The sequence below is a fragment of the Aureitalea sp. L0-47 genome (genome assembly GCF_026126405.1).
Lineage (GTDB): Bacteria > Bacteroidota > Bacteroidia > Flavobacteriales > Flavobacteriaceae > Pukyongia.
This window is the reverse complement of the sequence record NZ_JAFMTQ010000007.1, coordinates 1-57,671: the sequence shown is the minus strand read 5'-3', so window position 1 is coordinate 57,671 and position 57,671 is coordinate 1. Positions and strand designations below refer to the sequence as shown.

Below are 57,671 nucleotides of genomic sequence, written 5' to 3'. Positions count from 1 at the left end.
ATGGTTTTGGCGCTTCTTGAGGATTTCATGCCGTTTACCACTACATGGCGACAGGGAATACGCTGAACCGACGGGTTTATGTGAAGTAGTACGGCACAACTGGCTTTTCGTGTAATCTTTCGCGCAATAGACCCCAGGTAGAATTGAAGAAATTTCTCCCGCTGCATGGCCCCCAGCAAGATCAGGTCTATTTGGTGGTGATTGATCGCCTGTAGAATTATACCTACCGGATCACCAGGCTCAAAATGAATCTCGTAATCCAGCTCCCTATCCTTGAAAGGCTTAAGATGTGATTCAATGGTGTCCGATTTCTCTTCGGAATGTTCTCCCACATGGATTAGGATCAGTTTCGACTCAAAGAAAATCGCCAATCGGGCCGCTTCGTAAATATTCGCCTTGAGATTAGGTGAAAAGGCCACTCCAATCCCGATGGTTTGAAAGGTATGGTGGTTCAATTAGGTTGTTTTACCGGAGCAGGGAAGATAGTGCTTTTTAAAAACATCATTAATGTGCTTGGTAGAATGGAATTAATAAAGCCACATTAAATATTTTCGGACTAACTTGTTAATTAGTATTTTCACAGAAATTATTTCGCTATGCTCGAACTCGCTGGTATAATAGTGTTAGGCATCCTGGCACAATGGGTGGCCTGGAAAATGAAAATTCCGGCGATCTTGCCACTGATATTGATTGGGTTGTTTGTGGGCCCCGTGTCGACCCTGATATCCGACGACGGCTCTCAATGGATTCAACCAATTTATAACGGAAAAACGGGATTCTTCCCGGACCAGAACCTCTTTTATTTCGTGTCCCTGGCCATTGGGATAATACTATTCGAAGGAGGACTCACCCTGAGGCGAGATGAAGTAAAGAAAATTGGGCCGGTGATAGGCAAACTTATCAGCCTTGGAGCCGCTGTTACTTTTGTCGGGGGTGGAGTTGCTGCGCATTATTTTTTCGGTTTAGACTGGAGAATTTCCTTCTTGTTTTCTGCCTTGATCATTGTAACAGGACCGACCGTAATAACTCCTATACTGAGAAATATTCCACTCAAGAAAGAAGTTTCGGCTGTGCTTAAATGGGAAGGGATTCTGATCGACCCCATTGGTGCCCTGGTGGCCGTTTTGGTGTTTGAGTTTATAAGCGTTGGTGGTGACGCCGGCTATACCAAGCAGGCGCTCATGGAATTCGGGAAGATCGTACTTATTGGTTTTTCCTTCGGAATATCCGGCGGATATGCCCTCTATTATTCAATAAAAAAGAAATTCATTCCGCATTACCTTTTGAATGTCGTTTCCTTGTCGGTAGTACTGCTGATCTTTGTTGAAAGCGACGTTTTCGCTCACGAATCAGGTCTTTTGGCTGTTGTTGTTATGGGGATGTTCCTGGGCAACAGTGATTTGCCTAGCCTGAAAGAACTGCTTTATTTTAAAGAATCTCTAAGCGTCCTGTTAATTTCAATTCTATTCATTTTACTTGCCGCGAACATTAGCCTCGACGACCTATTGCTAGTGTATACCTGGGAAACCGCAATTCTGTTGGCGATAATAATTTTTATTCTCAGGCCCATGGCTGTCTTTCTCAGCACCACAAACAGCAGCCTCAAAGTCAATGAAAAACTTTTTATCAGCTGGGTTGGACCTCGTGGTATCGTTGCAGCGGGTATTGCTTCGCTTTTTGGAACCAAGCTCGTTGAACAAGGAATACCGGGAGCAGAATATATAACTCCGTTGGTGTTTTCGGTGGTGCTGGTAACAGTGCTTCTCAACGCCGCCACGGCTAGGCTTTTCGCTTCCATAGTGGGCGTATTTTTAAAATCTTCCGAAGGAATTATCATCGTGGGCGCCTCCAAAGTTTCGCGGCTGATAGGATCCTATTTATTGAAAAATAAGCGACATGTAGTGTTGGTCGACACAAACAATGTTAATATCGATCGAGCGAAAGAGCTGGGCCTTGAGGCGATAAATGCAAGTATTATCACAAGCGACCTTACCGACAACATTGAACTCAATGATGTTGGTTTTCTTCTGGCAATGACAGGAAATACCGAGATCAATAAACAGGCTATTACGAAATACGGCAAGACATTGGGAGAAAATGGTACTTATCGGCTGATCAGTCCCGAAGAGTTAAAATATGGAAAGGCTTCTTCGGAAGAGCCTGGAGAGATATTTTCACAAACACACGATTATATTAAGTTAGACCAGGTTGCGACGGAATATCCCTCCATACAGGAATTGCAAGTGAACTCCCAGGAGCAATTCATAAATTTATTCAGGAGTATAGAAAAGATGGATGATGTGGTTGCACTTTTTCTCAAGAATGAGCAAAATGAAATTCGGCTCATCGACGATCCCCATAAAATGCAGGTCGGAGAAGGATGTGAGTTGGTTTATTTGGGCAAACCTATCGATCCTGAAAGAGTTGTTCAGAAGAACAATGAAATTGAAAATAATTCCGCTTAGCGTGACACCTGAAATAAAGTTAACCCTCCATCGTTTGATTAGCATATATTTTACGCCCATGAAACTTGTGTTTTGTTTAGTGATCCTGGCAGGGTCAGCTTGCCTGTTTTCCTGTAAAAGTGACGACTCGGTAACCTGTACGACCTGCAGCGCACCTCAAACTTTAGACTTTCAGCTATGTGAAGAAAGTGACGGGAACGCTTCGGTAAATGGCGAGAATACCGGCACACCGTATAATATCTATTTACAGGATCTGCAAGCCGACGGGGTAACCTGCGGCAACTAAAACCCCGAACTTTCGCCCGAGGTTTCTCTCCATACACAACATTTGGCCACTTAATCCAGGCCTATACGCACACCAACGCTTATCGCTCCTCCATCGGTGAGGAAAGTTGTGTTACTGGTTGTATTTTCGAAGTTCTCCATGTCCGATTTAAACGTGAGACTACTGAATTCTAAGAAATTCAAAAGGGCCGTGATCGCAAGGTTATTTCCCACATTGATCTGCGCACCTGCATAGGTATTCACAGTAATTCCTGAAAAATTCTGATCGAATCCAAAGGATTCTACATTTCCAAAGGTGTAACCGGAATTTACACCAGTTACTATTCGAGTTCGACCATCATTAAGCGGAATCTGGTATTCGGCAGTGGGCCCGAATAGAATTTTCAACTCGTTTATGGCGTCGCTGGTAATTGACGTGGTACTTACCGAAGCTTTTGGGCCAACAAATAATGGGTTGCCGCCAATTTCCGTTACATTAAATAACACCACACCGGAGAATCCAATATTGGTCTCTACTTCTTTTCCAAATCCAATTCCAACGCCCGTGTCGAGCAATGTATTATTATTGTTAATAATTTCATTTGGATCTGTGAAGCTGCTTTTCTTTACCGGGTCTTCCAGCTTCTTACAGCACTCAAGATATTCCAGGACGAGCTTCGGATCTTTTATCTTACCAAACCGCAATCCATATTTCACAAAAATTTTAACCGGAGCTTCTGGATGAGATTGATATTTTTCATTGAACAACAAGGAGCCTTGACAAGTGGCGCTATAACTGTATTTCGCGATTTTGACTTTGAACTTATTATTTGTAGTACAAGGGCATTCTATGGCAATATTGGTCTTTATTTCCCAGTCTACATTAGCGACAGGAAACCTCTTAGGGTCCACTGTGAATTTAATCGGTTTTAAAATAGTTTCCACAGAAATTGCACACTCCCCTTGCTTGAAAGAAGAATCAAAAATCTTGAATCCTGATTTTTGCGCTCGACGAACGGCATAATAGAAGCGATCGAATTTGGACTGTTTAAATTTAAAACCCTTGTATTCCGGCCCTAAATATTTGAGATACTCGGTTTTCGTTTTTGTATTCGTTAAATATTCCAGGGCTCTCTGATTTGAAACCTTGAGCACATAGTCTTCGATCGATAAAGAATCGTCAACTATTCTGCTTATCTCTTTCATTAGATCTGCTTGAGTAGGCAAAAGTTTTTTACGTGGAATAGATCTTAAAAGTTTTGAAGGTTCACATTGAAGATCCTTGGCGGGCGCTTCCTTTGCTTGTCTTAGCATTGTTGCCAGGGTATTATAAAGATTTTTACCACTATCAATTCGAGGATTTTTTCTTTGAGAGAACATTTCACCTGTTCCGGATAAGAATGTCAATGCGATAAATAAAAGGAGGATCTTGACTTTCATGATTTTATTCGTTTTGATTACGAATCAAATATGAAAAACAATAGTTTCAAATAAGGACGTAATAAGTATTTAAGATGCTTCAGTTAGAATTCGCCGTGTTCCAATTAGAATCATGAAAGCTCACTCAAATTGTGCAGCAGAGCGTTCACTTTGGCCCCCGAAACGGCGATATGATCACCTGAGTCCAGCTCAAGTACACTGTCTTGCTTGTGGAAAGTTTTAGCAAATTGAAGATTGACGAGGTAGGACTGATGACTTCGGAAAAAAGAAAAACCGCGCAACTGTTCGTCATAAAGCTTGAGCGACTTTGATACCAGGATCTTTCGGCCGTCATCGATGTGAAATTCAGAATAGTTGCTATCGGATTTAATAAACCTAATATCTGCTATATCCACGATATGAATGGATTCGAGGTTCTTCAACACCAGCTTCTTTTTCTTTTCACCCGGATTGAAATTGTGAAAAAAGGTTCTTAGCTGGGCGTTATACTGTTCTACATCCACATGCTCTATAGCTTTGTTTACCGCTGAAATGAGCGCTTCATCCTCGAAGGGTTTTTCCAGGAAATCGAGCGCACTGAACCTAAAAGCCTGCACGGCATATTTGCTGTGTGAAGTAATAAAGATGATCTTGAACGGAATGTTTTCAAATTTCTGAAACAAAGTAAAAACAACCTCATCTTGTAGGTTGATGTCCGAAATAACAACATCCGGTTGGAATTCTGCAAGCCTGTCTTCTGCCTCGGAAAGGGTTGTTGCAATGGGCCCAAGTTCGAGTTCTGCAAAATTATCCTTTAGCACATCCAAGATCATTTCCGCCATGAAATGATCGTCTTCTATAAGCAGTAATTTCCTTTGCATACTAAAGATATTTCATCGGAAAAGTTAGTACAATTTTAGTTCCCTGACGCGTCTCCAGATCATTTTCCGAAATGATCTCTAACTCGATCGGGTACTTCTCCGCCTTCGATAAATTTTCCATTCGTTGTTTTGTAATGGATGTTCCCATCGATTTATGAAGACTGTTTGCATTTTTCTTTTCCGAATAAATTCCCTTGCCATTGTCCTGAATTTCAACTTTAACATGGCTGTCTTCAAACCCATACCTAACATCAATTTGTCCCTCTTTAAGCCCGGAAACACCATGAATTATAGCGTTTTCCACAAACGGCTGAGTGAACATGGGAGGAATGGCAGTATTTTGAGCATCCAGATTTTTATCAATGGTCACTGAGTATTTGAAGGAATTGTTGTGAACTAGTTGTTGTAACGCCAGGAAATCGCTTATCGTGGCGTGATCTTCTTCAATGGAAATAAATTTTTCTACTGAATTTTCCAGGATGTTTCGCATTAAACCACTGAAATTTGTGATGTATCGCGTTGACTTCTTAGTGTCATTTTTCCGGATGAAATATTGAATTCCGTTGAGAGCATTGAACAAAAAATGCGGATTCAGCTGCATCTGGAGTAGCTTTTGAGTTAATTCCGAAAACTGAAGGTTTTGTTTGATCTTATGATTCTTATAGGCAAAAAACAATATTACCCCCAGTAAAGCAACCAAAGCAACAACACCGATCAGGATACCGCGCTGGTTCTTAAGTTGAGCCGCCTGTAGCTGAACATCACCTTCTAAGATCTCTATTTCCTGCGCCTGCTTTTCAGTTTCGAATTGAGCGGTGATCTCGGCAATTCGGTCGTTTTCCTGCTTCGTATTTATGGAGTCTTTAATTGCACCCAGAGAACGCTGTGCTTCAAATGCAGCGCGATAATCTCCACTTTCTCTATGGGCCCTAATAAGCGCCTCGTTGAACTGCACTTTTTGCTTTAGAATATCGGTCGTTGCAATGGCTTTTTCAAATGATATCTGGGCATTTCGAAATTGACCAAGTCCCAACTGAGCCATGCCCACATTGTAGTGAGTGAGCTGTAAATTGGTGGTGAAATTGATCCGGTTCATGATCTCAAGGGCCTTATTCCCCGATTGAAGAGCCAAAGAATAATCTCCCAGGTCATAATGGATAGCACTCAAGTCACTGTAAAGAATAGCGGCGAGGATAGACCGCTCCTTGTTTTCAGTCTTTTGAAGGGCGTTCAGGGTGATTTTTAATTGATTTTCAGGTCCGGCAAAATTTTCGTTCAAAACCTCATGGACCTGATTTCCTTGTGAATTCCTTGAAGAGTTAAAGGCTGATTTCTCGAAGAAATATTCCGCAAGGTCCTTTTTTTCCAAACCGTTGTATATCATCCCCAGGTTGAGGTAGGTTCGTGCGAGACCTGCAAAATTATTAGCCTGTTCCTGGATCTCAATTGCTTTGAAATACATCCGCAAGGCCTCATCCATCCCCACATGCCGGTACTTAACTCCTCCCATGTGATTGTATGCCTGACCAAGAGAGGACAAAGGAACTTTATCGGGATTATCAAACAGGAACTGAAGGGTTTCCTCAACTTTTTGCGGCTCATCTCGTGTGAAATGATAGAAGCTCTTAGTTACCGCTACCATTGCGATCACCGCACTATCCTGGCGTTCTATAGCAAGGCGATAGGCGTCATTTACAAAAACAAGAGCTGAATCAAGGTCGGATTGATAGACTGCTTTGGAACGTGACAGCAAAGTGTCAATATCTGCTTGCCCGGTTTGTGCCCATGAAAAGAATGAACACAAGAAAAAACTTAAAACGGCTACCCATAGTTTCACAACCAAAAAGGTACAAAAAAAACCGAAGGAGAATCCCTTCGGCTTTAATATAAAAAGTTCAAAATCAGACTAGTCGTTCAGCTTCAGAACAGCCATAAATGCTTCCTGCGGTATCTCAACATTTCCTACGGCTCTCATTCGTTTTTTACCCTTCTTCTGTTTTTCGAGCAGTTTTCTCTTTCGGGAGATGTCTCCACCATAACATTTTGCCGTAACATCTTTTCGTAGCGCTTTTACAGTTTCCCTGGCAATGATCTTGGATCCAATAGCTGCCTGGATAGGGATGTCGAATTGTTGACGCGGGATCAACTGTCGGAGTTTTTCACACATCTTCTTCCCAATATCATATGCGTTATCCTGATGTATTAGAGCAGATAAGGCGTCTACTGCATTTGCATTCAGCAATACATCCACCTTCACTAATTTAGAAACGCGCATACCGATAGGGGAATAATCGAAAGAAGCATAACCGCGAGAAACAGTTTTTAAACGATCATAGAAATCAAAAACGATCTCAGCCAAAGGCATATCGAAATTCAATTCAACACGTTCAGGAGTGAGATAGGTTTGATTCGTGATCTGACCTCTTTTTTCAATACAAAGAGACATTACCGGGCCCACGAAATCGGCTTTTGTAATAATACTCGCTTTGATATAGGGCTCTTCTACCCGATTAAGGGTGGAAGGTTCGGGCAGGTCCGATGGGTTGTTAACCAGTAAGATATCATCGGGATTTTTATTCGTAAATGCGTGATAGGACACGTTAGGCACGGTTGTGATAACGGTCATATCGAATTCTCTTTCCAGGCGCTCCTGAACGATCTCCAGGTGTAACATTCCGAGGAAACCACATCTGAATCCAAATCCAAGGGCTGCAGAGCTTTCAGGTTGAAAAACCAGGGAAGCATCATTGAGTTGTAGCTTCTCCATTGAATTTCGAAGTTCTTCGTAGTCGTCGGTATCAACCGGATAAATTCCGGCGAAAACCATAGGCTTAACGTCTTCAAACCCTTCGATCATATTGGTGGTAGCCGTTTTGGCATCCGTTATGGTATCTCCTACTTTTACTTCTCGAGCATCTTTGATCCCGGTGATCAGGTAACCCACATCTCCCGCAATGATTTCCTTTTTAGGCTGTTGCTTTAGCTTAAGGGTTCCCACCTCATCTGCAAAGTAGCTCTTTCCCGTAGCCATGAATTTGATATTCTGCCCTTTGGTGATCTTTCCGTTGAAGATTCTGAAATAAGTCTCAACACCCCTGAAAGGATTGTATACTGAATCGAAGATTAGCGCCTGTAAGGGCTCATTAGGGTCTCCTTCAGGTGCCGGAATTCTCTCAATAATGGCCTTTAATATAGCTTCTATCCCAATTCCTGTTTTAGCCGAAGCGGGAATTACTTCCTCAGCGTCGCAACCCAGGAGATCTACGATATCATCGGTTACTTCTTCCGGGTTGGCAGAAGGCAGATCCACTTTGTTCAACACTGGTATGATCTCAAGATCGTTTTCCAGCGCCAGATATAGATTGGATATGGTTTGCGCCTGAATACTCTGTGCGGCATCCACAACGAGTAGAGCACCTTCACAGGCCGCGATGGATCGTGAAACTTCGTAGGAGAAGTCAACGTGACCGGGAGTGTCTATTAAATTCAGCACATAGGTTTCTCCTTCGTACTCGTACTCCATCTGGATAGCGTGGCTCTTAATGGTAATGCCTCGCTCTCGCTCCAGGTCCATATTATCTAATAGCTGAGCCTGTTGCTCTCTTGCGGTTACCGAACCTGTTGCGTCCAATAAACGGTCTGCCAGGGTACTTTTACCATGGTCGATATGGGCAATGATGCAAAAGTTTCGGATATTCTTCATAGCATTCCTCTCGCTGTAAAATAGGATGCAAATATAACTCAAATTTCCCGTGTCCCGCGCATCTTTGCTGCTATTAGCACATTATGCTTATTTTTGCTGCAGCTATGGTAAAGATAGGTGACATTGATGTAGGCGAGTTTCCACTATTACTCGCACCCATGGAGGATGTAAGTGACCCTCCCTTTCGCGCACTTTGTAAGGAACAGGGTGCAGACGTTGTTTATACTGAATTCATTTCTTCTGAAGGACTCATACGCGACGCCGCCAAAAGCGTTATGAAGCTCGATATTTACGAAAAGGAGCGCCCCGTTGGGATACAGATATTCGGGGCAGTGCTTGAATCTATGTTGCGCAGCGTGGAAATTGTTGAAGCCAGCGGTCCTGATATAATCGACATCAATTTCGGGTGCCCGGTGAAGAAGGTAGTTTCGAAGGGAGCCGGGGCTGGAATTCTGAAGGATATAGACCTCATGGTTTCGCTCACCGAAGCCATGGTTAAGCATACCAAACTTCCGGTAACTGTAAAAACCCGATTGGGCTGGGACCATGATTCGATAAAGATCGTGGAAGTGGCGGAGCGACTACAGGACGTAGGGATCAAAGCTATTTCCATTCACGGACGCACCAGGGCTCAGATGTATAAGGGAGAAGCCAACTGGGCGCCGATTTCGGAAGTAAAAAACAACCCACGTATGCACATTCCTGTTTTCGGGAATGGTGATGTCAATTCCCCGGAGAAGGCCGTAGAAATGCGTGACAAATTCGGGCTAGACGGCGCAATGATAGGCAGAGCAAGTATTGGCTACCCCTGGTTTTTTAAGGAGGTGAAACACTATTTCAAAACGGGAGAGCGCTGCGCACCACCAACAATGGCCGAACGTGTAGAAGCCGCCAGGCGCCATCTAAGAATGGCAATTGACTGGAAAGGGGAAAAGCTAGGTGTTTTCGAAACCAGACGACACTACACCAATTACTTCAAAGGAATTCCAAACTTTAAGGAGTATCGGATGAAAATGGTTACCAGTGACGATTCGGCCGACGTATATGCAGCCTTCGACGAGGTCTTAGAGAAATTCGGGGACCACCAGTTTGTTTAATCCAATAAACGCGCCTTTACTCTACTTGCTGCTATTCTGGAGGCGATAATCCCCAGTACAGTGATAGTGGCAAAAACCACTACAACATTTACTGCTTTTAATTTAACCGGGTAGGGCAGGGAGCTCGTGATATAAATGAAAGGGGATTTCAATTGTATCCAAACTACGATCAGACCAAGTAAAATCCCAACGATTCCCCCCAGGGTTGTCATAAGCGTTCCCTGCAAAAAGAAAATATTCCGAAGGTTTCTCATAGTAGCTCCCAGGTTAAACAGTGTCTTAATGTTGGATCGTTTATCGAGGATCATCATAATTATGGACCCGATAACATTGAAGAGTGCAATAATTAACACAAGAGTGAAAATTAGGTAGACCGCTATGTTTTCGGTATTCAACATTTTATAGAGTGCATCGTTTTGCTGAATTCTGTTTTTGACAACCACGTCCTGACCCGAAAAATAGCCTGCTAAACGCGTTCTTACTGCAGCTTCGTCGGTTCCCGCTTTTAGTTTAAACTCAACCGATGAGAGCTGGTCGTCTTTCATGGAAAGCAAGGATCGCGCTAAGTCAAAGTCGGAAAAGATATATTTGCCGTTCACATCTTCGTTCACTTCGTAGAATCCCGAAGCCACTACCCGTTCCCGTATAAAGGCCTTATCGATATTAAGCTCAGTGATTATTCCGGTTCCCGGTGTAGGAACATAGATCTCTATTGGGTCTGCATAGTCGTTGATGCCAACTGAAAGTTTTAGGGCGGTTGCAGTGCCGATCACTACCTCATTCCTTCCGTATTGGAACCATTCGCTGAGGAACAATATACTGTCCACGGGAACTACATTCACATAATTGGAATCCACACCTTTAATGTATGCGATGTGATTCCTTCCTTTGTATTGAAGAAAGGCTCGCTCTTCAATTACTTTTGAATAGGCCTCGATATACGGGTCGTTTTCGAGCTTCTTTGCTATTCCTTCTGAAAACTGAATGGTTTTTCCACTCGCTGGGGAAATTTTCAAGTCGCTGTCGAACACAGTGGTAAACTGAAGGCTGAAGTCTTTCAAACCAGAAAATGCAGATAAAACTATGAATAACGACATGGCCCCAACAATAACACCAGTAGCTGCTATGATGGTGATTACATTTATTGCGTTATTGCTGCTTTTTGAGAAGAGGTATCGTTTCGCAATATAGAAGGGGTAATTCACTTCAGGATTTTTTACGTTTCGGGAGTATATCCGGATTTTCAAGAGGATTCTCCAAACCCTTAACGGCTTTTTCTATGTTTTCTATATAATCAAGGCTATCGTCGTTATAGAAAACAAGATCTGGCATTTTCCGAAGCTGGTCTTTAGTGAGCAAGGCGATACGATGCTTCACTAATGGCTTAATGGTATTAAGCTCGTCAACAATAGCGGCGGCTCTTTCCGAAGGAAACACACTAATATAGACCTTTGAGATAGAAAGGTCGACCGAAACACTCACCTTCGACACAGAAATAATAATTCCCGTTTGTCCTGCTTCCCGAAGCATGGACTGTAATTCATTAGCCAGGTCCTCCTGTAGGACACTTGCAATTTTCTTTTGTCTGTTGCTTTCAGCCATACTGCAAAAGTAGTACTTTTAACCCGTTAATTGTTAATTTGTTGAATTCGCACAACATGGTCAAGATCGAACATATAGGAATTGCAGTAAAAGATATAGAAGCAGCCAACAAAACCTACCGTAAATTATTTGGTTACGAGCATTATAAGACCGAAGAGGTAGCTTCGGAGGGAGTGATCACTTCTTTTTTTAAATGCGGAGAAAGCAAAATTGAGCTGCTCGAGGGTACAACGGAGAACAGCGCGATCACGAAATTTGTGGAGAAACGCGGTGAGGGCATGCATCATATCGCTTTTGCTGTAGAGGATATACATTCTGAAATGAAGCGCCTGGAGAAAGAAGGTTTTATTCTCCTGAACAAAGAGCCAAAACGAGGAGCAGACAACAAATGGGTTGTTTTCCTTCATCCAAAGTCGTCAAATGGGGTACTCGTCGAGCTATGTCAGGATATCGACTAACGCTTTAACGAATAGTAATAATAATGTAAATTGTTTGCAGGTCTTACAAAGTATTATATTTTTGCAACTTGTCTGGTCCCATAGCTCAGCTGGTTAGAGCACCTGACTCATAATCAGGGGGTCCTTGGTTCGAGCCCAAGTGGGACCACTAATTTTTTTTAGTCTCATTGGGATAATTTTTCTTCTGAAGCCCTGTTTTTAGGGCGAGAAGTTTACACTGAGCACCGCACTGAACTTGTCGAAGTGCAATGTTGAAGGAAGCCTAAGGGATCATTATAATTGACAAATTATTTGGCGTGGGAGACTAATTCCATGAGTCTTGAAAAAAGATTAATGGATAGCCTGTGAGGCAATAAACGTAGAGAAAATCAGTTATTTACATTCTGATAAACGTATAATTTCTTTGTTGTTTAAAAAAAATTATTACTTTAGACCCTGAATATGCGACCCCAAATCGTAGCCATATTAGCCATAGTACTTAGTTTACTAAACAGTACTGTTATGCTTGCGCAGTCCGCGGACACACCTCCGCCACCCCCCCCTACAGCACCCCCAGAGCTGCCGTTGGATAGCGGAATCATTATCTTATTGTTAGCTGGTTTGATCTATGGAAGTGTTGTGTTAACCAAAAGAATTAGGTTGGCTAAGACTCGTGCATAAGGCGTTGAACATATTTCCCGATAACGTCGAATTCCAAGTTTACCTTAGTTCCTTCCTTTATTTCTTTGAAGTTTGTATTCTCGTAAGTGTACGGTATTATGGCAACACTGAATTCGTTTTCTTTTGAATTCACTACCGTAAGGCTAACTCCGTTCACGGAAATGGACCCTTTCTCAATTGTAACATTCTCATTGGAAGAATCATATCGGAATGTATAGTACCAACTACCGTTGGCCTCTTCAACAGAAGTGCATACCGCAGTGCCATCCACATGACCCTGAACAATGTGTCCGTCCAGTCGACCACCCATTATCATGGACCGTTCTAAATTAACCAGACTCCCGACCTTGAGTTCACCGAGGTTTGTTTTATCTAAGGTTTCCCTGACAGCGGTAACTGTATAATTTTCGGGTGTTGCCTCGACCACGGTAAGGCAGATCCCATTGTGAGAAACGCTTTGATCTACGTGAAGTTCGGGGCTTATGGAGCTGCTAATAACTAGGTGGAGATTATCTCCTTCTTTTCTCAAATCTGAGATTGTGCCAAGAGATTCAATTATTCCTGTGAACATGGATAGTATTACTTACATTTGCAGTAACAAAAATACGAATAATAGCGCAGGCCGAATGAGCAAAAAGGAGAAAATAATAGTCGGGATTTCTATCGGCGACCTGAATGGAATTGGGAGTGAAATCGTATTGAAAACTTTCCAGGACAGCCGGATGCTGGAATTTTGTACCCCGGTAATTTTTGCCTCAGTGAAATTGATGTCGTTTTTCAAACGGACCTATGGTTTGGACGTGAATCTTTACGGTATTGATTCATTGGACAAGATCGTTCACAAAAAGATCAATGTGATCAATGTATGGAAGGAACAACTGGAAATCAATTTTGGCGCTGAGGAGAAACACATTGGATCTTATGCAATTAGATCACTTGAGGCAGCTGTAAGCGCGCTCAAGGACTCGAAGATCGATGTGCTGGTCACGGCCCCGATAAACAAGTCGAATGTACAATCGGAATCATTCAACTTTCCCGGGCATACAGATTACCTGGCAAAAGAACTGGGAGGTGAAAGCCTGATGCTGATGATCTCAAACGGACTAAGGGTTGGGCTACTTACAGATCATGTGGCAGTGAAAGAGGTGTCGAGCAATATAACCCGTGAGTTGATCGAGAAAAAGATCAATACAGTTCATAAAACATTGATCCAGGATTTTGGAATAAGCAAACCGAAGATTGCGGTTTTGGGAATCAATCCACACAACGGAGATCACGGAGTAATTGGAACCGAGGACGATGAGGTCATGGAACCAACACTTACCAATTTGAGGAATAATGGAAAACTCGTGTTCGGGCCCTATGCGGCCGACAGCTTTTTCGGATCCGGGAATTATAAGAATTTCGATGTGGTTATTGCTTCTTATCATGATCAGGGATTGGTGCCATTTAAAACACTGGCCTTTGGAAGAGGGGTAAATTACACTGCCGGATTGAATAAAATTCGAACCTCACCGGACCATGGTACTGCCTTTGATATGGCAGGAAAGAACGAAGCCAACTACGAGTCGTTCAAACAAGCCGTTTTCAAGGCCATTGAGATTTACAGGTGCCGAATGGAATACCTGGAATTGTCTAAAGACCCTTTGAAGACTAATTTGAAAAGGACATTTGCCAAAAAGAAATAGGTAAACCCGGTGTAAATTAAATAATTTTATATCTTTGCAGCCGCCTTTTTAGTGGGCTGAGAAACTTAACGGGTGTGATCATGGAGGAACTGAAAGAATACACTATTCCTTTTATAGGATTGAAAACAGGAGAACACCGGTTTAATTTCGAAATAACTAATTCGTTCTTTGAGCATTTTGAGTATGATGAGTTCGATCATTCAAAGGTTAAACTTGACGTACTGCTGAATAAAAAACCAACACTGCTGGAATTTGCATTTAAATTCGATGGAGTAGTTGGCGTATTATGCGATATTTCGAGCGAACCTTTCGACCAGAAGGTTGAGGGGGAGTATGACCTGGTTGTAAAATTTGGTGAAGAGTTCAACGATGAGAACGAAGATCTTCTCATTTTACAACACGGTAGTCACGAAGTGAATATTCAGCAATATATCTATGAATCAATCGTACTTGCGTTGCCTGCCCGAAGGATTCATCCCGGGATAGAAGATGGAACGCTGAAAAGTGAAATACTCGATAAACTTGAAGAACTTAAACCTAAGCTGGATAAAGATCCTGCTTCGGATAATGAAACAGATCCCCGCTGGGACGATCTAAAAAAACTATTAACAGACAAATAACACATAGTAATGGCACATCCTAAGAGAAAAATCTCAAAAACAAGACGAGATAAAAGAAGAACACATTACAAGGCGAGTGTACCTCAGATCGCAACAGACCCAACCACAGGAGAAGCGCATCTTTATCACAGGGCACATTGGCATGAAGGAAAACTGTACTACAGAGGACAGGTTGTTATCGATGCCACGGAAGAGGCCGAAGCGTAATTTCTGTTTAAATAGAAAGTAAAACTCCTGCATTTTTGCAGGAGTTTTTTTATTTCCTCAAATTCTTCAAAAAATGGCAAAAACAGGGGTTATTAATTGAATTTTTAGTAATTTTCGCATCTTTTAAGGCCATTTTTAGGTACTTTTTGCGAATTTAAGTAAACGCTATGGGCAAAATAACAGCCGCGATTACAGCTGTAGGCGGATATGTTCCGGATTACGTGCTATCCAACAAGATTCTGGAAACGATGGTCGATACAACCGATGAATGGATCACAACGCGAACCGGTATCAAAGAAAGGCGAATCCTTAAAGAAGAAGGCAAAGGTACTTCTTACCTTGCCATAAAGGCAGCTGAAGATCTTCTCCGAAAAAGCAACACCGACCCAAAAGATATTGACATGGTGATTATGGCGACAGCCACACCAGATATGCCGGTAGCGGCAACAGGCGTTTACGTAGCTAGTGAGATTGGAGCCGTAAACGCTTTTTCATATGACCTTGTCGCGGCCTGCTCCAGTTTCCTTTACGGAATGTCGACTGCCGCTCGCTATATCGAGTCCGGCCGATACAAAAAAGTTCTGCTGCTAGGCGCAGATAAGATGTCATCCATAATTGATTACGAAGACCGAACTACCTGTATCATCTTTGGTGATGGTGGCGGAGCCTTGTTGTTTGAACCCAACCACGATGGATATGGAGTTCTGGATGAGATACTTCGAAGCGACGGTATTGGCAGACAAAGCCTGAAAATTGATGCAGGAGGATCCATCATGCCTGCATCCCATGAAACAGTAGATAATAAGCAGCACTACGTCTTCCAGGACGGAAAGACTGTTTTTAAGTTTGCGGTATCCAATATGGCCGATGTGAGTGAACAGATAATGGTTCGAAACGGACTAACTGGTGACGATGTTGATTGGTTGGTACCACACCAGGCAAATCTCAGAATTATCGGAGCCACCGCAAAACGAATGAATCTACCCGAAGAAAAGGTAATGGTGAACATTCAGAAATACGGGAACACAACATCCGCTACACTACCTTTGTGTTTGGTGGATTATGAAAAACAACTCTCAAAAGGAGATAATCTGGTCTTTGCTTCATTTGGTGGTGGATTCACCTGGGGAGCCATATATGTGAAGTGGGCCTACGATTCAAATAGCTAACATAACTGAAAAACGATTATAATGGAATTAAAAGAGATACAAAACTTGATCAAGTTTGTGGCGAAATCCGGCGCCAGCGAAGTAAAGCTTGAAATGGGGGATGTAAAGATCACGATCCGTACGGGTAAATCCGATGACAACGGAGAAAAGACGATCATCCAACAAGTTCCGGCCATGCCCGTAGCGGCACAACAGCAGGCTATACCTGCGGCAGCTTCGGAAGCACCGGCTGCACCGGAGACTACTGAAAAAGTAGCTCCCACGGAAGAGGAATCTAATCTTGTAGTGGTTAAATCACCAATTATTGGAACCTTCTATCGCAAACCATCGCCAGACAAACCGGTATTTATAGAAGTTGGTGATACTATTTCCGAAGGGGATGTTTTATGTGTAATTGAAGCCATGAAACTCTTTAACGAGATCGAAAGTGAAGTTTCCGGAAAGATTGTGAAAGTCCTTGTAGACGACGCAAGCCCGGTAGAATTCGACCAACCACTATTTTTAGTAGATCCTTCATAAATTCAATTCATCGGATTGAGCCTGATTAATCTGGCATCTATCCTGAAATCTCAAGAAGATTATGTTCAAGAAAATACTAGTAGCCAACCGAGGCGAGATCGCGTTACGGGTTATACGAACCTGTAAGGAGATGGGAATTAAAACGGTAGCCGTTTATTCCAAAGCCGATGAGGAAAGTCTTCACGTACGATTTGCCGATGAAGCCGTTTGTATTGGACCTGCTCCAAGTTCGGAGAGTTACCTGAAGATCTCAAATATAATTTCTGCAGCGGAGATAACTAACGCAGATGCTATTCATCCTGGATACGGTTTTCTTTCGGAAAATGCCAAGTTCTCGAAAATATGTGAAGAGCACGACATTAAGTTCATAGGTGCCTCAGCGGAAATGATCGAGAAAATGGGAGATAAGGCAACAGCTAAGGCCACCATGAATGAAGCCGGTGTACCATGTGTTCCGGGAAGTGAAGGAATTATAGAAGATTTTGAGGAATGTAAGAAACTTGCACTTGAAGTGGGTTACCCCGTTATGTTGAAAGCAAGCGCCGGGGGCGGAGGAAAAGGAATGAGAGCTGTATGGAATGAGGAGGATCTTGAAGAAGCGTGGAATTCAGCCCGGCAGGAAAGCAAAGCTGCCTTTGGAAATGATGATATGTATATGGAAAAACTCATTGAGGAACCCAGGCATATCGAGATCCAGATCGTGGGAGACAGTTCAGGTAAGGCCTGTCACCTAAGTGAAAGAGATTGCTCAATTCAAAGAAGACATCAAAAACTCACCGAAGAGACCCCTAGTCCGTTCATGACCAAGAAACTTCGTAACGACATGGGAATGGCTGCCGTGAAAGCTGCCGAATACATCAAGTACGAAGGAGCGGGAACTGTTGAGTTTCTGGTGGACAAAAATCGTAATTTCTATTTCATGGAGATGAACACGAGGATTCAGGTGGAACACCCGATCACGGAACAAGTGATCGATTTCGATCTGATCCGTGAACAGATCCTTGTTGCCGCAGGTGTGCCCATTTCGGGGAAACACTATACACCAAATCTTCATTCCATAGAGTGCAGGATCAATGCGGAGGATCCCTACAACAACTTCCGACCTTCACCGGGAAGAATCACTACCCTTCATGCGCCTGGTGGGCACGGCGTTCGACTGGACACTCACGTCTATGCCGGATATGTGATCCCACCTAATTACGATTCCATGATCGCCAAGTTGATCACTACTGCACAAACCCGTGACGAAGCCATTAACAAAATGAAACGCGCACTGGATGAATTCGTGATCGAAGGAGTTAAGACTACAATCCCTTTTCACCGTCAGTTGATGGACCATCCGGATTATGTAGCTGGTAATTATACAACGGCTTTTATGGACGATTGGGAAATGATGGAGCCGGAAGAGGACTAGAAAACAGCATTTTTTGATAAAAAACGGGTCAAATTTCGAAAATCAGGTTAAAAACTGATGAAATTTGGCCCTTTTTAATGAATTTTACACAAAACCCGGACTAAATGAATTTGTCTTATTGGGAGCGAAATACCTGGCTTAACAATATCGATTACGCTATAGTAGGTAGTGGGATCGTTGGTTTGAGCTGTGCTTTATTTCTTCGGAAGCGATTTCCGCACAGTAAGATCGTAGTATTTGAAAAGGGGATGTTACCAAGCGGTGCAAGCACGAAAAATGCGGGTTTTGCTTGCTTCGGAAGCGTTTCGGAAATACTTGAAGACCTCAAATCACATTCCGAAGAAGAAGTTATTCAGATCGTTCAAAGTAGGATCGAAGGATTAAAACTGTTACGATCACTGCTTGGAGATGCACAAATGGATTATCGGCAATACGGAGGATACGAATTATTCACCCAACAGGATAATGAACTCTATAAACGATGCCTTGAGAAGGTTCCTCATATCAACAAATTACTGAAAAATGCCTTTTTAGATCAAGACCAGGTGTTTTCCGTAAAAAATGATCCGTTTTCGTTCAAAAACACACAAAAAAAGCTCGTTTTTAACCAATTCGAAGGACAAATTGATACTGGGTCGATGATGCAAGGGCTACTTTCCTTGGTAGCAGAAAATGATATTTTTGTGCTTAATTCAGCAAAAATTAGCAGGTTTTGGCGGAAAAACGGTCAAATTTCACTCATTTTGAACGATTTTGAAGAAATTCAGGTTAAAAACCTACTTGTCGCTACGAATGGATTCGCTAAAGAGTTATTAGATGAAGACCTAAAGCCTGCGCGAGCACAGGTATTAATCACTAAACCAATTCCCGCATTGGGAATTAAAGGAACATTTCACCTGGATAAAGGATACTATTACTTCAGAAATATACACGATCGTATTCTTTTTGGAGGTGGTAGAAATCTCGATATTAAGACGGAAGAGACGGCGGAAACGGGACTTACTGAATTAATACAAAACAAACTTGAAGATCTACTTAACACAACAATTTTACCTGGAATCACGTTTGAAATTGACAGTCGCTGGAGCGGAATAATGGGAGTGGGCGGCAAGAAGAAGCCTATCGTCAAACAGCTAGAAGAAAACGTGTATTGTGGGGTACGCCTCGGAGGAATGGGCGTTGCCATTGGTTGCTCGATAGGGAAACAGCTGGCAGAATTAATCGATTCCTAATGATACGAAAACTGTTGCGATTTTTGGTAAAAACTGCGATTAGCTTTGTGGTTTTGAGCGTAGCTTGGGTTTTGTTGTACAAATATGTAGATGTCCCCGCAACTCCTTTAATGGCGATCCGAACATTCGAATCCGAGAATCCGGTGGATATACAGCATGAGTGGGTTTCACTGGAAGAAATATCAGTTGATATGCAGCTGGCTGTAATTAGTTCCGAAGACCAAAACTTTCCACACCACAATGGTTTTGACTATGATGCTATTAAAAAAGCATACGAAGATAACAAGGCCGGTAAGCGGTTAAAAGGAGGGAGTACGATATCCCAACAAACAGCAAAAAATGTCTTCCTTTGGCCTGAAAGAAGCTGGCTGAGAAAAAGCCTCGAGACCTATTTTACATTTCTTATCGAGAATCTGTGGAGCAAAGAACGGATTTTAGAAGTGTATCTCAATAGTATAGAGACCGGAGAGGGTGTTTACGGTGTGCAGGCTGCAGCGAAGTATTGGTTTAATAAAAAGGCCAAAGACCTCAACAAACACGAAGCTGCGGCGATAGCTGTTATTTTACCAAATCCCAGAAAGTATAAGGCGTCCCCCAGAACCGCATATTTAGAGCAAAGAAAGCAGTGGGTTTTACGACAAATGCATAACTTAGGGGGCGTAAATTTGAAGAATAATGACCAATCAGGAAATTAAAAAGATTCTATTTCAGAACTGCGAGGAATATATTAGCGGGCATAGAGATAGAATCAATAATGCATTGGACGCGGTTAAAGAATCTCTTTTTGATGAGGAAAAGAGCACCGTTGGGGATAAACACCACACCAATCGTGCTATGCTACAAATTGAGCGGGAGAAGTTTAGTCACCAATTGGTCGAAGTAGATAAGGAAGAAGCAGTACTAAATAAAATCTCCCTGGAACATATAAACGACATTGTTCATTTAGGGAGTCTTGTGATCACCAATAATGGAAACTATTTCATGAGCGTTTCGGCCGGAGTGGTATCCATAGGAGATAAGACGTTTTATTGTATTTCCCTGAAATCACCGATAGGGAAACTGCTTTTAGGTAAAAAGCAAGGTGAGTCCGTAACCTTCAATAAAAGAACTATCGAGCTTCTCGAAGTAGATTAAGAGATTTCTTTCCTGGTAAATTACATAAAATCAAAGACTTAAATCCAAAAAGATCTTACTGCCGGGAACGATCTTCTCAGCATTACTGAAAAACACTTTTTTGTTGTGCCAGGAGCCTTCAACCAGGTAGTTGTTCCCTTTGAAGTAGTTGTTTATCACAACAACCTCCAGGCGTGTTTTTTCTGAGCTAACTTCCAATTGATGCGGAAATAACAGAAGTTCCTCAGAGCTGTTTTCATCCGTCAAAAGTTCCGAAGGTAAAACATTTACTTCATCGAAGAATCCGGCCTGATACACGGAGGCTACCGATTTATAGATCTCCTCCGGACTTCCGATGACCTCAGTGGCTCCATTTTTAAGTATCAATAGGGTATCCGAAAAGGCCAATGCCTCGGCTGCATCATGCGTTGCTGTAATACAGGATATGTTATTCTCTTTCAAAAAGCTGTATAGCTTGCGCCTCAAGCTATTTTTCCTGAAGGTATCAATATGACTGAAGGGCTCGTCCAGCAACAATAATTCCGGTTGTTTAGCCAGTGCCTTTGCAAGTGCTACGCGTTGTTTCTGCCCGCCGCTGAGGTTCTTCACCATTATATCGCTGAAGGGAACCATATCCACTACCTCGAGCAATTCGCGCACTCTTTTAGCATCTGCTTCAGGATCCAGCCTTGACAGGTGTTCGGCGACATTTTCGGCTACTGTTATAAATGGCATTACGTTGTATTCCTGGGCAACTAGTTTTATAAAAGACTCTCCGGGCACTATGTTGAAATTGGGACCCAGGAGTTCCGTTTCTTCCCAGAAAATCGTTCCTTTATCCAGGTTTAGCAATCCATAAATTAGGTGTAAAAGCGTGGACTTTCCGCAGCCACTTTCACCCAGGACTGCCATATGCTGACCTTTGCCCAATTGAAAACGGATATCCTTCAGGATTTCTTCCTTTTCATAAGAGAATGATTGAATGTCTACTTTCAGCATGATACAATAAGAAAAAAGTTGCCTTTTAAGTCTTAAAGATAAAAGGCAACTTTGAACTCTTAGCGAGAGATTAAATTATTCTTTGATCTTCTCATTCACCTTTTCCGGGAGTACTTCATATCCCATGTTGTAGAGGGTGAAACCAAAAATATCTGCGTATTGTTCGATGGTCTTACTCACGGGAGTTCCCGCTCCGTGCCCGGCATCGGTTTCGATACGTATCAACGTAGGATTGGTTCCTGTTTGTTTTGATTGTAACTCTGCAGCGAATTTAAAACTGTGTGCAGGTACTACACGATCATCGTGGTCACCCGTGGTAATAAGTGTAGCCGGATATTCAACACCTTCTTTTACATTGTGAACAGGGGAATAACCTTTTAGATATTCGAACATCTCTTTGCTTTCTTCAGCAGTACCGTAGTCATAAGCCCATCCCGCTCCTGCAGTAAATGTATGGTAGCGAAGCATGTCGAGAACTCCTACTGCGGGTAAAGCGACTTTCATCAGGTCTGGTCGCTGCGTCATTGTAGCTCCCACCAGCAGTCCTCCGTTAGAACCACCGCGAATTGCCAGGTAATCGGATGAGGTATACTTGTTTTCTATAAGATATTCCGCAGCAGCAATAAAGTCGTCAAAAACATTCTGCTTTTGCATTTTGGTTCCGGCATTGTGCCAATCTTTTCCGTATTCACCACCTCCACGAAGGTTGGGTACAGCATAAACACCACCTTGCTCCATCCATACGGCATTGGTGATGCTGAAGCCAGGAGTAAGGCTAATATTGAATCCGCCGTAACCATAGAGAATGGTTGGGTTCTTTCCGTCTAACGTCAACCCTTTCTTATGAGTAATGATCATAGGAACTTTTGTCCCATCCTTAGAAGTGTAGAATACCTGGTTGCTCTCATAGTTTTCCGGATTGAAATCGATCTCAGGCTTGCGGTATAGTTCGGAATTACCACTTTCCATATCGAATTTATAGATACTACCAGGGGTCACGTAGTTGGTAAAAGAATAATACAATTCTGTTTCGTCTTTTTTCGCACCAAAACCACCGGCGCTACCAACACCAGGCAATTCGATCTCGCGAACCATATTCCCTTCCATATCGTATTGGAAAACCTTGGAAACCGCATCTACCATATACTCGGCGAAGATATACTTACCTCCGCTTGATGGGCTTAAAACGTTTTCAGTTTCAGGGATGAAATCCACCCAGTTCTCAGAGGTTGGATTTGAAGCATCTACAGTGACAATCTTCTGATTTGGCGCATTGAGGTTTGTTGCCAGATACAATTTGGAACCTTCGTTCTCGATAACATAAGTGTCACTATCGGTATGATCCAGGACAGTAACAAATCCGGCAGACGGATCTTCCAGGTCTTTAATAAAGAGCTTATTCCCAGAGGTAGAAATACTCGCGGTAACTACCAAATATTTATTGTCTTCAGTAACATAACCTCCAACATAGCGGTGCTTTTCGGCTTCTGTTCCCCCAAAGATCAATTCATCTTCACTTTGTGGAGTTCCTACTTTATGATAGTAGAGTTTGTGCTGATCTGTCTTTGCTGAAAGTTCACTACCCTTTGGTTTGTCGTAACTTGAATAGTAGAATCCTTCATTTCCTTTCCATGAGAGCCCACTAAACTTTACGTCGATGAGCGTATCCTCAACGATCTCTTTTGTTTCCGTATCCATTACAAGCACCTTACGCCAGTCACTTCCTCCTTCTGAAATACTATAGGCTGCGGTTTTACCGTTGTCTGAGAAGCTCAAACCACCTAAAGAAATCGTTCCGTCTTCCTTAAAGGTATTTGGGTCCAGGAATATTTCGGCAGTGGATGGATCGGCGCCGGTTTGGTAGCGATAGATAACATACTGGTTCTGCAGGCCGTCATTTTTTCTGAAGTAGGTATAGTCACCTTCTTTGAAAGGAGCCCCCACTTTCTCGTAATTCCACAATGTTTCAAGACGTTGCTTGAGGTCTTCCCTAAATGGGATAGTGTCGAGATAACCGAAGGTAACTTCATTTTGTCGTTTCACCCAGTCACCAGTTTCATCACTCATGTCATCTTCCAGCCAGCGGTAGGGGTCTTTTACTTCGGTTCCGAAATAGGTTGTTACCGTATCCACTTGATTCGTTTCAGGATAATTCACAGCAATTGGTTCTTTTTTTTCTTCTTTGCAGGCAATTATAGAGAGCCCAATGAGAAGAAGAATGATACTCTTTTTCATAATGGAATAAATTAGACCCTAAAGGTACTAAAAAGAGAGGTGCCTTAAAACCAGAAACGAGTTGGATTTACAATTTTCATTTTACCTGAACAGAGGTGTGTACGCCTTCCAGTATCTAATGATAAGAATTGTATTCAGCCCTATAACGACTATCGCTTGTAAGATGTCCGGTAAGTCGAGAAAAATATGGAACAAAAGGATATTTACTGAAATAGGGACTAAAACCAAAAGGGCAAATGGAACCCATTTTTTCAGAAGCAATAGAACACCAATAAAAATCTCAAGAATACCAAGGAAATAAAGCACATAGCCGGTATCAAGGAGTGAGTTCATAAAGCTAGCAGCTTCATCAGGTAATTCGGGAGCGGGGATAAAACCGATGAATTTGTTCAGTCCGAAAACAAGGAGAACAAGGGCAAGGATAATACGTAGGAGTGTAGTAAAATTCGAATTCATACGCTGGGAGTTAGGTTATCTTCTCTTAAAGATACAGAAAAATTAAAATCCAACACATAACGACAATACAATTAATGTGTTAGCGCTCAAACCTGTTCCTCAGGAGCGAGAGATGGCTTTTCCCACTAAATTGTTTCTAACCAGGTATTCGGCGATCTGTATTGCATTTGTTGCGGCTCCTTTGCGAAGATTATCGCTAACGATCCACATATTTAAGGAGTTGGGCTGAGTAAGGTCTCTTCGCAGGCGGCCCACAAAAACTTCGTCTTTATCATGAGCGTAGATCGGCATGGGATAGGTATTGGTATCCGGGTTATCCTGAACTGTCACTCCAGGGGTTTCATGAAGTAGTCTCCTTACTTCTGAAAGATCGAAGTCATCAAAGAATTCAACATTCACAGATTCGCTATGCCCCCCTGCCGTTGGAATTCTCACAGCAGTTGCCGTTACCGAAAAGCTTCGGTCGTCGAGTATTTTTTGAGGCTCACGGGCGAGCTTCATTTCTTCTTTCGTATATCCATTTGTTTCAAATACATCACAGTGAGGTAAAGCATTCTTGTGAATAGGATAAGGGTATGCCATCTCACCTTTCACTCCGTTTATCTCGTTCTCCAATTGATTCACTGCAGCCACCCCGGTACCCGAAACCGACTGATAGGTAGAGACCACCACTCTTTTCATCTTGTATTTCCTGTGAAGTGGCGCAAGTGCCATTACAAGTTGTATGGTGGAACAATTTGGGTTTGCTATTATTTTATCTTCTGAAGTAAGAACATCGGCATTTATTTCAGGAACGATGAGCTTTTTGCTAGGATCCATCCGCCAGGCAGATGAGTTATCGATTACTGTTGTGCCTTTCTCCGCGAAGGCAGGCGCCCATTCCAAGGATGTACTCCCCCCGGCCGAGAAGATCGCAATGTCCGGCTCCTGATCTACAGCATCCTGCAAACCGATGATGGTATGCGAAGATCCCTTAAACTCCATTTGTTTTCCAACCGATCGAGCAGAGGCTACGGGTAGGAGTTCAGAAATTGGAAAATTTCGTTCTTCCAGGACTTTTAGCATAACTGTGCCAACCATTCCAGTGGCACCTACAACAGCGACTTTCATAGGTTCATATTTGATATCAAAAGTAAGTGATACTATTTTATTTTTTCAGAATAAAACAATAAAAAAACCCTCCAAAGCTTAACGCAAAGGAGGGGTTAATGGTTTAAATGAGTAGCGTAGCGGCTACGGACGTTCTTATTTTTTCAGAAGGTCTCTAATTTCAGAAAGCAACTCTTCCTGGGTTGGTCCCGGAGGTGGTGCTGGAGCTTCTTCTGCTTGTTTCTTCTTTGTTTTGTTGTAGGCCTTCACGATCATGAAAAGAACAAATCCTACAATTACAAGATTGATAATGGTGTTCACCCATTTACCCCACATAATTGCGTTTTCTGCAACTTCATTACCATCTGCATCAACACTTGCTTCTGTAAGGATATACTTCAAGTCTGCAAAATCCATTCCGCCTGCGAAGTGTCCAATAATAGGCATCATAACGTCGGAAACAAATCCGTTCACAACTAGCCCAACGGCTCCGGCAAGGATAACGGCAACTGCGAGATCGATCACATTGCCTGTCATTATAAAGTTTTTAAATTCTTTTAACATATTGATAGGTTTAATTAAAGTTAACGGGGTAAAGTTAAACAAAAAGCGATTTGAACCTTTAAAAATGAGAGATTTACTATCTATTTTCGGCAAACAACCCGTTTTATCCGATGGGACAATGCCGTCAAGAGTTCGTATGATATGGTATTTGCACTTTTTGCTAGTTCGGAGGCTCGCTGTACGCTTCCATAGATCACTACTTCATCACCTTCTTTGCAATCTATCCCGGTTATATTTACCATAAGCATATCCATACATACATTACCTGCAATAGGAGCCTTTGCTCCATTAATCAGCACATGCCCTTTCCCTTTGCCAAGGGCACGTGGTATGCCGTCTGCATGACCAATTGGTATAGTGGCGGTAACCTCATTGCCGGTTGCCATATACCCCCTGTTGTAACCCACGGTCTCACCGGGTTCGATCCTATGGATCTGTGAAATGACCGATTTGAGGGTATGAACAGGCTTCAATTTGCTGTCGTATTGCTTTTCATTGCTATAACCATAGAGTCCAATACCCGTCCTTACCATATCGAACTCCGCTTCGGGATAATTCAAGATGGCCGAGGTATTACTCTGGTGCAGTATTGGCATATAACCAAGGCGATCACTCAAATCTTCCGAAATGGATTTGAAAGTGTTGATCTGCTCCAGGGTAAACTCTTTTTCATTCGGATCATCACTGGCAGCAAGATGAGAGAAAAGCGATTTGATCCTGATCGAGGAAGTATTCGCCAACTGACCCATGATCCATTCGGTATCGTTTTCCCTAAAGCCTAATCGGTTGAGTCCTGTATTGAATTTAAGGTGAACGGGATACTCTTTTTGTTCTTTTTCTTCGGCCTTAGCTATAAAGGCTTTTAAAATTCTCTGACTGTACAGAGCCGGCTCAAGGCATTGTTCGATGAGCGCTCCGAAATTCCCGGGCTGAGGATGCAGCACCAGAATGGGAGTTTTTATGCCGGCACCCCGAAGTTCTGTTCCTTCGGCTACATAGGCTACCGCGAGGTAGTCCACTCCCAGGGATTCCAATTCTCTGGCGATCTCCACGGCATCGCTTCCGTATCCACCGGCTTTTACAACACCCAAGACCCTGGTTCCTTTTTTTAAGCCTGAAGTTATTTGCTTGTAATTGTGATCCAGCGCATTCAGATCTATTTCGAGCGTGGTTTCAGAGATTTCGGGCATAGGCTATGCTTGCTTTTTCGATGGGAGTTGAATGGGGTCCTTCACATCCATTTTCTTTACCTTATCTCGCAATATAGCCTTGTAATAGGCTGCGCGGCTTAGCGGTTCGTATTCTTCCGTTTCACCGAGTAATACCAATTCGTCACTCTGCGATTTACGGAAGCTGTAATGAGCCAGGTTTCCCGTTCTGGGACATACTGCATGTACTTTGGTGACGTATTCTGCTGTAGCCATCAGGTTGGGCATAGGACCGAACGGATTTCCCTTAAAATCCATATCCAAGCCTGCGACGATCACTCTTACCCCGTTGTTTGCAAGATCGTTACACACTTTCACGATCTCATCATCGAAGAACTGGGCTTCATCAATACCTACCACATCACATCCATCGGCCAGGATCGGTATATTCGCTGCAGCCGGGACCGGTGTGGATCTAATTTCATTACTATCGTGAGAGATCACTTTATCCTCATCATACCGCTGGTCTACAGTGGGTTTAAATATCTCTACTTTCTGACGTGCGAATTTGGCCCTCTTCAATCGACGGATTAGTTCCTCTGTTTTTCCTGAAAACATAGAACCGCAGATCACTTCGATCCAGCCGAATTGTTCTTTCTGATTTACTGTGTTTTCTAGAAACATAAGGTTAACTTAGAATAAAAAGGAATTCCTTGACGTTTACATATAGGTTGCGTAAATTTAACAAAACTAAAGTCAGCGAAGAACGTTTCATTATAAAAAGTTATGAAGAAGAAACTTCAGAAAGAAATAGCAGATTTAGCTGCGGAGCTGGGACAGAATGGCGCCGATTTCAACGTGCTTAAAGCGAAACAAGCGATCCGTTTGATATACGAAAAGCTTACCGTTCTTGAATATTTACAAGGACAACTCGAGGGAGGAGATCAATCTTTCGACTCAAAATCGTTCCGAGAACAAAATTGGTTCGTAGAACCTGAACCATTGCCCAGACCGGAACACGAAGATGAACTGGTGGAACCGGCAATTGAAAAGATAAAAGATATCGTTGCCCAAATGCCCGAAGAAAGTCGGCAGGTGGATGATCTGCTCGAACAGGTCCTGCCAAAAAAGTCATACGTTAAGAACGACCTGGAGGAGTTCGCGTCTCATTACCAGGAAACCCCTGTATTTGAGCGCAAGGAACCGGAAAATTCTCAAACGGCTACTAAGACAGAAACTCTTGGAAATTCTACGTCGAGTAAGCCTAAATCGATCAATGAAAGCCTGAATAACGGTTTAAATATTGGTTTGAACGACAGGCTGGCATTTATAAAGCATTTGTTCAATGGAAGTGCCGACGACTATGCCCGGGTGTTGTCGCAAATTAACACCATACAATCAGTGGAAGAAGCGCACACATTTATTGCGGAACAAGTGAAGCCAGATTACAATTTCTGGTTGAACAAAGATGAGTACGCCGAACGTTTCCTGGCGCTTGTTGAAAAACGGTTCAGCTAAATCCGGATTATGGGAAAGCTCTACCTGGTTCCCACTCCTATTGGAAATTTGAAGGACATGACCTTTAGGGCCGTTGAGGTCCTGAATGACGTAGACCTTATTCTTGCTGAAGATACCCGTACCAGTGGTAAACTTCTGAAGCATTACGATATCTCTACACCCATGCAGTCACACCATATGCACAACGAGCATAAAACGGTGGATGGAATTGTTTCCCGATTGAAAGCCGGAGAAACCATTGCTTTAATTAGCGACGCAGGAACTCCCGCAATCAGCGACCCTGGGTTTTTGCTAACCCGTGCCTGTGTTGAGCAAGGTATAGAAGTTGACTGCCTGCCAGGCGCAACGGCTTTTGTACCTGCTTTAGTAAATAGCGGACTCCCGAATGACAGGTTTCTATTCGAAGGATTTCTGCCGGTTAAGAAGGGGCGCCAAACCAGGCTGAATTCACTTGCCGCAGAATCCCGAACCATGGTTTTTTACGAGTCACCACACAAATTACCAAAGACACTTGCACAATTTCAGGAAGTATTTGGAGCAGACCGAGCTGCTTCGGTTTCACGGGAACTCACCAAGCTGCACGAAGAAACAATTCGGGGTACACTGGCTGAACTGGCAGATCATTTTAGTGCGCACCCGCCAAAAGGAGAAATTGTTTTGGTTGTAGCGGGTAAAAAATGAAACAGCTACTCACAGAGATACGAAGTTGCACCATTTGTTCCGAACACCTGCCCTTAGGACCTCGGCCTGTGATTGAAGCATCCGAGAATTCTAAGATCATTATTGTGGGCCAGGCTCCCGGAACGAAGGTTCATGAAAGCGGTGTACCCTGGGACGACCAGAGTGGCAAAAAATTAAGAGAATGGCTGAATGTGTCGAGTCAGTTGTTTTATGACGTTGAAAGATTCGGGATAGTGCCAATGGGCTTTTGTTATCCCGGCAAAGGAAAGACGGGAGATCTCCCACCCAGGAAGGAATGTGCGGAAGCATGGCACGACAAGATATTTAAGTCATTTAGCAAGGTGGAGTTGATATTGCTAGTGGGGACATATGCCCAGGAATATTTTCTTCGGAAGGACTCAAGAAATCTGACAGAAAAAGTGAGAAATTATTCAGAATATCTCCCGGAATTCTGGCCGATGCCACATCCCTCTCCGGTAAATCGTTTCTGGCGCTCGAGAAACCCTTGGTTTGAAAAGGAAGTCGTTCCGAAACTTCAGGAAAAAATTCAGAAAATCTTAGAATTCTAAACTCCCGATATTCTAAGATACTATTGATGCTTGCCTCTGTTCCAGCCGTGTTTCCCTAAGTACTGTTCTCCGCTTTCCACAGCACCATCTTCGATGGACGTTCCCATGGAGTCGTTCCAGCGGTTGAGGTAGCCGAACAAGGAGATCACCCCCAGCATTTCTACTATTTCACCTTCGTCCCAGTGCTCGTACAGGCGGGTTTTTATTTCTTCATTCACGGCGTTCGGCACCAACGAAGCCGCCAGTGAGAAGTCCAACGCGGCTCTCTCAGCTTCTGAAAACGCCGGATGGGTTCGGTATTCCCAGATATTATCCAGTTGCTCCTGCTCCGCTCCGTAACGTTCTGCAGCTCGAATAGCATGGGCCTGGCAGTAGCGGCAGCCCGTAGAATTACTACTCACCCAGGCGATCATTCTTTTCAATGCCGAAGTAACCCTACCCTCATTGGCCATCACCGCTTTATTGAGGTTGATAAACGCTTTACTTATGGCCGGTCTGCGCTGCATAGTGAGCACGCTGTTCGGGCAAAAACCCAGGGTTTCGTTGAAGAATTCCGCAAGTTCTTTGGTTTCAGGATCGTGATCGGGAGATAAAGGAGTTACAAGTGGCATGAGTGAATTGATTTAATTCCCGAAAATACGAAAACAAGCAGGCATAATCCAATTGTCAAATGAGTTTCATTAAAAGTTAATTTGTACTTTTACCAAAGCCGTTCAGCTTCCCTTTAAACAGATGTCCGAATAATTATGGTTTGAATTCTTACCGGCTAAATAAAGCAGCCGTTTGTAATTTGATATATTGTTGTTTGGAACTTTTACTACTATGCGTTGGACACTCAAACCAAAACCACAACCCGAAAAAGTTGCTAAACTGAGCCAGGCGCTGCAGGTTGAACCTATAATTGCAATGCTATTGGTACAGCGAGGGATAGAAACCTACGAAGAGGCAAAAGCATTCTTCCGTCCGGAGCTCACACAACTGCACGATCCCTTCCTGATGAAGGATATGGACAAGGCTGTAGCACGTATTGAACGTGCAATCACTTCCGAAGAGAACATTTTGATCTACGGTGATTACGATGTGGACGGTACTACCAGTGTTTCCCTGCTTTCCTCTTACCTGAAAACCTTTTACCCGAATATCTGCACTTATATTCCAGATCGCTATGAAGAAGGATATGGTATATCCTATCAGGGAATCGACTTTGCAGAAGACAACGACATTTCATTGATTATCGCCCTGGACTGTGGAATTAAAGCTATAGACAAGGTGGCTTATGCAACAGAAAAAGGCATCGATTTTATTATTTGCGATCACCACCGACCGGGCAGTGAATTACCCGATGCGGTGGCTGTCCTGGACCCAAAACGAGAGGATTGTATCTATCCGTACAAGGAACTTTGCGGTTGTGGTGTTGGCTTTAAACTAGTGCAGGCTTTGGCGGCAGGAAGAGGACAGACCATAGACGATCTGCTTCTGTATTTAGACCTCGTTGTTACCGCCATCGGTGCTGATATCGTACCAATTACGGGAGAGAACAGGGTACTGGCATATTATGGCCTGAAAGTGATCAATTCTAATCCCAGGACAGGCTTTAGGGCAATTCTTCAGCAGGTAAAAAAGAATCAACTAACCATTACCGACGTGGTCTTTATCATCGCACCGCGCATCAACGCAGCAGGGAGAATGAAACACGGAAATCATGCGGTGGCACTGCTCGTGGAAGATGATTTTGATCAGGCGGTGGCCTTTGCAGCGGAGATAGAAGATTTTAATACAGAGCGAAGAGATACGGACAAACAGATCACTGAAGAAGCGCTTAAACAGATTCTTGAACAAGCAGAAGAAGACAGGAAGACCACTGTGGTATACAATGAGAAGTGGCACAAAGGAGTTATAGGAATTGTGGCGTCCAGACTCACGGAAACCTACTACAGGCCTACCCTTGTTTTTACTAAAAGTGGTGATAAACTGGCTGCATCAGCACGCTCGGTAAAAGGTTTCGACGTGTATAATGCACTTGAAGGATGCGCGGAACACATAGAGCAATTCGGCGGACATAAGTATGCGGCGGGTCTTACTTTGTTGGAGGAGGATTACGAGAAGTTCAAAGCTGAATTTGAGAGGGTTGTTTCAGAAACTATCGATCCGAAATTACTAACACCAGAGATTCAAATTGACTCGGAACTTCCCATTAAGAATATCACACCCCGATTGTATCGAATACTTAAACAATTTGCGCCTTTCGGACCAGGGAATATGACTCCTGTATTTATGGCTACGGATATAAAGGACAGCGGCTCCGGACGATGCGTGGGTTCAGATAAGTCTCACTTGCGCTTGGTGGTGGAACAAGGAGATAATAAAACAATCACCGGAATTGGATTTGGCCTTGGCGACAAGGAATCCATCGCTTGCGAAGGCAACTATTTTAAAATGGCTTATTCCGTTGATGAGAATGAATGGAATGGCAGGGTAAGTCTTCAGCTTAAAATTAAAGATATCAAACCCTGATTTTTGTATCTTTAGATTAAACTAACCGGACAGATGAAGCAAATTATAATATTCCTGTTGATCGTCATTATTGGCCTTATAGGATGGGGGCAGTATAAAAAATACAAACGCTTCAGCCTTGAAGAGTATGCCTACAAAACATCCGATAACATAGACACAGCAAATGCAGATAAGGCAGTGCTATTGGATTATTATCAGGCCATAGAGGCTGTGAACGGGTATGTAATTACCCAATGGAGTGCCAACGGTATCGATGTCCGAAATCCAAAGAAAGACAACGAGCAAACAAAGGCGGCCGTTGCTGAATACGGAAACCGTCTTGCGAATGTGAAGTATTTTGAAGCCTTGTTGTCTTCACCACCAAAGAAGGAAAAGCCCAAAGAATTTTCGAAAGAAGACCAAAAGAAACAGCTAATACGTAAACAGTTTTATGCGAATCCTTCTGAAAACAGTTTGAGAATCGGAGATAGAAATGCTATGGTTTTTGAAATTCAAAACATCCTGATTTCGAAAGGGCATATCATCGAACACGACGGCTTGTTTCGTGCCGAAACATTTAGCGCCTTGAAAGAATTTGAAGAGAAAAACAACTTGTTTCCCGATGGGAAACTGGACGTGATCACCCTGGAGTATTTGCTGAAATAATTTAGATAAAGGTTTCTATTCTGAATGTATCCTCTTCGAATACACCGTAGGTGTAATGAGAGATCCAGTCGCCCAGGTTAAAATAGGTAGAATTAGGCCCTACTTCGATCTCCATAGGAAGGTGTCTGTGCCCGAACACAAAATAATCGTAGTGTTTTGTTTCAAGTTTTCGGCGGGCGTATTGGGCCAGCCACTCATTTTCTTCACCTAGAAATTTCTTATCCTCATCACCGGAGATGATCTTATTCTTTACTGAAAGGTATTGGGCGAGCCGCATGCCTATTTCTGGATGCAACCACCTGAATAGCCATTTGAAGAAGGGGTTTGTAAAGACTTTCTTCATACGTTTATAACCTTTATCTCCCGGACCTTTCCCGTCACCATGGCCAACTAAAAAAGCCTTGCCGTTAAATTCGAATTCCTTAGAATCTCTGTAGGTGGGGATATTCAGTTCTTTTTCAAAATAATCGCGCATCCACAGATCGTGGTTGCCAACGAAGAAATAGATTGGGATACCGCTATCGCTTAATTCTGCCAGTTTTCCCAAGACGCGGACAAATCCTTTAGGCACCACCGTTCTGTATTCAAACCAAAAGTCGAACAAATCTCCTAAAAGAAATATAGCCGCAGCATCCTCCTTTACAGTATCTAACCAGCGCACAAATTTCTTCTCGCGAGGCATACTGGCTTCCGGAGTAGGGGCGCCCAGGTGATTATCACTGGAGAAGTAGATTTTTTTGCCCTCTGGGATCTGCATGCGATAAAGATAGTTAAAAACAAAAACTCACTTAGAGCAGTTTCAACCTAGTAAATAGGCTAATTCTCGGAAGCGTACCAGGCGGCGTAGCTGGTATCAGTCTCCTGAAGTTTGAGAGAATGTAATTTGATGTTTTCAGGAAGGCGTTTCTTGATTTTTGCCGCAAAATCGATGATCATCATCTCACTGGTGGGTTGATAGTCCACAAGGAGCACATTATGCCCTCGAGTTTCCAGCTCCCTGGCTAACTCAACGTGGGGGGTGTTCTTGTTAAAGACTGTTGCATGATCGAATACGTCTACAACTTCTTCTTTCACGATCTTCTTCAGATCTGTGAAATCGATCACCATACCGAATTTCACATGATTAGGGTCGTCTATGGGCGTCCCGTTAACCGTGACGGAAAGTTTGTAGCTATGGCCGTGGACGTTCCTGCATTTTCCATCATAGCCATAAAGAGCGTGGCCTGTTTCGAAGGTGAACATTTTAGTGATCTGTATCTTGCTCATCGCGTACTTACTTTTTTGTAAAAGTATCTATTTTTCAACTAAAGGAAGGTATTTGTTTCGGTATTTAATGATCAAGGCAACAGCCCTGTAACCTACCCAAACCAGGATAGCTAGCCAGATCCCAATTAACCCCCAACCCATATAGCGCCCCAGGAACATAAAGGGAATAAAACCTAAGATCGTGGCACCCAGCAGTACATTCCGCAGGTAACTCATTTCCCCCAGGCCCTTAAAAATAGCATCGAGGGTGAATCCAAGCGCATTAAGCGGTTGACTAATTAGCACCATGAAGAACATTCCGTAGAAAATGGAAAGCACCTCGCCGTCTTTATTGAAGAGCAGCCCCAGGTCCTTGTAGAAAATCAGTCCGGCAACAACCAGCATTGCAGAAACAAAAAGATTATACAGGTTTACGCGCTTAGTGAGCTTCCAAAGCGTGGTGTAATCCTTCTCGCCAAGTAACTTGCCGCCTAGGATATTGCCCGCGGCACCGTAACCATCTATGAAAAAGGCCGTAAACAACCAGATATTTATAGCGATCGCATGAGCGGCTATGTACTCTTTTCCCAGCCCTGTAGCTTCCCGAACGGCAAGCATAAGGGCAGCATTGAGGGCTACTGATCGCACAAAAAGATTAATGCACATCTGAACCAATCTTTTTATTTCGGGGTGTAATGGAAATTTAAGTCGGAGTGAAACATCCGTCTTCCACAGGACAAAAATAAACGCCATAAGGGCCATGATCGCTTGTGAGATCAAACTTGCCCATGCGGCGCCCTGGATCCCCATTGGATCAATGAAGTTGTCAATTCCGTACACCAGGGCAAAATCGAGACCTATGTTGACTAATGCACCGGTCGTGGCTATCGTCATGGGCCAAAAAGTATTCTGAAGCCCCCTGAACAATCCGAAAACGGCAAATGTGAATAAGGTTAATGGGAATCCCCATACCCTGATATTGTAGTAATCTATACTGTATTCGAGGATGAGTCCTTCGGCGTTCAAAAGACTGAAGATCTCTTCCACGAAAAAGTAGGTAGACAGCAAGACAATTATGCTCAATGCGATGTTGAAGTAGATGGCCTGGGCAGGAAAATTTTCAAGTTCTTTGATCTTACCGGCACCGAGATTTTGCGAAACTATGGCGGAAATCGCACTCCTGCTTTGAGCAAGTATCCAAATAAGCATGGAAAGAAAGGATCCTACTATCCCAACCGCAGCCAGGGATTCAGTGCCGAATTCGGGTATGTTGCCTACTACAGCAGCATCGGTGCTTGAAAGTACCGGCTCGGCAATTCCAGATAAGATTGCTGGAATGGCGAGTTGCTGGATGCGTTTGAACGATATGTTTGTTCTGTAGTTTTTCAAGTTTCAAAAGTAAACATTCCGAAGGAATGCCTTATCAGCCGCATATCGTTAAAAATTACGGAGTTATAACATTTATCAATATCTTTAGGCAAAAATTGCCCTAATATATATTGCTATGAGAACATTCACTTCTATGGGGCCAGTGGTACAGGTTTTTACCACTCATTTTAGTTAGGATTAATTTCTAAAAGGAAATAAAATTTGGAATAAATGCGCAGCCTCCAACTTACGCTGTTTCTTTCCATAATGCTGTGTGTCGGCAGGGCTTTTGCTTGCCCGTCTTTGATTGACCCTGTGGCTGGCGCGTCTGGTGTTCCTGTAGATACTACCATTAGCTGGGAGGAGGTGCCTGGGGTTACGGGTTATATTATTTCTCTAGGGACAACACCCGGAGGAGGAGACATTATTAATCAGCAACCGGTCGGTAGTGAGACTCAGTTCACCCCTCCACTAGGGTTGCCGGAATTCACCCAAGTATTTGTAACTATCACACTTTTTATAATCAACCAGCCAAATATTGTTTGCCCCAGTGTTTCCTTTACTACGGAGAATGTGACTACCCTTCCCGAATGTACTACAATGCTTAACCCTGTGAATGGAGAAACAGGGGTGAATATTGAAACTAACATTGCTTGGGCCTATGCCCCCAGGGCTATAGGCTATCGAATATCACTTGGCACGACAGAAGGTTCTGGTGACATAGTGGATAACATTGATGTTGGGAATGTACTCAATTTCAACCCTCCAATGAGTCTGCCGTCCCTAACGGAGATCTTTGTGTCGATTATCCCGTACAATGAGATCGGAGGTGCTTCGGAATGCGGTTTGGAGAGCTTTACTACGGCTGAATTGGGAGACCCCCCCGGCTGCACATCACTCATACGACCGGCTAACGGCTCAATCAATGTTCCTCTGGACACCACGCTGGAGTGGATACCCGTACCAGGCGCAGACGGATATATTGTGAGTGTAGGCTCCTCTCCCTACACCAATGATGTTTTGGATATGGCAATATTTATCAACCCTATTATAAACGTGATAAATTTTGAACCTAATAAAAGCTATTTCGTCGTTATTATTCCTTTTAATCAAGCCGGACAGGCCCAAGGGTGCATACAAGAGTCATTTTCCACAATTCTAGGATGCGGACCGCTTATTGATCCGGACACGGGTAAATTGGTTTCGTTCTTTCCCACTATTACATTTCCTGAAGAAATAGGAATATGTGAAGAGTCTCTTCCTACCCGCATAGACGCCATAGATCAAGCAGACGGTTATCGATGGTATCGGACACCCACCAATGAACCTGAGTTCTTGATTTCGGATAGGAGTTTTGCAGACCTCTCGGAGCCCGGACAATATCGCTTCGAAGCCTATAATGTGTTGAGACAGAATGGATTTGAGTTAGAATGCCCGGCAGATAAGGTGTTTACGGCAATACTCTCTTCGAAACCACAGATAGAAACGATATTCAAAGAAATTGATGGCGATTTCTTTAACATCAGTGTTATTGTAAGTGGAATTGGGAATTATGAGTACTCGCTAAATTCAATGGATGCCTGGCAGTCAAGTAGTAACTACGACGGGCTAACAGAAGGGGATTATACCATCTATGTTAGGGATGAGGCAGGCTGTGGTATTACAGAACAAACCTTCCGTTTGGCATTTCCAGCACCTGGCTTTCCCGCGTATTTCTCGCCTAATGGCGATGGCATCAATGACAACTGGAATTACATTCCTCCGAAGGTGGATCCGCTGCAATTATCCACCATCTACATCTACGATCGCTTCGGAAAGGTACTAGCCTCTTTTAGCGCCAATGGTAAGGGCTGGGACGGAATATACGATGGAACACCCATGCCTTTAGGAGGTTATTGGTACGTGGCAGAAGCTGCTGACGGGCAGGTGTACAGGGGGCATTTTTCATTGATCCGATAACTGCGTGGATCATTTCAGAAGTAATTCGAAGCAAAAGAATGGAAACTCACTTTGTTTTGGGAAATATATTTCCTCCAGGCGCGTATATCCTCTGGCCTCGTAGAAACGTTGATTCCTTTTGTTTTTGCTGAATGTATCCAGTCGGATAGAATCCCCATTGTGCTTCCTGGCGAAAGATTCGGCGAAGTCCATCAGTGTTTTTGCCATTCCCCGGTGTTGATAGTCCGGATGAATGGCCAGGCGATGGATATAATAGTTGTTGACATCTTCTGAAAGCCAGGTAACAGGCTCGTATACGTCATCCTTAAAGGTGGAAATAACAATACAACCTGCAATCACTTCTTCTGAGATCAGAACATATAGCTCTTCTCTTTCGATGTCGGTTATGAATGCCTCAGGGTGCGGGTATGTCTCATTCCACTGGTAGATCCCTTCATGGATCATTTTCTGAGCGCAGGCTCTTGTTATCTCCATGAGGCGGTGAATTTCAGATGGTTTCGCCTTACGTATCATTAGAAAGCATTAGTTTTGTACCAGGTTTAAAGATAATTCAATAACCAAGATCATGAAAAACATACTGGTTCCTGTAGGATCTACTGAAAATGGTGTGAATAATTTGAAGTATGCTGTAAACTTTGCGGCAATGAGCGGAGCTACTGTGTATTTGATAAATATTTACAGGGATTTTTCCAAGGTGGGCGGCATGGGAAAAGTTACCCAGGTGGCTATGGAAGACCACCAGGCGCAACTTGACGAGGTCTTAAGCCAGGTAGACACAAAAGGCGTCGAGGTTGTGGCAAAACCGATCAAAGGAGATCCTTCTGAAGGAATTGCGAGAATTTCAAAACAACTTGGGATAGACCTGATCATAATGTCTCCTCAAAGTGTTGAGATCAAGGATGAGAGATATCTTGGAAGCATCACTGGGAAGCTGGTAAAACAGACTGAAATTCCGATGCTGATCGTGCCTAAGGATTATTTGTTTCGAAAGGCCAATACCATTTTACTGGCATTGAAGCGACCGAATTTTGAAAAAGAGAATGTGTTAGATCCTTTGAAAGATCTTCTTTCATTGTTCAATGCGCAGCTCAATGTGCTTAGAGTAAGAACCCCGGATGTGGCTGAATCGGATGATGTAATGGATGAACAGCTGAAAGAAATTATGTCTGGTTATAAAGAAACAGAAAACGCCACTATCTACCAGGGAGTGCTGGAGCATTTCCAGTCGCATCAACCGGATATCTTGTGTGTTCTTAGGAGAAAGCGTGGTTTCTTTAAGAAGTTATCGGAGAAAAATCATGTGCTTAAGAAAGACTTCTACACCAGTAAACCTTTACTGGTGTTGTGCGGACAGCAATAGTGAAACTACTATAAAACAGAATAGACGTCCTCGGACGTCTTTTTTATGCAGTTTTGTGCGCTGGTCCTTAGATTCTTTCCTGGATCTCTATGATCAGTCCAAATGCAAGGCACATAAATACCGTTCCTATAACGAGTGCTCCTACTCCCATATAGCGAAGATACTAAATAATTAATTCTTGAAATATCAGTCCCGAAATTTATTGAGATGAAATTCATCAACCAGGGGTTTCATAGCCAGGTCGCCCTCGGAATCACCGAAATAAACAATCATGTCATAGGATTTGAGATCGTAGGTGGAGGAGACACGTTTTGGCTTTTCATCATAATTACAGTTCTGGCCGTCGAATTTTCCTGTAAACAGACCATTTTCAAATTCACCTATTGTACAGATGAGTTCGGTTCCAAGGTGACCTGCGATCTCACTCATCCAAATATCCAGTGAAGCTGTTACTATGGCAACCTCCCCAGTTTTTTTTGCTTCTGTCAATGCTGCGATTGCACTGGATCGGAAAAATGATCGGTTCTCCAGGAATTTTAGAAATTCTTTGGCAGTGGATTCCAGGTGATCTTTCGAATAACCCTTCAGAAAAAAAGAGATGAATCGCTCTTTTACGCCGCCCCGCGCTAAAATTCCAAACCTGGCAAGAGAAAAGGGAAGTATGAAAAGAATGAGACCAACCCACCATTTCCATTTTGGAGAAGTGAACTTTAGAAATTGAAAAAGACTATCCTGCTTTGTGATCGTACCATCAAAGTCGAAAAGAGACAAGGTCTTCATAGGGACAATCTTTTGAAAATAAATTCAGGTATCGATTTGATTATAAGCATGATCCATTTCCACATCCAGGCGATATAAATTACATTTCGTTTTTTTATGTAGCCTCTGTAGATGAGTTTGGCAGCTTTTTCAGGAGTAATAGTCAGCGCCTTAGGGAGCTCGAGATCTTCGGTCATTTTAGTGTACATAAATCCCGGTTTCACGGTGAGCACATGAATCCCTTTTTTGTTGAAATAATTTCGGAGTCCACTCAGATAGGCCGTAAAACCAGCCTTTGCGCTGCCATAAATGAAATTGCTTTTACGACCTCTCTCACCAGCCACGGAACTAACACCAATAATGGTTCCTTCTCCTTTTCGTTCCATGTCCTGCGCAATCTCATTCAGGACCAGGATAAGGTTTGAATAATTAATAGCAGTGATCTTGGCATTGTCTTCATTATTGGTGATGACAGCTTCCTGTTGTGCACCCATATATCCAGAAGCACAAAAAACCAGGGAGTATTCCATTGAAGAAAAATCGATCTTTGGCGGGTCGAGCAGATTCAGTTTAATGATTTCCACATCCGCATTGTATTTGACTTTCAGATGTGAACGAAAGTTTATGGTTTTATCAGGACTGGAAGACAACAAATACACTTTACGAATATCTTCTTTCTGAAGAACCAGTTCAGTAAACTTTTTGGAAATGTCCGAATTTGCACCTAATACGATCATGATTTCATTGTTATTCGTTCACTCTGTAAGGATCCGAACCAATCCGATTCTGCTTTAATGTAGTTCGTAAGTTCCGCCCTTGACATGCAATCTTTGGCGCGATATATCCTGCCTCCGTTATCGAGGACTATTTGGTCCATTCTTTCTACAAGCCCGGAGAGCTTCTTCGAATATTTGAAGTCTAACGCCAATGTATAGCCTTCAATAGGGAAGGAGTTGTAAAACCGGGAATCGTTTTTACCAAATAATTTCAGAACAGCAAGAAAAGATCCCAGTCCGCTATTTGCGATCTCTTCCAGGATGGCCCTCATACCCGCCTTACTGTTTTCCAAAGGAAGGACGAATTGATATTGAATAAAGCCTGGCTTTCCATAGATCTTATTCCATTCTCCTATACTGTCCAGGGGATAGAAGAACTGATCATAATGCACAACAGATGTTTCTTTCTTTCTGAATTGCTTTAAGTAATATGCCCAGTTGAACAATTTCACACTTAGCGTATTCAGAACAAAAGAAGGAAAGAAAAAAGGAATGTTTTTAATCCTATCGTCGTGAACCTTTAGTGGATTTTTTGCTTGTTTTTTGTTTAACTTATCCAGGCTGGCCGATTCCCCTCTCATTATTATTGATCTCCCCAACGATTTCCCCTTTTGCAAACAGTCTATCCAGGCAACTGTATACTTCCATTCGGCAGAATCTTCGAAAAGCGCAAAGATCTCGTCCAGGTTGCTGGCCTTAATGGATTCCTGGTAAATAAAAGACGTTTCAATCGCTATTACTTTGAATGTGGCTGAAAGCACGACTCCCGTGAGCCCCATAGCCCCAAAGGTCCTGTAAAACAATTGGTCGTTCTCTGTAGGAGAACATTGTATAATCTCACCGGGTCCCACAAATAACATGAAGGATTCAACAAAACTGGAGAAACAGCCATCTTTGTGATGATTCTTTCCGTGAACATCAGCGGCGATCGCACCACCTACCGTAATGAATTTAGTACCGGGAGTTACTGGAATGAAAAACCCTTTAGGCACGAGGAATTCCAATAGATCCGAAAGCAAAACTCCTGCTTCACAAGTAATGGTTTTACTTTTTGCGTCGAATTCGATAAAATTCGACAGCTCCAGAGTAGAAATAACAGATTCCCCTAGTGAAGCATCACCATAGCAACGGCCATTTCCCCTTGCGATCACTTTTTTATCATGAGAAAGCTTTAGATCCGGAGCATTTGCATCGTGAAGATGTGTAATTTCGGAACTAGTTTTGGGATAATTCCCCCAGTTAGTAATATTCTTTCGAACCGCCAATTATCTGAAATAGATTATACCAGCAAAGGTAAGAATCCACAAGACAATAACCAGCTGTAGGAAGTGGTCTTTAAATACCAATTGTGTTGGTGATTCGGTTCTGTTGAAAACATAGGTTTGTTGCAGGTACCTAAAGATTCCCAGGATCACGAAAAACGCAGTTGCATAAACGTATTCAAAGTTAAAATTGATTGCGATCTCGGGAGAAACGGAATACATGATGTAGCAAACGATAACTATGGTAACGGAGCTTACAAGGGCAGTATCGATGAATTGAAGGTTGTATCCTTTCAACGCTTTTCTCGTTTCGGCTTTAGTAGACATCAATTCTCCGCGTCTTTTGCCCAGGGCAAGGACAAGTGCAAGGGCGAAGGTGAGGAGGAACGCCCATTTGGAAACTACCACTCCGGTAGTAATTCCACCAAACAACACCCTAAGAACAAATCCAATTGCGATAATACTAACATCGACGATCGCAACATTCTTCAAACCCCAACTATAAGCAAGATTCAATACTATATATACAAGAAGAGGAATAAGTTGAATTGGACTGAACAGGAATGCACAACCCAACCCCAATAGTACAAGCAGCAGGATCGCGATAACTACCGCATGGGATTTCGAAATCTTGCCGGAAGCAAGTGGGCGTAATCTTTTAACCTCATGTAACTTGTCTTTTTCAATATCCCTGTAATCATTTATTACATAGATGAAACTGGCAGCCAGGGAGAACAAAAAGAATGCCCATAGCGCATTCAGGAATAAATTTTGTTCCAGAACTCTTCCTGAAAAGAAGAGTGGCAAGAACACGAAAAAGTTCTTTACCCATTGGTGAACTCTAAGTAGTTTTACTATTTCCATTATTGAACGGAATCTACACGCTTGTAATGCACCAAACGCACGGTTTTAATGTTGTTGTTATTTTTAAAAACTTTGGAATTAATCTCCTTGTAACCATCCACTACATGAATTTTGTTTCTGAAATGTTTTGGTGTTAATCGGAGATCCAGGAATAAAAAATATTCTTCTGGCTTATCCTTTTGAAGCAATTTTACGAAAGGGTTGAAATAACCATCGCGCTTACCAAGATTAAATTGTTGAATATAATACTCAAAGTATCTGCGGTGATTTGAAACAAATAACACATAAGCGTCGTTATTGATCTCACTCGCTGTTTTCGCAATTTCCCTATAAGAAGTTGTTTGAGTATAATAGGGACGCTCATTCAGGAACAAGAGCATTAGGCTATAAACGACTATTCCACCCAACAGATTGTTCCTAAGTCTTTTTTTACTGATAAGACTTAGGTAAAATGCCAGAATGAGTATCACGGGAGCGACCATTCCTATGAAGTAGCGAGGCACCATCATCCCCGTAGATATAGATGATTTTATAAATGGGATGCTAAAGTAGATGACAATCCATAATACCAGTAGCATAAGCTCTTTTCTATGTTCTTTCAGCCCAACGTTGATCCATGAGACTTTTTTGAAATTCTTTCTGAGGATTAGTAGTACGATTGTGAGGATGAACAATAGGAGGGTGATACTCGAGAGTATATAATCGTTGTAGAACTCTTTGAAATACTCATAAAAAAGCATTATCGAAGCCTTGTCACGCCATGAATTCAGGTCCCTGGAAAAGGATTCAAGCATAGATGGAATCCATATACTGTAGAGCGCAACAGGAATTAAAAAGCTTAATGACCATGCTTTTATATCCTTGAAAACCCGTTTGAACCCAACAAAAAAGAATAATGTGATTCCCTGAAATGCCAAAACAAGCATCCCGAAATAATGCGTATACAACATTGCAGCCGTAAAAAGACCATATGCTATAATGTTCTTATAGCCATGTTCTCCCCTACTCAGTTTTACAAAAAAGTAAACCGAGTAATTTACGAGAACAAATAGCATAGCATAGGCTCTAACTTCCTGGCTAAAACGGATAAGGAATGAGTTGACTACCACCAGCAGTAATGCTATAAATGCCACTCGTTTATTGAACAATAATTTGCCAAGATGATATATTGAAAGTAATCCTAGTAGTCCCCATACCACACTAAAAATTCTTAATGAGGTGTCGTTATGACTAAAAGCATGACTCCAGAGATTTGCGAGGATATTGTGTAAAGGTGGGTGAATATCCAATTGTAGTATGGTTATCACTCTGTCAATAGATAGGTTAGGACTAGCTGTGTCCGCGGTGAACAATTCATCATTCCAAAGGCCCTCGTAGTTGAGATGGTATATTCTCAAAAGGAAAGCTGCTAAAAGGATGCAACCCGCTAAAAAGCGACGATCAAATTTAATGGTCAGTTGATTCATTAATTCAAAGTGAAATACAACTAAAGGTCAACACGGTTTTCGCGAATTGATCAAATTAGATTCACAAATGTAACTGCTTTATCTTGAGTTAACCAAAGGAAATTCGGATCAATTAGCTATTAGATATATTAATGAAAAATCGAGAAGTGAAGAATTTCAACCATAAAATTTGAAATAGCTCAAAACTCGGCGGTATTTTTTACTTATTTTACAAGAAACTAAAACACCGAACATAATTGATGAGTTTAATCACTTCAATTTTTCAAAAGATCCGAGCCAATATTGACCTTAATGAAACCGCATTATTTTTAATTGGCGCATTTGTACTTGTTTTATTTCAGAATCAATTCTATCAGATCCGTGTTATTGCACCAGTAGAAAACACAGTGCTTTTGTTAATTGCTGTCACTGCCATTTTTGCGGTTGTATTATTTCAATTTGTGTCGAGAAAAATTGCTCCTGGTTTTATCTTGGCGTACTGTTTTGCGGTCTTGTTATCGTTTTCTGCTCTCTGGATACTTCGTGAATATCAATTTGGCTTCAATGGCATGCGAAGCGATGCGTATTTTAATCTGGCTCTTATTGCCACTTATTATGAAAAGTGGTTCAGTACTGATTTTTCATACAAAGGCTTAAGTAGTTTTTACCCTTATTACTATCATTTCTTCTGTGGTAAAATTGGCAGTTTATTTAATGTCGCACCGAATACGATGGCAAAGTTGGGAGTTGTCTTTGTATTGTATGTTACGCCAATTCTTGGCTATAAACTTTGGAAAAGAGCAATCGGCCAAGGGATATTGGCAGCTGTTATAGTAATTGTTTCATTTCTTGCATTACCATATGCATATTATGTGAAACCCTATAAAATAATTACCATACTTCTAATTTTACCCTGGTTTTATTATTACTTCGTAAACTTTAAAAAAGGAAAATATATTTCACTGATATTCGGTGGCTTTATTGGGGGTATGTTATTTGGCACATATTACTTCTTTTTCATGCTTCTCGTACTGGCCGTACTTATGTATATCATGTACTGTATATTTTCTAAAAGGAAGGGTGTTTTTAGGTTTCTATACAAGGAACACAGGAGTCAGTTTATTATCGTTGTCTGGGCTATAGTGTTCGCTTCTGCCTTTCTTCTGCCGTATGCTTTCGATTTGTTAACACATCCTGTAGATTCAAATCAGAATAAATTCTTTCTTGCAAACTCAATGCGCTTCGAATGGTTGTCTTTAAAAAATTGGCCTTTAGTGGTAAGTATTTTTTATTTCACCTTAACCTACAAGGAAAAGTTATCCCGCTTTCTGATGGTAATTTTTGGGTCCTGTCTATTTTTTATGTTTTTAGCATATATAGGGCTAATGAATAATAAGCCAATTCTGATAAGCCATGTCTACCCATTGGTGTTGATTGTCTCCTATATTGGTCTTGTTTTGGGGATTCATCGCCTATTGGAAGCCTACAAGCCTGATAGCCTTAAGCCTGTTTTACTTGGCGTTAGCTGCATACTTTTTTATCAGCAAGGATTATTCTTCGAAAACTTGCAAAAATCGAAGATGATGGATCTCGAATACTCCAGGCTACCAACTATTTTGGAAGATGAAAAATTTCCTGTTGAAAACTTTAGAAACAAGGTGCTTCTAACCAATCTCGACCTAAATTGTTTTGTCCCATCTTACAAGTTCCTCGAAAGAAGTGCTTTCTATTCTCACCCTTCTAGTGAATCTACTCAGAGGATGAAATTTTTATATGCTTTACAATTCTTCGATGACCCAGCTTTTCAGAGGTTTATGTTGCAGCATAATCGATTTGATAAAGTTGAGTATATCGTTTTTAACAAGAATAATGGGAAATTAAATATGCAATTCCCAAATTTCCCATATCAGCCGTTTTTTAACACGACTACGATTGATTTATCAGCACTGGTAAAGAGCAATGCTGAATGGACTCAAGCGCCAACGCAAAGGGACAATATACTGGTATATCAATTATCTAAAAATCAGGTGAATTCGAACACCTTCAGTATGCTTCAAAAAAAGTTTATAGAGGTGTTTGGCGACGATGAGGCAATAGCTAGTATCTCGGGATCCCCTATTAGATTCAATGAGGGTGATGAGTATCTTGGAGATTTTACTTTCCAAAATTTAGAACTGATGAGGAAATTGAGTGCTACCCCAGTCAATATCTTAATAGAAGATTCAAGAGCGAAGTTGGAAGTTGGATACTATAATTCCCAACATTCAAACACTGGAATAGTTTATGTTGCTGCCGACGAATATTATATTTTCCGTCGAAACTTCAGAGCTAATAAGAAGCAAGCAGTCGATTTGGAGTTTAAATTCTATGACGGAGACTCACTTGTTCAGGATAGAAAGGTAAATTGGTTGAATATGAAGAAGAGTAGTTATCGGAAAGACCAACGTGCATATTATTATTTTCAGATCGATCCAGGAATAATTAATGAATGCGATCAAATGCATTTCAGAATAACTTCCAGGAGATATAATTTAAACAAGTCTGTGCGTTTGGAGAATCTTCAGAAACCATAATTCGCGATAATCTTATTACTTAAAAGTGAGAATAGAAAAGCCCTCCTTCGCTTCTCGAATTTCTCAAAGCTTCGGAGGGCGAAGGTGGAGCATATCGGAGTGGTTTTCACCCGTCCTCACAGTTCCGCTTCTGAAAATAGAAAACCAGACATTGTTCCAATGTCATTTCTTTATTTCTTCCGAACACACAAGCAAGCTTGGTGTTCTTCAGAAACAAAAAACCAGGACCTTTGTCCTGGTTTTCTGCTTGATGTGGAGCATATCGGAGTCCCTTCGACTGACGCTCAGGATAAACTTCTCCTCCGATATTTTTGAAAGCAAAAAAGCAAGGTGAAAACCTTGCTTTCTCCTGTGGAGCATATCGGAGTCGAACCGATGACCTTTTGGCTGCCAGCCAAACGCTCTAGCCAGCTGAGCTAATGCCCCTTGGGATGCGAAAATACTATTTTTTCGGAAATTAAACTTCCTTTTCAACAAAAGGAATATCAGGATCGCAGATTTCGCAGATTACTTTCTTGAGTATCAATTCGAATTCTGTTAGGATGTCTTCAGAAACAACACTATTGCTCAGGCCTCTCACGGAAGTCTTAGTGCCAAATTTCAGAAAACCATTACTCAAATTTTTAAAGGATAGTATGCCTGCTTCAGAAGAAGAAACATCACTTTCAGAATGAATAATATAGGCATACATCAGCACCTGGAACGCCTTACTGTATTTATAATCTTCGGCCAGGTTCGCCCAGTCCATGATCTGCAGGTCACCCTGGGCCACCATTCCCGTTTTGTAATCGATGATTCTCATTACACCATCTCGCTCGTCTACGCGGTCTACCATACCTTGAATGTTCACTGGGAACGGTATGGATTCAATGGCTAATGGAATCTTCATTTTCGTTTCAATTTGTAAGATTCGTATCTGGTGACCGGCACGAAGTTCATTGATGTCCAGATCAATAAGATTATGCACATATCTTTTTGCGACTTCGAAGATGAGTAGGTTCTTTCCTGTGGAATAATCACCCTTTCGATATACAATTTTGAACTGTCGGCTTACTTCTTCATCAACTAACTCATGGAGGTCCGATAGCTTTTCTAAATCCAGATTTTTCCCTACAAATGGTTCGTAAAGTAATTGGAGACTGTTGTGAACTATCGTCCCCAGGGTATTGTAGTCAACGGTTTCCTCTACCACCTCTGTTTCTCTTATTTTAAGAACACGTGAAAGGTAAAATTCGAATGGATTCCTAATGTAAGACGTCAATGCAGAAGGTGAAATACCTGATTCAGCTATTGCTTTAATTCGGTCCATTACCTTAGTGGTCTTCGAGATCTCCTGTAGTGGAGAATCTGTGATACTTATCGGAAGAGTCACTACAATTTGTTCGATCTGATGATTTGGGAGCCTTTCTTTCTCAAGCTGCATAAGAAACCTGCTCTTTTCACCGGCGTTAAGACCTTCAGAAGTTGAATTATAAAGAAGGAATACATTCTCAGCTCGATGAAGCAGATGATAGAAGTGATAGGTGTAAATAGCGTCCTTATCTGTAAACAGCGGAAGACCGAATTCCTTCTTTAAATCATATGTAACAAACGAGGCATTAGATTTACCTGCGGGCAGAACCCCCTCGTTAGCCGATAAGAGGATCACATTTTTAAAATCGAGAACCCTGGTTTCCAAAACACCCATGATCTGCAAACCCTGATAGGCATCCCCGGCGATGTCGGCCGTTTGCTTACGAACAGATTCCTGAAACAGCGCATAAACAGACTTCAAATTTTTAATGTAAGGGTAGGATTGGATTTGGTCCTTGATGGCCTCAATCACCTTGTAAAGCTTAAAAGCTGATACCAATTCCAGCGGGTCATCCTTAAGAAGTGATTTGAGCTTTACCAGAAGCGTTATTGATCTGTTAAATGCAACTTGGGGATCATCTTGCCAGCTGCCAAAAATAAGCTGTAGGTTTTTAATGTCTTCGGAATTACCAAATTCGATTAACTGTTCTACGGATACGTAGGTATAGTTTTGTTCCGAAATAGCTTTTGTTATTTCTTTTGCGGCTGGCAACAATTTCCTCCCGATAGGATTATTTAGTATTCTGAATACATCTTTATAATACAATCGTTCCCCTTGTGTTTGCTGCATGTGAAAGAGGGAAGAAAAGAATAGGCTTAAAGGGGAATTTTCAATGCTTAGCCCCATGGTCACGTTCACTTCACCAATATTAAGAGGTAAAGAATAGAGAAGGGGTGTTAGCAGGCTCTCGTCTGCAAGTACTACCGCGGTATTGCTAAGTTCCTCTGCTGTCATTGAGGAGAGCAGCTGCCCGGCATATTTTGCCTGCGCAATGTTTTTCTGTGTTTCAATGAAGGTGAATTTCTTTTCTTTAGTATAATTATCACCGAACTGAGGTTTCTTATTACTGTAATAATTCCATTCTTCAAAATACGACCTGAGAAATTGTGATGCACTGTGTATTTCACCTGAGAAAAAGTGTGACTCCGCATCCCAGTAGATACTCGAATTCCCGGTTTCTAATAATTCTTTGAAGATGGTTTGCTCGGCTAGGTTGAGGGCATTAAACCCAATAAAAATGTGAGGCTCTTCACCTTTAGATGCCAGATAGTGTTCTACCTCTTCTGCGGCTTTTCTGTACACCATTCCCTGGTAACCGAGGTTATCGCTTAGGAGATCAGTTTTAAGATTGTCGTAGAAGTCCGGGAGGCTGTTCCAGAAGGAGAGATAGGCTTTTATCAGGTCTGTTGTCTCGTTCTGCATGGACCACTTTTCGAGAGATTTGATACTGCCCAGGTAGTCGAAGAATCTTTTTCGATCGACGAGATATCGGTCAATTTCATTAAAATCGTTCAGCAGGGTTTGTATCCATGTGCTGAATGACTCGAAATCTTCTTTCTCTTTAATGGAATCGGTTTTCAGATAGGCCTGATAACTTCTCAGGAGTAAATGTGCAGGATCTACGATCGTGATGTCTGAAATAGCCTCAACAAACTCTTCAATGCTAATTATCTGGGGAAGGAAGGAAGTTCTTTTTAGTTGTTTCCGAAGGTAGTTCTTAAAAAACCCTCCAGCACGTTTACTTGGAAGCACAATGATAAGTTGGGAAACATCTTCATGTTTTTGTAATAAGTCGTCTATTGTTTCTTCCAGGAAGGTTTGCATACCTTAAAAATAAAAAACGCCTCCGTTATCGGGAGGCGTTTTTCTATTTATTTAGAAGTGCTTAGTTCTTAAGAGAGATCTCTACACGTCTGTTTTGTTGTCTACCAGCTTTAGTGTTGTTAGGAGCAATAGGTCTTGCCTCACCATATCCGATAGAAGAAAGTCTGCTTCCGTCCATTCCGATAGTAGTTAGGTAGTCACGTACCGATGCTGCTCTGTTTTCAGAAAGCGTCTGGTTAGTGCTCTCACGTCCTACACTGTCTGTGTGACCTTCGATTACGAAGTAAGTGGTTGGATACTCCTTCATAATGTCTACGATGTTCTGAAGAACCGCGTAAGACTCCTGACGGATAGTTGACTTACCAGTATCGAAAAGGATAGTCTTGGAGTAGTCGTTCAACTGCTTGATGATCTCAACAGTTACTTCTGGACATCCGTTGTTAGCAACAGTACCAGGAACGTCAGGACACTGATCGTCTTTGTCAAGTACACCGTCACCATCTCTGTCTGGCCATGGGCATCCGTTGTTAGCAGCAGGACCTGCTTCGTTCGGACAAGCATCCTCAGCATCAGTGATTCCGTCACCGTCAGCATCTGGACATCCATTTAGAGAAGCGATACCAGCTACAGTAGGACAAGCATCCTGAGGATCAGCGATTCCATCACCGTCTGTATCAGGACATCCGTTGAACTCAGCTAGACCTGGAGTATTTGGACATTCATCTTTTCTATCTTCGATTCCGTCACCGTCTGTATCAGGACATCCGTTGTACTCTGGAAGACCAGGAGTTTCCGGACATTCATCGTCCTTGTCATAGATTCCGTCACCGTCTGTATCTTTTCCACCGAATTTGAACATAACACCTACTGAATGCTGGAAGTGAATGATTCCGTAGCTATCCTCGAAAGAATGCTTATAAGCAGACTGGAAGCTAAGAGCCAGGTTGTTGCCTAACCAGAAACGAGTTCCAACAAGAATATTGGCTGTACCAAATCCTACGTCGTCAACCCAAGTGTAACCACCACCAACTCCTAAGGTAGGATCAACGAATCCGCCACCTAGAGCATCACGGAAGCTATACTCGATCTCACCATCTGCAGAGTAATAGGTAACATCAGGAATTCTTACTTCACCAAGCTTAGTGATTTTGTTAACAGAACCAGCTGCTGTGAAAGTAAATCCGCTACCGATGTATCTACCAACAGAAACGCGCGAGATAGAAGGAAGAATATTCCAGTGATCATTCGCATTAAAATATTCGTCAAATAAATCGCCCTTGACTGCTAGGTCTCCGATCATGTTAGGAAATCTTCCCTCATCATCCAGACCGACTGGGTAAACATCAACCGCGTTTACACCAACTTCGATTGCCCAAGGATTATTTTCGTCCTGTGCGTTTGTTACGCCAACGCCCAAAAGCAATAAGGCAGCAACTAAAAAAGTGTTAAGATGTTTCATATTCGATTGTTTAATTTTAAGTGTTAATTAGAGCAAAAGTAAGTTGTTAAAACTTATAACAAAAACAAATCTATTAAAATTTTTTAAAATTCTGGCGTAATATAGGATAAATAAAGGTACTTAACGATTTATCACCCCTAGTTTTTCACCCACTTTAACGAAGGCATTTATAGCCTTATCCAGATGCTCTTTTTCATGCGCTGCTGAAAGCTGAACGCGTATTCTCGCCTTCTCTTTGGGAACCACCGGGTAAAAGAAACCAATTACATAGATTCCTTCTTCCAGCAACATGTCTGCCATGGTTTGCGATAGCTTGGCATCGTACAGCATCACTGGCACAATAGCGGAATCTCCATCAATAATATCGAAACCTGCTTCTTTCATCCCCTTTTTGAAATAGACAGTATTCTCCATAAGTTTATCTCGCAAACTAGTATCGTTGGTGAGCATGTCGAATACCTTAATAGAGGCACCCACAATGGCCGGAGCCAGCGAATTGGAGAACAGGTACGGTCTTGATCGCTGTCGTAGCATTTCAATAATTTCCTTTTTCCCACTAGTATAACCACCCATGGCGCCACCCATCGCTTTTCCAAGGGTCCCCGTGATAATATCAATCCTTCCCATTACACCTTTTTCTTCAAGAGTTCCCCTTCCAGTTTCTCCAATGAAACCGGTTGCATGACATTCATCTATCATAACCATGGCATCGTAGGCGTCGGCAAGGTCACAAATATGATCCAGAGGAGCTACTAATCCGTCCATGGAAAAAACACCATCGGTGACAATTATCTTAAACCTGGCTCCATTCTCGTTTGCTGCTTTTAGTTGCGTTTCGAGATCTGCCATATCGTTATTCTGATAGCGATAACGGGCTGCTTTACAAAGGCGAACACCGTCAATTATGGAAGCGTGATTCAGGGAGTCTGAAATAATTGCATCTTCTGGCCCTAACAAAGGTTCAAAGACTCCGCCGTTGGCATCGAATGCGGCCGCATATAGTATGGTGTCTTCCGTACCGTAAAATTGGGCTATTTTACTTTCAAGGGTTTTGTGAATATCCTGAGTTCCGCAAATAAAACGCACCGAAGACATACCGTAACCATGAGAGTCCATGGTGTCCTTGGCTGCCTGGATAACCTCCTGATTGGCCGATAACCCCAGGTAGTTATTGGAGCAGAAGTTAATTACTGTTTCCCCGGTAGAAATTGTAATTTCAGCACCTTGAGGCGAAGTGATGATCCGCTCTTTCTTGAAGAGACCTGCCTCCTTTATTTCCTGAAGTTCTCTTTGTAAATGGTCTTTTATTTTTCCGTACATAAATCGCTATTTTAAGACTTCAAATTTAAAGTTTATTTATCATTAAATCATCTTCGGAAACATAGATTAACAAGCTGTCCCTGATCCTAAACCCCATCTCGGTTAGCGCCCTAGTATAACTGTTGATCTGCCGACCATGCCTTGCACTTTTATCACCTGTTTTATAGTCGATAACGGTGACTTCGTTCGCCCCGTGAAAATTAAGCCGGTCCGGCCTTAACAACTGCCCGTCTTTTGTTACGATATCACGTTCGTTCATAACGGTTGCTTCTGAAGAAAAAAACTCTGTAAGGTCCGGATGCTCAACTATCCTTTCCACCATTTTTCGCAATACAGCCTTTTCTTCATCCGAAAGGTCAGACCTGGTTTCCATCTGTTCCAGGGCCTCCTCGGCATCATACCTGAATTTGATCTTTTCCATCAGATCGTGAAGCTCGCTCCCTGCAGATATGGCTAGCTGAGCCTCGGTTAGCCAAAGTGATGCATCGCTGGATATCACTTTCAGGTTATTGGACTCGGGGAATTCAGAAATGAAGGATAGCGACACCTCTTTTTTCTGAATTGCTTCCGCAGTTTTTTGGCCTGAAGCTCGCGTTCCAAATTCGTAGTGAAAACAATCTTCTTCCCATAGCCCTTTATGTTCGAGATAGTTTCGGAAGAAATGACTGTAGTTCCGGGGGACATTGTCCTTCGGCTTCGAACTGTTCCGGGATAGGATATAACAACGTTGGATCGCTCTAGTTAGCGTAACATATAGAAGGTTAATATTGTCAAGTTGAAGCTGACTTCTTCTCTCATTGTAGATCGAAGTTCCTTCAGCACTGTATTCAGCCACATCACTGTTAAAATTGATCATCAGCGGAATATCGGAACCAGTCAACTCCTTAGGCTTCACCCATGCTTTTGGCGATAGCTCTTTGTAAATATCCACTTCAGCATATGGAAAGATCAACACGGGAAATTCAAGTCCTTTAGATTTGTGAATGGTCATTAACCGCACAGCATTGACTCCTTCAGGGATGGAGATGGCCTCCTTTTCCTTTTTACTCTCCCAGAATTCTTCAAATGATATTTTCAGTAACCCATTGCGCTTTTCAAAGTCATGGATCAGATTTAAAAAACCATCAACGTAAGCATCCGCTTTAGAAGCAAGATTGCAAGTGTTCAGAAGATATTCAGAGGACTCATAAAGACTCAGGGCATTGGTGTGCTCCACATCCAACTCAATTCCATGACTTTCAAGCGAATTACTGAATTCTTGTTCCTCTTCGGTGAAAAAGTCGGAAAGAAAATCGGCTAAAGGTATAGTGATTTTAAAGTGTGAATGAAGGAAAATCAAAAGTTTCGATTTCAGCTCATCGTTGTCCTGATGGGAACGGAATGTTAGAAAATCTGCAAGGAATAGGACGATCTCGGAATGTGCTAAAAGCAACGATTCGGAAGAAACCACTGGAATTCCTGAATCCATTAGAACCTGTCCCAGTTCGATTCCCTCCTTCTTTTTTCGGGTAAGGATGCAAATATCTTTCGGTTCGAAACCATCCTGAAACGCGCTGTTCAGAATGTTTAAAACTCGCTCTGAATAAAGAGGCAATGCCTCTTCTTTGGTTGCATACTCAAGGAAGTCGATCGAGACATAACCACCTTGTTTTTCTGTTTTCTCCTGTTGGTTTCCGATCCGGTACAACTCCTGGTGTTCAATGTCGTCGAAATAATTGGAAACAAAGGTGAAGAAAGAGTTGTTGAAGTCGATCAGGTTGCTGTAGCTACGCCAGTTCGTTTCCAGGTTCAATACTTTCTTTTCCTGTACCGAGAAGGGGTTACTGCAATTGTATAGTTCTATGAATTGTTCGGGTAGGCCACCACGCCAACGGTAAATGGATTGTTTGGCATCGCCTACCAGCAGAAGGCTTCCCTGGGTCCCGTTTTCTTCTTGAGATAGTGCATTATCGATAAGCGGCATCAGGTTATTCCACTGCAGTTTGGAGGTGTCCTGGAATTCGTCAATATAGAAATGTCGGTAGCGTTCTCCCAGCCGCTCATAAATGTAAGGTGCCGGTTGTTCTTTTAGTTCCTGATAGATGAGTTTATTGAATTCGGAAATAGGCAAAATATTGTCTTCTTCCTTGATTAGATCGAGTTCTTGTTGAACCAGGTTAACAACCGAAAGTGGGATGAGGTTGGAAAGCAGTGTTTCAATGTAATTTTTTCTGAAGTACAATTCCTTGGAGGTGTCGAAAGCATCTGCGAATTCCGGGGCCAATTGGTCCATAATGGCAGCCACCTCCGGTTCATTTTTAGCCACTTTTGAAGGGTAAAGCGGTTTCTCACGGAGTTTTCCCTGCCATTGCAACCCATGGTTTACAGGCTTATTTTCGGAGAGCTTCATCATGTATTTCGGGTAGGACGACCTGTCAAAATGCGTGAACTCCAAACCGTTCTTATCAAGCAGATCCAATGTTTGGTTTGCTGTTTCGAGGAGTTTGGTTTCAGTATCCTTCAGGGCATTTTTGAGCTTTTTGATGATTGATTTGAAATCGGCAAGCGATAGTCCCCTGAGCTGATCCAGGTTCTCCAGGTCGTTTTCACGGAATAGTATTCCTGCCGCCTTTGTAATGTCTCTCGACACGTCCCAGGAGCGATCTTCATCTGTTTTCAAAAGGGCGAAATTTACCAGTGTGTCGGTAATGGCGGCATCTTCTCCGGCTTTTTGAATAAGGTTGTCTACTGCCTGGTCGAGCAACTCATCTACATCCAGGGAAACCTCGAAGTTTCCTGAGATTTTCAGGTCTCGACTAAAGGTTCTTATGAGTCGGTGATTAAAACCATCTATAGTTTCAACACAGAAAGCCGAATAGTGATGAAGCAGATGATGTAGTATGTTCTTAGATCTCTGCTGAATCTGATCGAGAGAAAGATCACAGTCATTTGCCAGGCTCTTCATCATTTCGGGTTGATCCACTTGAAGATCAGCGTCTGAAAACAATTTCAGATAGTGAATGATCCTTTCTTTCATTTCGGCCACTGCCTTGTTTGTGAAAGTAATTGCAAGTAAGTTTTTATAGTAATCCGGGTGGTTACTTTTTAATAAGGTTTGGAGGTACGTTTTTACGAGGGAATATGTCTTTCCACTTCCCGCCGAGGCATTGTAGATTAAGAATGGTTCTTGCCGAGTCAATGAATAAATTTTACTAAAGGTAACGAAAGTGATTAGTAAGGGCCCAATAATTTTCTTCTATTCAGGAATAAAAATCTTATTAATTCTATAACAATTATGAATTACAAGTTTATGTACCTTTGAAACACAAAATTAATAACTAAAAACTTCAAATTATGGCTTTCGAACTACCATCCTTACCATACGCTCACGACGCGCTAGAGCCTCATATCGACACTCAAACTATGCAAATTCATCATGGGAAGCACCATGCGGGATATACCAGCAAGTTAAATGCTGCCATAGAAGGAACGGACCTTGAAGGGAAGAGTATCGAGGATATTCTTACCAATCTTGACATGAATAATGGAGCTGTACGAAACAATGGAGGAGGATACTTCAATCACGATTTATTCTGGAAAGTGATGTCACCTGACGGTGGAGGTGCCCCATCAGGAGAATTAGCTGCTGCTATTGATGCTGCTTGCGGAAGCTTCGATGGATTTAAAGAAGCATTCTCAACGGCTGCGAAAACTCAATTTGGATCGGGCTGGGCATGGTTATGTGTTCATAAGGGAGGCAAAGTGGAAGTTTGCTCTACTCCTAACCAGGATAATCCTATGATGCCCGGAGTAACTTGCGGAGGAACACCGATTCTTGGCCTCGACGTTTGGGAACATGCGTACTATCTCAAGTATCAAAACAGAAGACCAGATTACGTAGCGGCTTTTTTCAATGTGATCAACTGGGATCAGGTTGCAGCAAACTATGCCGCTAATAAGTAAAAGAATAATTTAATTATTTAGGACCCTGTTCGTAATAGAACGGGGTCTTTTCTTTTAAGGCTAAATTTTGTTGATCTTAACAATGTTATAGCTCGAAGAAAAGGAGGTAGATCAATGAAGTTACGGGCATTTTATTTTATTAGTTGCTTTTGAGGTATTTCCTCAGGCCTTTTATTGTTTTAAACGGGTTACTAACAATAAACTGATTCGCTAACCAGGCCGGAATATTCCCACCAGGATCTGCGAGAAAAGAATATTCGATTTCAGTTCCACCTTCGGATGGGGAAAGTATCCAGTATCCTCTGGAAATAGCCATTCGGACATAGTCATCCGTTTCTGGGATGAACGTGTTGTCTTCTTTCAGTTCAATCCGTATAACCCCGTTTGGCAATTCCTTTACACCACAATATTCTATAACTTCACGATCTTTGAAGGGAAACGGTACCTGAATTACCTGTCTAAAAACAAACTCGTCATTTCCAATTTGCTTGAGAAGTTGTGCTTTCTCCACATTTACAAACCACTTATAGTTGTTATCAAGATCAACTATGGCATTAGCAACTTCACGCGGTGATGCATCTACAAAAGTCTCTACTTTAAATTGTTTGATCTTAGACTCATCGCTTTTGGTAAGATAAACCTTGATTCCATCTTTCTCTTTTTTAAGCTCCCAATTAGGTTGTGAAAACGAGCTAATTGAGAATATTGTGAATAGTGCCAGGGCAAAACCTGTTTTTATGATAGATAACATAGTTAAGTTCGGTATATCATTGCTTTAAGATCAGTATCGTTCACCATTACATTCTTATGGTGTCTATTAATAAATGCGAAATGTATTCAAATGGTTATGATACGGTTCATCTGCTTTTATGAGGTGCCAAATTTACAAAAAACATTTTCGCCCCTTTCCCTTTCGTTTTGAATAATTACTGAAAGTATTGAGAATAAAGAGAGAAGAGAAACACCTCGCGTCTGGCAAAACAGTTAGAGATATTTCACTATTTGACAGATTATAAGTTGCGATCATAAGGATGTGACACGGCTCCTCATTCTTTTTTGTGTTCATCATCTTACAAAAAAGAATTTCGTCGCCACCCCTTCGATTTGGGGTATAATGAAATGCATCAGGAGTAAGTTTAGAATTGAAACGCAACGCTTCTCGTACGTTCAACTGCGTAATTAACATTGGATCGGGTAGAGTATGAGTTGAGAATTCTGAAAGATGGAATACG

52 protein-coding genes and 2 tRNA genes (1 of these 54 running past the window's edge) are annotated in these 57,671 nt (G+C 42.2%); 23 read left to right on the top strand and 31 right to left on the bottom strand.

The window, feature by feature from the left end:
• On the bottom strand, window positions 1-455 hold the 5' portion of the coding sequence (locus J1N09_RS08675; RefSeq protein WP_265199750.1) for a universal stress protein. The gene continues 394 nt to the left of window position 1, outside the view; the window shows 455 of its 849 coding nt (coding positions 1-455); its start codon is at window positions 453-455; its stop codon lies beyond the left edge, outside the window.
• A gap of 141 nt (window positions 456-596) precedes the next feature.
• On the opposite strand from J1N09_RS08675, the gene J1N09_RS08670 reads away from it, so the two are divergent.
• Both J1N09_RS08670 and J1N09_RS08665 read left to right on the top strand, forming a co-directional pair.
• A complete protein-coding gene (locus J1N09_RS08670) occupies window positions 597-2,465 on the top strand; it encodes a cation:proton antiporter (protein ID WP_265199749.1) in 1,869 nt (622 codons plus the stop codon).
• 58 nt (window positions 2,466-2,523) lie between these two features.
• A complete protein-coding gene (locus J1N09_RS08665) occupies window positions 2,524-2,751 on the top strand; it encodes a hypothetical protein (protein WP_265199748.1) in 228 nt (75 codons plus the stop codon).
• 50 nt (window positions 2,752-2,801) lie between these two features.
• Here the strand turns inward: J1N09_RS08665 and J1N09_RS08660 are convergent, their stop codons facing one another.
• The 4 genes from J1N09_RS08660 to lepA form a co-directional block, all read right to left on the bottom strand.
• Window positions 2,802-4,169 carry a hypothetical protein gene (locus J1N09_RS08660; protein WP_265199747.1) on the bottom strand — a complete coding sequence of 456 codons (1,368 nt, stop codon included), beginning with the start codon at window positions 4,167-4,169 and terminating at the stop codon, window positions 2,802-2,804.
• A gap of 110 nt (window positions 4,170-4,279) precedes the next feature.
• Window positions 4,280-5,029, bottom strand: coding sequence for a LytR/AlgR family response regulator transcription factor (locus tag J1N09_RS08655; RefSeq protein WP_265199746.1), 750 nt, complete (start codon window positions 5,027-5,029; stop codon window positions 4,280-4,282).
• Between the two features lies 1 nt (window position 5,030).
• Window positions 5,031-6,833, bottom strand: a complete 1,803-nt coding sequence (locus J1N09_RS08650; RefSeq protein ID WP_265199744.1) for a histidine kinase — start codon at window positions 6,831-6,833, stop codon at window positions 5,031-5,033.
• A gap of 102 nt (window positions 6,834-6,935) precedes the next feature.
• Window positions 6,936-8,732 carry a translation elongation factor 4 gene (gene lepA, locus J1N09_RS08645; protein ID WP_265199743.1) on the bottom strand — a complete coding sequence of 599 codons (1,797 nt, stop codon included), beginning with the start codon at window positions 8,730-8,732 and terminating at the stop codon, window positions 6,936-6,938.
• Between the two features lie 104 nt (window positions 8,733-8,836).
• Between lepA and dusB the strand changes: the two genes are divergently transcribed.
• Window positions 8,837-9,829 (top strand): tRNA dihydrouridine synthase DusB, encoded by a 993-nt coding sequence (gene dusB, locus J1N09_RS08640; protein WP_265199860.1) that lies wholly within the window; start codon window positions 8,837-8,839, stop codon window positions 9,827-9,829.
• Here dusB and J1N09_RS08635 read toward each other — a convergent pair.
• A complete protein-coding gene (locus tag J1N09_RS08635; RefSeq protein ID WP_265199741.1) occupies window positions 9,826-11,034 on the bottom strand; it encodes an ABC transporter permease in 1,209 nt (402 codons plus the stop codon). The genes dusB and J1N09_RS08635 overlap by 4 nt on opposite strands.
• 1 nt (window position 11,035) lies before the next feature.
• Window positions 11,036-11,431 (bottom strand): 30S ribosome-binding factor RbfA, encoded by a 396-nt coding sequence (gene rbfA / locus J1N09_RS08630; protein ID WP_265199739.1) that lies wholly within the window; start codon window positions 11,429-11,431, stop codon window positions 11,036-11,038.
• A 56-nt stretch (window positions 11,432-11,487) separates the two neighbouring features.
• Here rbfA and mce point away from each other — a divergent pair, with 56 nt between their 5' ends.
• Complete coding sequence (gene mce / locus J1N09_RS08625) at window positions 11,488-11,889, top strand: methylmalonyl-CoA epimerase (protein ID WP_265199738.1); 402 nt, start codon at window positions 11,488-11,490, stop codon at window positions 11,887-11,889.
• Between the two features lie 74 nt (window positions 11,890-11,963).
• Window positions 11,964-12,037 (top strand) — tRNA-Ile (locus J1N09_RS08620).
• 495 nt (window positions 12,038-12,532) lie between these two features.
• On the opposite strand, the gene J1N09_RS08615 is transcribed toward J1N09_RS08620, so the two are convergent.
• Window positions 12,533-13,120, bottom strand: a complete 588-nt coding sequence (locus J1N09_RS08615) for a riboflavin synthase (protein WP_265199737.1) — start codon at window positions 13,118-13,120, stop codon at window positions 12,533-12,535.
• Between the two features lie 55 nt (window positions 13,121-13,175).
• On the opposite strand from J1N09_RS08615, the gene pdxA reads away from it, so the two are divergent.
• The 9 genes from pdxA to J1N09_RS08570 all read left to right on the top strand — a co-directional run bounded on the left by pdxA (window position 13,176) and on the right by J1N09_RS08570 (window position 20,532).
• Window positions 13,176-14,237, top strand: coding sequence for a 4-hydroxythreonine-4-phosphate dehydrogenase PdxA (pdxA, locus tag J1N09_RS08610; protein ID WP_265199736.1), 1,062 nt, complete (start codon window positions 13,176-13,178; stop codon window positions 14,235-14,237).
• 80 nt (window positions 14,238-14,317) lie between these two features.
• Entirely contained in the window at window positions 14,318-14,857 is a 540-nt protein-coding gene (locus J1N09_RS08605; protein WP_265199735.1) for a YceD family protein, read from the top strand.
• A 9-nt stretch (window positions 14,858-14,866) separates the two neighbouring features.
• Window positions 14,867-15,064, top strand: a complete 198-nt coding sequence (rpmF, locus tag J1N09_RS08600; RefSeq protein WP_265199734.1) for a 50S ribosomal protein L32 — start codon at window positions 14,867-14,869, stop codon at window positions 15,062-15,064.
• A 167-nt stretch (window positions 15,065-15,231) separates the two neighbouring features.
• Window positions 15,232-16,233: a beta-ketoacyl-ACP synthase III gene (locus J1N09_RS08595; RefSeq protein WP_265199733.1), complete on the top strand. Its 1,002-nt coding sequence runs from the start codon at window positions 15,232-15,234 to the stop codon at window positions 16,231-16,233.
• 21 nt (window positions 16,234-16,254) lie between these two features.
• Window positions 16,255-16,752: an acetyl-CoA carboxylase biotin carboxyl carrier protein gene (accB, locus tag J1N09_RS08590; RefSeq protein WP_265199732.1), complete on the top strand. Its 498-nt coding sequence runs from the start codon at window positions 16,255-16,257 to the stop codon at window positions 16,750-16,752.
• Window positions 16,753-16,813: 61 nt separating this feature from the next.
• Entirely contained in the window at window positions 16,814-18,166 is a 1,353-nt protein-coding gene (accC, locus tag J1N09_RS08585; protein ID WP_265199731.1) for an acetyl-CoA carboxylase biotin carboxylase subunit, read from the top strand.
• Between the two features lie 104 nt (window positions 18,167-18,270).
• A complete protein-coding gene (locus J1N09_RS08580; RefSeq protein ID WP_265199730.1) occupies window positions 18,271-19,398 on the top strand; it encodes an NAD(P)/FAD-dependent oxidoreductase in 1,128 nt (375 codons plus the stop codon).
• Complete coding sequence (gene mtgA, locus J1N09_RS08575; protein ID WP_265199728.1) at window positions 19,398-20,093, top strand: monofunctional biosynthetic peptidoglycan transglycosylase; 696 nt, start codon at window positions 19,398-19,400, stop codon at window positions 20,091-20,093. Before J1N09_RS08580 ends, mtgA begins: the two co-directional genes overlap by 1 nt.
• Window positions 20,074-20,532: a GreA/GreB family elongation factor gene (locus J1N09_RS08570; protein ID WP_265199726.1), complete on the top strand. Its 459-nt coding sequence runs from the start codon at window positions 20,074-20,076 to the stop codon at window positions 20,530-20,532. Before mtgA ends, J1N09_RS08570 begins: the two co-directional genes overlap by 20 nt.
• 30 nt (window positions 20,533-20,562) lie before the next feature.
• Here J1N09_RS08570 and J1N09_RS08565 read toward each other — a convergent pair whose 3' ends face one another.
• From J1N09_RS08565 to J1N09_RS08535, 7 genes are all read right to left on the bottom strand, one after another.
• The gene (locus J1N09_RS08565) at window positions 20,563-21,510 is read right to left on the bottom strand and encodes an ABC transporter ATP-binding protein (protein ID WP_265199725.1); all 948 of its coding nucleotides are present in this window, start codon (window positions 21,508-21,510) and stop codon (window positions 20,563-20,565) included.
• Window positions 21,511-21,585: 75 nt separating this feature from the next.
• Window positions 21,586-23,745, bottom strand: a complete 2,160-nt coding sequence (locus J1N09_RS08560) for a prolyl oligopeptidase family serine peptidase (protein ID WP_265199724.1) — start codon at window positions 23,743-23,745, stop codon at window positions 21,586-21,588.
• A gap of 81 nt (window positions 23,746-23,826) precedes the next feature.
• The gene (locus J1N09_RS08555) at window positions 23,827-24,201 is read right to left on the bottom strand and encodes a DoxX family membrane protein (RefSeq protein ID WP_265199723.1); all 375 of its coding nucleotides are present in this window, start codon (window positions 24,199-24,201) and stop codon (window positions 23,827-23,829) included.
• Window positions 24,202-24,300: 99 nt separating this feature from the next.
• Window positions 24,301-25,311 (bottom strand): aspartate-semialdehyde dehydrogenase, encoded by a 1,011-nt coding sequence (locus J1N09_RS08550; RefSeq protein WP_265199722.1) that lies wholly within the window; start codon window positions 25,309-25,311, stop codon window positions 24,301-24,303.
• Between the two features lie 135 nt (window positions 25,312-25,446).
• A complete protein-coding gene (gene mscL / locus J1N09_RS08545) occupies window positions 25,447-25,854 on the bottom strand; it encodes a large conductance mechanosensitive channel protein MscL (protein ID WP_265199721.1) in 408 nt (135 codons plus the stop codon).
• An 80-nt stretch (window positions 25,855-25,934) separates the two neighbouring features.
• Entirely contained in the window at window positions 25,935-27,044 is a 1,110-nt protein-coding gene (gene alr / locus J1N09_RS08540) for an alanine racemase (RefSeq protein ID WP_265199719.1), read from the bottom strand.
• Between the two features lie 3 nt (window positions 27,045-27,047).
• Window positions 27,048-27,686: a thymidine kinase gene (locus J1N09_RS08535; RefSeq protein ID WP_265199717.1), complete on the bottom strand. Its 639-nt coding sequence runs from the start codon at window positions 27,684-27,686 to the stop codon at window positions 27,048-27,050.
• 102 nt (window positions 27,687-27,788) lie between these two features.
• On the opposite strand from J1N09_RS08535, the gene J1N09_RS08530 reads away from it, so the two are divergent.
• Genes J1N09_RS08530 through J1N09_RS08520 form a run of 3 tightly spaced genes read left to right on the top strand, consistent with a single transcriptional unit; the run spans window position 27,789 to window position 29,770 of the window.
• On the top strand, window positions 27,789-28,520 hold the full coding sequence (locus tag J1N09_RS08530) for a hypothetical protein (protein ID WP_265199716.1): 732 nt from the start codon (window positions 27,789-27,791) through the stop codon (window positions 28,518-28,520).
• 9 nt (window positions 28,521-28,529) lie between these two features.
• On the top strand, window positions 28,530-29,201 hold the full coding sequence (gene rsmI, locus J1N09_RS08525) for a 16S rRNA (cytidine(1402)-2'-O)-methyltransferase (RefSeq protein WP_265199714.1): 672 nt from the start codon (window positions 28,530-28,532) through the stop codon (window positions 29,199-29,201).
• Window positions 29,198-29,770, top strand: coding sequence for a uracil-DNA glycosylase family protein (locus J1N09_RS08520; protein ID WP_265199712.1), 573 nt, complete (start codon window positions 29,198-29,200; stop codon window positions 29,768-29,770). The genes rsmI and J1N09_RS08520 overlap by 4 nt, the downstream gene beginning before the upstream one ends.
• Window positions 29,771-29,790: 20 nt before the next feature.
• Here the strand turns inward: J1N09_RS08520 and J1N09_RS08515 are convergent, their stop codons facing one another.
• Entirely contained in the window at window positions 29,791-30,381 is a 591-nt protein-coding gene (locus J1N09_RS08515; RefSeq protein ID WP_265199711.1) for a carboxymuconolactone decarboxylase family protein, read from the bottom strand.
• A 211-nt stretch (window positions 30,382-30,592) separates the two neighbouring features.
• On the opposite strand from J1N09_RS08515, the gene recJ reads away from it, so the two are divergent.
• Together recJ and J1N09_RS08505 are read left to right on the top strand one after the other, a co-directional pair.
• Complete coding sequence (gene recJ, locus J1N09_RS08510; RefSeq protein ID WP_265199710.1) at window positions 30,593-32,284, top strand: single-stranded-DNA-specific exonuclease RecJ; 1,692 nt, start codon at window positions 30,593-30,595, stop codon at window positions 32,282-32,284.
• A gap of 33 nt (window positions 32,285-32,317) precedes the next feature.
• Window positions 32,318-32,929, top strand: coding sequence for a peptidoglycan-binding domain-containing protein (locus J1N09_RS08505; RefSeq protein ID WP_265199709.1), 612 nt, complete (start codon window positions 32,318-32,320; stop codon window positions 32,927-32,929).
• Between the two features lies 1 nt (window position 32,930).
• On the opposite strand, the gene J1N09_RS08500 is transcribed toward J1N09_RS08505, so the two are convergent.
• The 3 genes from J1N09_RS08500 to J1N09_RS08490 are packed head-to-tail and all read right to left on the bottom strand — an operon-like array spanning window position 32,931 to window position 35,563.
• Window positions 32,931-33,686, bottom strand: a complete 756-nt coding sequence (locus J1N09_RS08500) for a UDP-2,3-diacylglucosamine diphosphatase (RefSeq protein WP_265199708.1) — start codon at window positions 33,684-33,686, stop codon at window positions 32,931-32,933.
• 59 nt (window positions 33,687-33,745) lie between these two features.
• Entirely contained in the window at window positions 33,746-34,195 is a 450-nt protein-coding gene (locus tag J1N09_RS08495) for a 6-pyruvoyl trahydropterin synthase family protein (protein ID WP_265199707.1), read from the bottom strand.
• 27 nt (window positions 34,196-34,222) lie between these two features.
• Window positions 34,223-35,563 (bottom strand): MATE family efflux transporter, encoded by a 1,341-nt coding sequence (locus tag J1N09_RS08490; RefSeq protein ID WP_265199706.1) that lies wholly within the window; start codon window positions 35,561-35,563, stop codon window positions 34,223-34,225.
• A 210-nt stretch (window positions 35,564-35,773) separates the two neighbouring features.
• Here J1N09_RS08490 and J1N09_RS08485 point away from each other — a divergent pair, with 210 nt between their 5' ends.
• Window positions 35,774-37,501: a T9SS type B sorting domain-containing protein gene (locus J1N09_RS08485; protein WP_265199704.1), complete on the top strand. Its 1,728-nt coding sequence runs from the start codon at window positions 35,774-35,776 to the stop codon at window positions 37,499-37,501.
• Window positions 37,502-37,510: 9 nt separating this feature from the next.
• On the opposite strand, the gene J1N09_RS08480 is transcribed toward J1N09_RS08485, so the two are convergent.
• Window positions 37,511-37,975, bottom strand: a complete 465-nt coding sequence (locus J1N09_RS08480) for a GNAT family N-acetyltransferase (RefSeq protein ID WP_321160805.1) — start codon at window positions 37,973-37,975, stop codon at window positions 37,511-37,513.
• Window positions 37,976-38,066: 91 nt separating this feature from the next.
• Here J1N09_RS08480 and J1N09_RS08475 point away from each other — a divergent pair, with 91 nt between their 5' ends.
• Window positions 38,067-38,861 carry a universal stress protein gene (locus tag J1N09_RS08475; RefSeq protein WP_265199701.1) on the top strand — a complete coding sequence of 265 codons (795 nt, stop codon included), beginning with the start codon at window positions 38,067-38,069 and terminating at the stop codon, window positions 38,859-38,861.
• A 186-nt stretch (window positions 38,862-39,047) separates the two neighbouring features.
• On the opposite strand, the gene J1N09_RS08470 is transcribed toward J1N09_RS08475, so the two are convergent.
• Genes J1N09_RS08470 through J1N09_RS08450 form a run of 5 tightly spaced genes read right to left on the bottom strand, consistent with a single transcriptional unit; the run spans window position 39,048 to window position 43,988 of the window.
• Window positions 39,048-39,641 carry an HAD-IB family phosphatase gene (locus J1N09_RS08470; RefSeq protein WP_265199700.1) on the bottom strand — a complete coding sequence of 198 codons (594 nt, stop codon included), beginning with the start codon at window positions 39,639-39,641 and terminating at the stop codon, window positions 39,048-39,050.
• The gene (locus tag J1N09_RS08465) at window positions 39,638-40,357 is read right to left on the bottom strand and encodes an SDR family NAD(P)-dependent oxidoreductase (protein WP_265199699.1); all 720 of its coding nucleotides are present in this window, start codon (window positions 40,355-40,357) and stop codon (window positions 39,638-39,640) included. The genes J1N09_RS08470 and J1N09_RS08465 overlap by 4 nt, the downstream gene beginning before the upstream one ends.
• Window positions 40,354-41,661 carry an FAD-binding oxidoreductase gene (locus tag J1N09_RS08460; protein ID WP_265199698.1) on the bottom strand — a complete coding sequence of 436 codons (1,308 nt, stop codon included), beginning with the start codon at window positions 41,659-41,661 and terminating at the stop codon, window positions 40,354-40,356. Before J1N09_RS08460 ends, J1N09_RS08465 begins: the two co-directional genes overlap by 4 nt.
• The gene (locus J1N09_RS08455) at window positions 41,662-42,525 is read right to left on the bottom strand and encodes a UbiA prenyltransferase family protein (RefSeq protein WP_414826845.1); all 864 of its coding nucleotides are present in this window, start codon (window positions 42,523-42,525) and stop codon (window positions 41,662-41,664) included.
• Complete coding sequence (locus J1N09_RS08450; RefSeq protein ID WP_265199696.1) at window positions 42,522-43,988, bottom strand: glycosyltransferase family 39 protein; 1,467 nt, start codon at window positions 43,986-43,988, stop codon at window positions 42,522-42,524. Before J1N09_RS08450 ends, J1N09_RS08455 begins: the two co-directional genes overlap by 4 nt.
• Before the next feature lie 239 nt (window positions 43,989-44,227).
• Between J1N09_RS08450 and J1N09_RS08445 the strand changes: the two genes are divergently transcribed.
• Complete coding sequence (locus J1N09_RS08445) at window positions 44,228-46,540, top strand: arabinofuranosyltransferase (protein ID WP_265199695.1); 2,313 nt, start codon at window positions 44,228-44,230, stop codon at window positions 46,538-46,540.
• 352 nt (window positions 46,541-46,892) lie between these two features.
• On the opposite strand, the gene J1N09_RS08440 is transcribed toward J1N09_RS08445, so the two are convergent.
• From J1N09_RS08440 to J1N09_RS08420, 5 genes are all read right to left on the bottom strand, one after another.
• Window positions 46,893-46,966 (bottom strand) — tRNA-Ala (locus tag J1N09_RS08440).
• Between the two features lie 31 nt (window positions 46,967-46,997).
• Window positions 46,998-49,718, bottom strand: coding sequence for a PD-(D/E)XK nuclease family protein (locus J1N09_RS08435; protein ID WP_265199693.1), 2,721 nt, complete (start codon window positions 49,716-49,718; stop codon window positions 46,998-47,000).
• 61 nt (window positions 49,719-49,779) lie between these two features.
• A complete protein-coding gene (locus J1N09_RS08430; RefSeq protein ID WP_265199692.1) occupies window positions 49,780-51,177 on the bottom strand; it encodes an OmpA family protein in 1,398 nt (465 codons plus the stop codon).
• A gap of 120 nt (window positions 51,178-51,297) precedes the next feature.
• A complete protein-coding gene (kbl, locus tag J1N09_RS08425; RefSeq protein ID WP_265199691.1) occupies window positions 51,298-52,497 on the bottom strand; it encodes a glycine C-acetyltransferase in 1,200 nt (399 codons plus the stop codon).
• Between the two features lie 25 nt (window positions 52,498-52,522).
• Window positions 52,523-55,675, bottom strand: a complete 3,153-nt coding sequence (locus J1N09_RS08420; RefSeq protein ID WP_265199690.1) for a UvrD-helicase domain-containing protein — start codon at window positions 55,673-55,675, stop codon at window positions 52,523-52,525.
• Window positions 55,676-55,830: 155 nt separating this feature from the next.
• Here J1N09_RS08420 and J1N09_RS08415 point away from each other — a divergent pair, with 155 nt between their 5' ends.
• Window positions 55,831-56,439, top strand: a complete 609-nt coding sequence (locus tag J1N09_RS08415; RefSeq protein WP_265199689.1) for a superoxide dismutase — start codon at window positions 55,831-55,833, stop codon at window positions 56,437-56,439.
• Window positions 56,440-56,578: 139 nt separating this feature from the next.
• Here the strand turns inward: J1N09_RS08415 and J1N09_RS08410 are convergent, their stop codons facing one another.
• Entirely contained in the window at window positions 56,579-57,190 is a 612-nt protein-coding gene (locus tag J1N09_RS08410) for an START domain-containing protein (protein WP_265199688.1), read from the bottom strand.
• Between the last annotated feature and the right edge of the window lie 481 nt (window positions 57,191-57,671).

Excerpts from the sequence above, each read along its gene's own strand:
- J1N09_RS08560 (WP_265199724.1), bottom strand. The coding sequence starts at position 23,745 with ATGAAAAAGAGTATCATTCTTCTTCTCATTGGGCTCTCTATAATTGCC.
- accB (WP_265199732.1), top strand. The coding sequence starts at position 16,255 with ATGGAATTAAAAGAGATACAAAACTTGATCAAGTTTGTGGCGAAATCC.
- accC (WP_265199731.1), top strand. The coding sequence starts at position 16,814 with ATGTTCAAGAAAATACTAGTAGCCAACCGAGGCGAGATCGCGTTACGG.
- J1N09_RS08565 (WP_265199725.1), bottom strand. The coding sequence starts at position 21,510 with ATGCTGAAAGTAGACATTCAATCATTCTCTTATGAAAAGGAAGAAATC.
- J1N09_RS08415 (WP_265199689.1), top strand. The coding sequence starts at position 55,831 with ATGGCTTTCGAACTACCATCCTTACCATACGCTCACGACGCGCTAGAG.
- rbfA (WP_265199739.1), bottom strand. The coding sequence starts at position 11,431 with ATGGCTGAAAGCAACAGACAAAAGAAAATTGCAAGTGTCCTACAGGAG.
- mtgA (WP_265199728.1), top strand. The coding sequence starts at position 19,398 with ATGATACGAAAACTGTTGCGATTTTTGGTAAAAACTGCGATTAGCTTT.
- J1N09_RS08660 (WP_265199747.1), bottom strand. The coding sequence starts at position 4,169 with ATGAAAGTCAAGATCCTCCTTTTATTTATCGCATTGACATTCTTATCC.
- dusB (WP_265199860.1), top strand. The coding sequence starts at position 8,837 with ATGGTAAAGATAGGTGACATTGATGTAGGCGAGTTTCCACTATTACTC.
- J1N09_RS08530 (WP_265199716.1), top strand. The coding sequence starts at position 27,789 with ATGAAGAAGAAACTTCAGAAAGAAATAGCAGATTTAGCTGCGGAGCTG.
- rsmI (WP_265199714.1), top strand. The coding sequence starts at position 28,530 with ATGGGAAAGCTCTACCTGGTTCCCACTCCTATTGGAAATTTGAAGGAC.
- J1N09_RS08580 (WP_265199730.1), top strand. The coding sequence starts at position 18,271 with ATGAATTTGTCTTATTGGGAGCGAAATACCTGGCTTAACAATATCGAT.
- J1N09_RS08465 (WP_265199699.1), bottom strand. The coding sequence starts at position 40,357 with ATGATCGTATTAGGTGCAAATTCGGACATTTCCAAAAAGTTTACTGAA.
- recJ (WP_265199710.1), top strand. The coding sequence starts at position 30,593 with ATGCGTTGGACACTCAAACCAAAACCACAACCCGAAAAAGTTGCTAAA.
- J1N09_RS08410 (WP_265199688.1), bottom strand. The coding sequence starts at position 57,190 with ATGTTATCTATCATAAAAACAGGTTTTGCCCTGGCACTATTCACAATA.
- J1N09_RS08495 (WP_265199707.1), bottom strand. The coding sequence starts at position 34,195 with ATGAGCAAGATACAGATCACTAAAATGTTCACCTTCGAAACAGGCCAC.
- J1N09_RS08595 (WP_265199733.1), top strand. The coding sequence starts at position 15,232 with ATGGGCAAAATAACAGCCGCGATTACAGCTGTAGGCGGATATGTTCCG.
- J1N09_RS08550 (WP_265199722.1), bottom strand. The coding sequence starts at position 25,311 with ATGAAAGTCGCTGTTGTAGGTGCCACTGGAATGGTTGGCACAGTTATG.
- J1N09_RS08500 (WP_265199708.1), bottom strand. The coding sequence starts at position 33,686 with ATGCAGATCCCAGAGGGCAAAAAAATCTACTTCTCCAGTGATAATCAC.
- J1N09_RS08515 (WP_265199711.1), bottom strand. The coding sequence starts at position 30,381 with ATGCCACTTGTAACTCCTTTATCTCCCGATCACGATCCTGAAACCAAA.
- mscL (WP_265199721.1), bottom strand. The coding sequence starts at position 25,854 with ATGTTAAAAGAATTTAAAAACTTTATAATGACAGGCAATGTGATCGAT.
- J1N09_RS08475 (WP_265199701.1), top strand. The coding sequence starts at position 38,067 with ATGAAAAACATACTGGTTCCTGTAGGATCTACTGAAAATGGTGTGAAT.
- J1N09_RS08485 (WP_265199704.1), top strand. The coding sequence starts at position 35,774 with ATGCGCAGCCTCCAACTTACGCTGTTTCTTTCCATAATGCTGTGTGTC.
- J1N09_RS08470 (WP_265199700.1), bottom strand. The coding sequence starts at position 39,641 with ATGAAGACCTTGTCTCTTTTCGACTTTGATGGTACGATCACAAAGCAG.
- J1N09_RS08555 (WP_265199723.1), bottom strand. The coding sequence starts at position 24,201 with ATGAATTCGAATTTTACTACACTCCTACGTATTATCCTTGCCCTTGTT.
- J1N09_RS08430 (WP_265199692.1), bottom strand. The coding sequence starts at position 51,177 with ATGAAACATCTTAACACTTTTTTAGTTGCTGCCTTATTGCTTTTGGGC.
- mce (WP_265199738.1), top strand. The coding sequence starts at position 11,488 with ATGGTCAAGATCGAACATATAGGAATTGCAGTAAAAGATATAGAAGCA.
- kbl (WP_265199691.1), bottom strand. The coding sequence starts at position 52,497 with ATGTACGGAAAAATAAAAGACCATTTACAAAGAGAACTTCAGGAAATA.
- J1N09_RS08605 (WP_265199735.1), top strand. The coding sequence starts at position 14,318 with ATGGAGGAACTGAAAGAATACACTATTCCTTTTATAGGATTGAAAACA.
- J1N09_RS08535 (WP_265199717.1), bottom strand. The coding sequence starts at position 27,686 with ATGTTTCTAGAAAACACAGTAAATCAGAAAGAACAATTCGGCTGGATC.
- J1N09_RS08435 (WP_265199693.1), bottom strand. The coding sequence starts at position 49,718 with ATGCAAACCTTCCTGGAAGAAACAATAGACGACTTATTACAAAAACAT.
- J1N09_RS08480 (WP_321160805.1), bottom strand. The coding sequence starts at position 37,975 with ATGGAGATAACAAGAGCCTGCGCTCAGAAAATGATCCATGAAGGGATC.
- lepA (WP_265199743.1), bottom strand. The coding sequence starts at position 8,732 with ATGAAGAATATCCGAAACTTTTGCATCATTGCCCATATCGACCATGGT.
- rpmF (WP_265199734.1), top strand. The coding sequence starts at position 14,867 with ATGGCACATCCTAAGAGAAAAATCTCAAAAACAAGACGAGATAAAAGA.
- alr (WP_265199719.1), bottom strand. The coding sequence starts at position 27,044 with ATGCCCGAAATCTCTGAAACCACGCTCGAAATAGATCTGAATGCGCTG.
- J1N09_RS08450 (WP_265199696.1), bottom strand. The coding sequence starts at position 43,988 with ATGAATCAACTGACCATTAAATTTGATCGTCGCTTTTTAGCGGGTTGC.
- J1N09_RS08570 (WP_265199726.1), top strand. The coding sequence starts at position 20,074 with ATGACCAATCAGGAAATTAAAAAGATTCTATTTCAGAACTGCGAGGAA.
- J1N09_RS08505 (WP_265199709.1), top strand. The coding sequence starts at position 32,318 with ATGAAGCAAATTATAATATTCCTGTTGATCGTCATTATTGGCCTTATA.
- J1N09_RS08445 (WP_265199695.1), top strand. The coding sequence starts at position 44,228 with ATGAGTTTAATCACTTCAATTTTTCAAAAGATCCGAGCCAATATTGAC.
- pdxA (WP_265199736.1), top strand. The coding sequence starts at position 13,176 with ATGAGCAAAAAGGAGAAAATAATAGTCGGGATTTCTATCGGCGACCTG.
- J1N09_RS08670 (WP_265199749.1), top strand. The coding sequence starts at position 597 with ATGCTCGAACTCGCTGGTATAATAGTGTTAGGCATCCTGGCACAATGG.
- J1N09_RS08520 (WP_265199712.1), top strand. The coding sequence starts at position 29,198 with ATGAAACAGCTACTCACAGAGATACGAAGTTGCACCATTTGTTCCGAA.
- J1N09_RS08655 (WP_265199746.1), bottom strand. The coding sequence starts at position 5,029 with ATGCAAAGGAAATTACTGCTTATAGAAGACGATCATTTCATGGCGGAA.
- J1N09_RS08615 (WP_265199737.1), bottom strand. The coding sequence starts at position 13,120 with ATGTTCACAGGAATAATTGAATCTCTTGGCACAATCTCAGATTTGAGA.
- J1N09_RS08665 (WP_265199748.1), top strand. The coding sequence starts at position 2,524 with ATGAAACTTGTGTTTTGTTTAGTGATCCTGGCAGGGTCAGCTTGCCTG.